54 protein-coding genes and 2 pseudogenes (1 of these 56 only partly in view) are annotated in these 56806 nt (G+C 69.4%); 15 read left to right on the top strand and 41 right to left on the bottom strand.

The window, feature by feature from the left end; all coding sequences use genetic code 11:
* Positions 1-278 precede the first annotated feature (278 nt).
* Positions 279-521, bottom strand: a complete 243-nt coding sequence (locus tag ACIGYR_RS16895) for a DUF6411 family protein (protein WP_391843116.1) — start codon at positions 519-521, stop codon at positions 279-281.
* A gap of 228 nt (positions 522-749) precedes the next feature.
* Here ACIGYR_RS16895 and ACIGYR_RS16890 point away from each other — a divergent pair, with 228 nt between their 5' ends.
* The 6 genes and pseudogenes from ACIGYR_RS16890 to ACIGYR_RS16865 all read left to right on the top strand — a co-directional run bounded on the left by ACIGYR_RS16890 (position 750) and on the right by ACIGYR_RS16865 (position 5716).
* Positions 750-1511: a ZIP family metal transporter gene (locus ACIGYR_RS16890; RefSeq protein WP_399600005.1), complete on the top strand. Its 762-nt coding sequence runs from the start codon at positions 750-752 to the stop codon at positions 1509-1511.
* Between the two features lie 281 nt (positions 1512-1792).
* Positions 1793-2122 (top strand): annotated as a pseudogene (locus ACIGYR_RS16885) (DUF2199 domain-containing protein); the annotation flags it as partial.
* Between the two features lie 106 nt (positions 2123-2228).
* Positions 2229-2702: a hypothetical protein gene (locus tag ACIGYR_RS16880; protein ID WP_399600262.1), complete on the top strand. Its 474-nt coding sequence runs from the start codon at positions 2229-2231 to the stop codon at positions 2700-2702.
* Positions 2703-2847: 145 nt separating this feature from the next.
* A complete protein-coding gene (locus ACIGYR_RS16875) occupies positions 2848-3804 on the top strand; it encodes a GlxA family transcriptional regulator (protein WP_399600003.1) in 957 nt (318 codons plus the stop codon).
* Between the two features lie 120 nt (positions 3805-3924).
* Positions 3925-4917, top strand: a complete 993-nt coding sequence (gap, locus tag ACIGYR_RS16870) for a type I glyceraldehyde-3-phosphate dehydrogenase (RefSeq protein ID WP_399600000.1) — start codon at positions 3925-3927, stop codon at positions 4915-4917.
* Positions 4918-4963: 46 nt separating this feature from the next.
* Positions 4964-5716 carry a hypothetical protein gene (locus ACIGYR_RS16865; RefSeq protein WP_399599998.1) on the top strand — a complete coding sequence of 251 codons (753 nt, stop codon included), beginning with the start codon at positions 4964-4966 and terminating at the stop codon, positions 5714-5716.
* 77 nt (positions 5717-5793) lie between these two features.
* On the opposite strand, the pseudogene ACIGYR_RS16860 reads toward ACIGYR_RS16865, so the two are convergent.
* The 7 genes and pseudogenes from ACIGYR_RS16860 to ACIGYR_RS16830 all read right to left on the bottom strand — a co-directional run.
* Positions 5794-5889, bottom strand: a pseudogene (locus ACIGYR_RS16860) (IS5/IS1182 family transposase); the annotation flags it as partial.
* Between the two features lie 64 nt (positions 5890-5953).
* Complete coding sequence (locus ACIGYR_RS16855; RefSeq protein WP_399599995.1) at positions 5954-6208, bottom strand: hypothetical protein; 255 nt, start codon at positions 6206-6208, stop codon at positions 5954-5956.
* 477 nt (positions 6209-6685) lie between these two features.
* On the bottom strand, positions 6686-7294 hold the full coding sequence (locus ACIGYR_RS16850; protein ID WP_399599993.1) for an alkaline shock response membrane anchor protein AmaP: 609 nt from the start codon (positions 7292-7294) through the stop codon (positions 6686-6688).
* A 28-nt stretch (positions 7295-7322) separates the two neighbouring features.
* On the bottom strand, positions 7323-8006 hold the full coding sequence (locus ACIGYR_RS16845) for a DUF6286 domain-containing protein (RefSeq protein ID WP_399599990.1): 684 nt from the start codon (positions 8004-8006) through the stop codon (positions 7323-7325).
* A gap of 52 nt (positions 8007-8058) precedes the next feature.
* Positions 8059-8463 carry an Asp23/Gls24 family envelope stress response protein gene (locus ACIGYR_RS16840; RefSeq protein WP_399599989.1) on the bottom strand — a complete coding sequence of 135 codons (405 nt, stop codon included), beginning with the start codon at positions 8461-8463 and terminating at the stop codon, positions 8059-8061.
* Positions 8460-8660: a hypothetical protein gene (locus ACIGYR_RS16835; RefSeq protein ID WP_391842235.1), complete on the bottom strand. Its 201-nt coding sequence runs from the start codon at positions 8658-8660 to the stop codon at positions 8460-8462. Before ACIGYR_RS16835 ends, ACIGYR_RS16840 begins: the two co-directional genes overlap by 4 nt.
* 43 nt (positions 8661-8703) lie before the next feature.
* Positions 8704-9192, bottom strand: coding sequence for an Asp23/Gls24 family envelope stress response protein (locus ACIGYR_RS16830; RefSeq protein ID WP_391843117.1), 489 nt, complete (start codon positions 9190-9192; stop codon positions 8704-8706).
* Positions 9193-9344: 152 nt separating this feature from the next.
* Between ACIGYR_RS16830 and ACIGYR_RS16825 the strand changes: the two genes are divergently transcribed.
* Genes ACIGYR_RS16825 through ACIGYR_RS16815 form a run of 3 tightly spaced genes read left to right on the top strand, consistent with a single transcriptional unit; the run spans position 9345 to position 10962 of the window.
* Positions 9345-9920: an RNA polymerase sigma factor gene (locus tag ACIGYR_RS16825; protein ID WP_399599986.1), complete on the top strand. Its 576-nt coding sequence runs from the start codon at positions 9345-9347 to the stop codon at positions 9918-9920.
* Positions 9911-10582 carry a hypothetical protein gene (locus ACIGYR_RS16820; RefSeq protein ID WP_399599983.1) on the top strand — a complete coding sequence of 224 codons (672 nt, stop codon included), beginning with the start codon at positions 9911-9913 and terminating at the stop codon, positions 10580-10582. The genes ACIGYR_RS16825 and ACIGYR_RS16820 overlap by 10 nt, the downstream gene beginning before the upstream one ends.
* Positions 10582-10962 carry a hypothetical protein gene (locus tag ACIGYR_RS16815; protein WP_399599980.1) on the top strand — a complete coding sequence of 127 codons (381 nt, stop codon included), beginning with the start codon at positions 10582-10584 and terminating at the stop codon, positions 10960-10962. The genes ACIGYR_RS16820 and ACIGYR_RS16815 overlap by 1 nt, the downstream gene beginning before the upstream one ends.
* A gap of 189 nt (positions 10963-11151) precedes the next feature.
* On the opposite strand, the gene ACIGYR_RS16810 is transcribed toward ACIGYR_RS16815, so the two are convergent.
* Positions 11152-11574: a MerR family transcriptional regulator gene (locus tag ACIGYR_RS16810; protein WP_399599979.1), complete on the bottom strand. Its 423-nt coding sequence runs from the start codon at positions 11572-11574 to the stop codon at positions 11152-11154.
* A 55-nt stretch (positions 11575-11629) separates the two neighbouring features.
* Between ACIGYR_RS16810 and ACIGYR_RS16805 the strand changes: the two genes are divergently transcribed.
* The 3 genes from ACIGYR_RS16805 (at position 11630) to ACIGYR_RS16795 (ending at position 15994) form a co-directional block, all read left to right on the top strand.
* Positions 11630-12601, top strand: coding sequence for an SDR family NAD(P)-dependent oxidoreductase (locus ACIGYR_RS16805; RefSeq protein ID WP_399599976.1), 972 nt, complete (start codon positions 11630-11632; stop codon positions 12599-12601).
* Between the two features lie 182 nt (positions 12602-12783).
* Complete coding sequence (locus ACIGYR_RS16800; protein WP_399599973.1) at positions 12784-15375, top strand: tetratricopeptide repeat protein; 2592 nt, start codon at positions 12784-12786, stop codon at positions 15373-15375.
* A gap of 211 nt (positions 15376-15586) precedes the next feature.
* A complete protein-coding gene (locus ACIGYR_RS16795) occupies positions 15587-15994 on the top strand; it encodes a hypothetical protein (protein WP_399600248.1) in 408 nt (135 codons plus the stop codon).
* A 358-nt stretch (positions 15995-16352) separates the two neighbouring features.
* Here ACIGYR_RS16795 and ACIGYR_RS16790 read toward each other — a convergent pair whose 3' ends face one another.
* Genes ACIGYR_RS16790 through ACIGYR_RS16765 form a run of 6 tightly spaced genes read right to left on the bottom strand, consistent with a single transcriptional unit; the run spans position 16353 to position 22913 of the window.
* A complete protein-coding gene (locus ACIGYR_RS16790) occupies positions 16353-17486 on the bottom strand; it encodes a GNAT family N-acetyltransferase (RefSeq protein WP_399599970.1) in 1134 nt (377 codons plus the stop codon).
* On the bottom strand, positions 17483-18757 hold the full coding sequence (locus tag ACIGYR_RS16785) for an ATP-grasp domain-containing protein (protein WP_399599968.1): 1275 nt from the start codon (positions 18755-18757) through the stop codon (positions 17483-17485). Before ACIGYR_RS16785 ends, ACIGYR_RS16790 begins: the two co-directional genes overlap by 4 nt.
* Complete coding sequence (locus tag ACIGYR_RS16780) at positions 18747-20033, bottom strand: MFS transporter (RefSeq protein WP_399600246.1); 1287 nt, start codon at positions 20031-20033, stop codon at positions 18747-18749. The genes ACIGYR_RS16785 and ACIGYR_RS16780 overlap by 11 nt, the downstream gene beginning before the upstream one ends.
* Entirely contained in the window at positions 20033-21400 is a 1368-nt protein-coding gene (locus ACIGYR_RS16775; RefSeq protein ID WP_399599965.1) for a diaminopimelate decarboxylase family protein, read from the bottom strand. The genes ACIGYR_RS16780 and ACIGYR_RS16775 overlap by 1 nt, the downstream gene beginning before the upstream one ends.
* Positions 21397-22227: a class I SAM-dependent methyltransferase gene (locus tag ACIGYR_RS16770; protein WP_399599963.1), complete on the bottom strand. Its 831-nt coding sequence runs from the start codon at positions 22225-22227 to the stop codon at positions 21397-21399. Before ACIGYR_RS16770 ends, ACIGYR_RS16775 begins: the two co-directional genes overlap by 4 nt.
* The gene (locus ACIGYR_RS16765) at positions 22224-22913 is read right to left on the bottom strand and encodes a 2OG-Fe dioxygenase family protein (protein WP_399599960.1); all 690 of its coding nucleotides are present in this window, start codon (positions 22911-22913) and stop codon (positions 22224-22226) included. The genes ACIGYR_RS16770 and ACIGYR_RS16765 overlap by 4 nt, the downstream gene beginning before the upstream one ends.
* A 704-nt stretch (positions 22914-23617) precedes the next feature.
* On the opposite strand from ACIGYR_RS16765, the gene ACIGYR_RS16760 reads away from it, so the two are divergent.
* On the top strand, positions 23618-24604 hold the full coding sequence (locus ACIGYR_RS16760; RefSeq protein WP_399599957.1) for a LuxR C-terminal-related transcriptional regulator: 987 nt from the start codon (positions 23618-23620) through the stop codon (positions 24602-24604).
* Positions 24605-24670: 66 nt separating this feature from the next.
* Here the strand turns inward: ACIGYR_RS16760 and ACIGYR_RS16755 are convergent, their stop codons facing one another.
* The 24 genes from ACIGYR_RS16755 to ACIGYR_RS16640 form a co-directional block, all read right to left on the bottom strand.
* Positions 24671-25966 carry an MFS transporter gene (locus ACIGYR_RS16755; protein WP_399599954.1) on the bottom strand — a complete coding sequence of 432 codons (1296 nt, stop codon included), beginning with the start codon at positions 25964-25966 and terminating at the stop codon, positions 24671-24673.
* Between the two features lie 126 nt (positions 25967-26092).
* Positions 26093-27310 (bottom strand): aminotransferase class I/II-fold pyridoxal phosphate-dependent enzyme, encoded by a 1218-nt coding sequence (locus tag ACIGYR_RS16750; protein WP_399599951.1) that lies wholly within the window; start codon positions 27308-27310, stop codon positions 26093-26095.
* 3 nt (positions 27311-27313) lie between these two features.
* A complete protein-coding gene (locus tag ACIGYR_RS16745; protein ID WP_399599950.1) occupies positions 27314-28144 on the bottom strand; it encodes a 2,3,4,5-tetrahydropyridine-2,6-dicarboxylate N-succinyltransferase in 831 nt (276 codons plus the stop codon).
* Positions 28141-29442, bottom strand: coding sequence for a diaminopimelate decarboxylase (locus ACIGYR_RS16740; protein WP_399599948.1), 1302 nt, complete (start codon positions 29440-29442; stop codon positions 28141-28143). The genes ACIGYR_RS16745 and ACIGYR_RS16740 overlap by 4 nt, the downstream gene beginning before the upstream one ends.
* Positions 29443-29482: 40 nt before the next feature.
* On the bottom strand, positions 29483-30178 hold the full coding sequence (locus tag ACIGYR_RS16735) for a class I SAM-dependent methyltransferase (RefSeq protein ID WP_399599946.1): 696 nt from the start codon (positions 30176-30178) through the stop codon (positions 29483-29485).
* 4 nt (positions 30179-30182) lie between these two features.
* Positions 30183-31577, bottom strand: coding sequence for a hypothetical protein (locus ACIGYR_RS16730; protein WP_399599943.1), 1395 nt, complete (start codon positions 31575-31577; stop codon positions 30183-30185).
* Positions 31578-31827: 250 nt separating this feature from the next.
* On the bottom strand, positions 31828-33453 hold the full coding sequence (locus tag ACIGYR_RS16725; protein WP_399599940.1) for a GMC family oxidoreductase: 1626 nt from the start codon (positions 33451-33453) through the stop codon (positions 31828-31830).
* A complete protein-coding gene (locus tag ACIGYR_RS16720) occupies positions 33450-34307 on the bottom strand; it encodes a TauD/TfdA dioxygenase family protein (protein ID WP_399599937.1) in 858 nt (285 codons plus the stop codon). Before ACIGYR_RS16720 ends, ACIGYR_RS16725 begins: the two co-directional genes overlap by 4 nt.
* Before the next feature lie 51 nt (positions 34308-34358).
* Positions 34359-36200 carry an asparagine synthase (glutamine-hydrolyzing) gene (gene asnB, locus ACIGYR_RS16715; RefSeq protein ID WP_399599935.1) on the bottom strand — a complete coding sequence of 614 codons (1842 nt, stop codon included), beginning with the start codon at positions 36198-36200 and terminating at the stop codon, positions 34359-34361.
* A 790-nt stretch (positions 36201-36990) separates the two neighbouring features.
* Complete coding sequence (locus tag ACIGYR_RS16710; protein WP_399599932.1) at positions 36991-38505, bottom strand: DUF885 family protein; 1515 nt, start codon at positions 38503-38505, stop codon at positions 36991-36993.
* A gap of 93 nt (positions 38506-38598) precedes the next feature.
* On the bottom strand, positions 38599-39849 hold the full coding sequence (locus tag ACIGYR_RS16705; protein ID WP_399599929.1) for an MFS transporter: 1251 nt from the start codon (positions 39847-39849) through the stop codon (positions 38599-38601).
* Between the two features lie 85 nt (positions 39850-39934).
* Positions 39935-40477: a cupin domain-containing protein gene (locus tag ACIGYR_RS16700; protein ID WP_399599926.1), complete on the bottom strand. Its 543-nt coding sequence runs from the start codon at positions 40475-40477 to the stop codon at positions 39935-39937.
* 282 nt (positions 40478-40759) lie between these two features.
* Positions 40760-41971: an acetyl-CoA carboxylase biotin carboxylase subunit family protein gene (locus ACIGYR_RS16695; RefSeq protein WP_391842285.1), complete on the bottom strand. Its 1212-nt coding sequence runs from the start codon at positions 41969-41971 to the stop codon at positions 40760-40762.
* Positions 41971-43230, bottom strand: coding sequence for an acetyl-CoA carboxylase biotin carboxylase subunit family protein (locus tag ACIGYR_RS16690; protein WP_399599923.1), 1260 nt, complete (start codon positions 43228-43230; stop codon positions 41971-41973). The genes ACIGYR_RS16695 and ACIGYR_RS16690 overlap by 1 nt, the downstream gene beginning before the upstream one ends.
* Before the next feature lie 371 nt (positions 43231-43601).
* On the bottom strand, positions 43602-44909 hold the full coding sequence (locus tag ACIGYR_RS16685) for a cation:proton antiporter (RefSeq protein ID WP_399599922.1): 1308 nt from the start codon (positions 44907-44909) through the stop codon (positions 43602-43604).
* A complete protein-coding gene (locus tag ACIGYR_RS16680; protein ID WP_399599919.1) occupies positions 44906-45862 on the bottom strand; it encodes a hypothetical protein in 957 nt (318 codons plus the stop codon). The genes ACIGYR_RS16685 and ACIGYR_RS16680 overlap by 4 nt, the downstream gene beginning before the upstream one ends.
* A 29-nt stretch (positions 45863-45891) precedes the next feature.
* On the bottom strand, positions 45892-46347 hold the full coding sequence (locus ACIGYR_RS16675; protein WP_391842293.1) for a GNAT family N-acetyltransferase: 456 nt from the start codon (positions 46345-46347) through the stop codon (positions 45892-45894).
* A gap of 35 nt (positions 46348-46382) precedes the next feature.
* A complete protein-coding gene (locus tag ACIGYR_RS16670) occupies positions 46383-47306 on the bottom strand; it encodes a hypothetical protein (RefSeq protein ID WP_399599917.1) in 924 nt (307 codons plus the stop codon).
* 79 nt (positions 47307-47385) lie between these two features.
* The gene (locus tag ACIGYR_RS16665) at positions 47386-47667 is read right to left on the bottom strand and encodes a hypothetical protein (protein WP_399599916.1); all 282 of its coding nucleotides are present in this window, start codon (positions 47665-47667) and stop codon (positions 47386-47388) included.
* Positions 47657-48583, bottom strand: coding sequence for a chlorinating enzyme (locus ACIGYR_RS16660; protein WP_391842299.1), 927 nt, complete (start codon positions 48581-48583; stop codon positions 47657-47659). The genes ACIGYR_RS16665 and ACIGYR_RS16660 overlap by 11 nt, the downstream gene beginning before the upstream one ends.
* A 55-nt stretch (positions 48584-48638) precedes the next feature.
* Complete coding sequence (locus ACIGYR_RS16655; RefSeq protein WP_399599914.1) at positions 48639-49589, bottom strand: amidohydrolase family protein; 951 nt, start codon at positions 49587-49589, stop codon at positions 48639-48641.
* Between the two features lie 10 nt (positions 49590-49599).
* Complete coding sequence (locus ACIGYR_RS16650; protein WP_399599912.1) at positions 49600-49851, bottom strand: acyl carrier protein; 252 nt, start codon at positions 49849-49851, stop codon at positions 49600-49602.
* The gene (locus ACIGYR_RS16645; protein ID WP_399599909.1) at positions 49848-51536 is read right to left on the bottom strand and encodes an AMP-binding protein; all 1689 of its coding nucleotides are present in this window, start codon (positions 51534-51536) and stop codon (positions 49848-49850) included. Before ACIGYR_RS16645 ends, ACIGYR_RS16650 begins: the two co-directional genes overlap by 4 nt.
* 69 nt (positions 51537-51605) lie before the next feature.
* Positions 51606-53096 (bottom strand): S8 family serine peptidase, encoded by a 1491-nt coding sequence (locus ACIGYR_RS16640; protein WP_399599907.1) that lies wholly within the window; start codon positions 53094-53096, stop codon positions 51606-51608.
* A 508-nt stretch (positions 53097-53604) separates the two neighbouring features.
* Between ACIGYR_RS16640 and ACIGYR_RS16635 the strand changes: the two genes are divergently transcribed.
* Positions 53605-53997: a thiol-disulfide oxidoreductase DCC family protein gene (locus ACIGYR_RS16635; protein WP_399599904.1), complete on the top strand. Its 393-nt coding sequence runs from the start codon at positions 53605-53607 to the stop codon at positions 53995-53997.
* Between the two features lie 7 nt (positions 53998-54004).
* Here ACIGYR_RS16635 and ACIGYR_RS16630 read toward each other — a convergent pair whose 3' ends face one another.
* The gene (locus tag ACIGYR_RS16630; RefSeq protein ID WP_399599901.1) at positions 54005-54484 is read right to left on the bottom strand and encodes a DUF6193 family natural product biosynthesis protein; all 480 of its coding nucleotides are present in this window, start codon (positions 54482-54484) and stop codon (positions 54005-54007) included.
* Positions 54485-54554: 70 nt separating this feature from the next.
* Between ACIGYR_RS16630 and ACIGYR_RS16625 the strand changes: the two genes are divergently transcribed.
* Positions 54555-55139 carry an MFS transporter gene (locus ACIGYR_RS16625; RefSeq protein ID WP_399599898.1) on the top strand — a complete coding sequence of 195 codons (585 nt, stop codon included), beginning with the start codon at positions 54555-54557 and terminating at the stop codon, positions 55137-55139.
* 187 nt (positions 55140-55326) lie between these two features.
* Here ACIGYR_RS16625 and ACIGYR_RS16620 read toward each other — a convergent pair whose 3' ends face one another.
* Positions 55327-56806, bottom strand: the 3' portion of a protein-coding gene (locus ACIGYR_RS16620) for an amidase (RefSeq protein WP_399599896.1). Its footprint extends 233 nt past the window's final position; the window shows 1480 of its 1713 coding nt (coding positions 234-1713); its start codon lies beyond the right edge, outside the window; it ends in the stop codon at positions 55327-55329.

Below are 56806 nucleotides of genomic sequence, written 5' to 3'. Positions count from 1 at the left end.
CAGACCCACGGGTCGTCGCGAGTCCTCCGCGCACGGCCCACGCCTTCCTGACCCGGCCGGCCACCGCCTGATCGTCCCGCTCCACGGCTCGTCGGCAGGCACCTTCTTCGACTGCCTGACGCGGGGCACGCTGTTCGAGCTGACCGAGGCGCTGCTGTGCGCGGACGCCACCTTGACACTTGGAACGCTGGGGACCGTGCCGAGTCGCACAGAGGAGTCGTCCGCGCCTTCGGCTCCGGCCGCCGGGCTCAGCTCGCCGTTCCCGGTCGCATCCCGGCTCAGAATGGCATGCGGCCCCTGGCCTGCCGCCCGGCGGCACCGCTACGGCCCATCGCTCGCGAGCTGGAGCTGAACGGCTTGCTCAGCAGGCGGCCGAGGATACCGGGCGCCTTCGATCCGGCGCGCGCACCGGCCCCGAGGCCACGCTGGGCACCGTTCTGCGGGTGCCGCGACAGTCGCGGCAGCAGGAAGGCCAGCACGGCCAGGACCACACAGGCGGCTATGACGATGCCGATGACCATCTCAATCTCCAAGCTCTGGGTGGCGTGTAGGTCCTCTACTCTTACGTTCCACCGACTGCCCCGCCTTGCTTTGACCACACCGCTCGTACTCGGTCTCACAGTGGTACGCCTCACTACGGGGCGCGTGAGAGCGGACGACCGTGTGCGGCGGCGGACGGGAGCGGTCCGGCAGCAGATCGACGGTGTGCGGCATCCGGTGATCCCCACCGGGAGGGGTAGACGGGGCGTATGCCAGAGGTCGTGCAAGCAGGTGGATGGGGATGGGTGGCAGGATGCGCCCTGCTGATCGGTGCAGCGTGCGGCTACGCGCTGCGTGTGCCGCAGAAGGTCATCGCACTCGTGATGGCCTTCGGTGCCGGTGTGTTGCTGTCGGCCGTCTCGTTCGAGCTGATCGGCGAGGCCTACGAGCAGGGCGGCCTCGGTCCGGCAGCAGTCGGAACACTGGCCGGGGCCGCCGCGTACACGCTCGGCAATCTGTGGCTGGCGCGCCGTGGCGCCCGCCATCGCAAACGGTCAGGTCACCACAAGGACCAGGCGCAACCCTCTGAGGCACAGCACGGCGGCTCAGGTCTGGCGCTGGCACTGGGTGCACTGCTCGACGGCGTACCCGAGTCGGCGGTGATCGGCGTCAGTCTGCTCCAGGGCGGCGCTGTCAGCCTGGTCACGGTGGCAGCGGTGTTCATCAGCAACGTTCCCGAGGGTCTGTCCAGTTCCGCCGGAATGAAAGAAGCGGGGCGCAGCAAGGGCTACGTCTTCGGTGTGTGGGGAGCGATCGCCGCGGCCAGTGCTCTCTCGGCGGTACTCGGCTACACCGTGGTCGGTGGCCTCTCGACAGCCGTGGTGGCCGCGGTGACGGCCGTAGCCGCCGGCGCGATCCTGGCCATGATCGCCGACACGATGATCCCGGAAGCTTTCCAGGAAGCTCACTTGGCGATAGGGCTGGTCACCGTCAGCGGCTTCCTCGTCTCCTTCGCGCTGTCCCACACCTGACGTTGCCCCACGCCTGACGGTCCGACGCCGGGCGTGCGGCCGTACTCGCCGACCGGCACCCACCGGCAGCTGTGCGAGGGGAGGGGGCCCCGCCCGCCAAGCATTGCGGGGCGGCTGGAACTTGGTCACGCCGGACGTGCCGTGTGTGGTGTGCGTGGTCGCCAGAGGCGGGCCGGCGGCGTGCCGGGAGGCTGGGTCGTTTTTACTCCTTGCGGATCTCGACGAACGGGCGCGGAGGCTGCCCCGGCGCTGTCCGCGGGGTCGAGGATTAGGCTGCTCGGGTGACTGCGCACCTTCCCACCTGCGCCTGCTGCGGCGACACGCTTTCCGACGGGCATCGGATCGACGTCGGATTCAACCTGCCCGACGCGACGCTTCGGGTCCCGGAGGAGACTCGTCATCACCTCGGTGTTCGCGCTCTGCTGCGCGTCGACGGGGTCGGCTGCTTCGTACGGTGCCTGCTGCCCATCAGCCTGACGCACGCCACGGAACTGGTGCCGGGCATGTGGCTGGAGGTGGACGACGCCACCCTGCGGCGCGCCCAAGACGTGTGGGAAGCCCCGGAGTACGCCGACTTCACGTTCCGGGGCAGGATCGCCAACAGGATCCGGCCCTGGGGCGACGAGCTGGTCGGGGCCGAGGTCACCGCTCGGGTCGCCGGCGTCGAGGAAACTGCCCTGTATCGTCACCGGGCACGATCCTGCCGTCGCCCGCCTCGTGGAGGAGACCTGGGACCGGGACCACGTCCTCAGCCGGTTCCCGAACCAGCTTCCGGTCGACGTGCGCACCTCCCTCGGAGACGGATGGTCAGTGGTGCGAACCGCCGGTCTCGGCGCGTCCTTCGCCGACGGAACCGACCATTTCACCGGCCGGGACCGCAGTGTCGCCGTGAACCTGATGGAGGACGACGTCCCCGGTCGCGCCCCTGAGGACTTCCTGACCGCCCTGATGAGCGGTGCCCCCGACGAGCTGCCCGCACAGCGCCTCACCGAGCCCTTCCCCGGCGGACTGCGGTACGCCTTCTGGCTGACCCCGGACGACCACGGGCGTCCCCGGCACGAGTTCTACGGCTTCACCGTCGTGGCCGGATCGGCCGCAGGAGTGTTCTGCACCCACGAGGACCCTGCCGATCTGGTGTGGGCCCAGTACACCTGGCGGTCGTTGGAACGTGATTCCCACCCCGCCCCGTAGCCGGCGCCGTCAAGTGTCACGCCACGCCAGCCGGGCTGCGAGGGCGACGGCTGCCTGGTAGGACTGGGCGTTCTTCTCGTATCGGGTGGTGATGGTGACGGAGGGTGTGTGGGGCGGTTGCGTAGTCCTGCCTACCCTGGTGACCGTGCCTTCCTCTCGTCTTCATCGTGTCGCCGTCCTTGTGCTGGAGGGTGCGAAGCCGCTCGATGTCGGGATTCCGGCGCAGGTGTTCACGACCCGGGCGAGCATGCCCTACGAGGTGCGTGTGTGCGGTGCGGCGCCGGGACTGGTCACCGGCGGTGACGGGCTGTCGTACCACGTCGCCGATGGTCTCGACGCGCTCGCCTGGGCCGATATCGTCTTCGTCCCGGGCTACCGGTTCCCTGATCGCGAGGATCCGCCGCAGGCCGTTGTCGACGCGCTGCGTGCCGCCCATGACCGGGGCGCCCGGCTGGCCGCCATCTCCACGGGTGCCTTCGCGCTCGCCGCGACCGGACTGCTCGACGGCAAGCGCGCCACGACGCACTGGCACTACGCGCGGGCGCTCGCGGCGAAGCATCCGCTCGTCCAGGTCGACGAGAACGTCCTGTTCGTCGACGAGGGCAGCGTGCTGACGTCCGCCGGTGCCGCCTCCGGTATCGACCTGTGCCTGCACATCCTGCGCGGCGATCTCGGGGTGGCCGCGTCGAATCACGCGGCCCGGCGTCTGGTCGCGGCCCCCTACCGCAGCGGCGGCCAGGCGCAGTACGTGCCGCGCAGTGTGCCCGAGGTGCTCGGCGAGCGGTTCGCCGCGACCCGGGAGTGGGCGCTGCACCGGCTCGCCGAGCCCCTGACCCTCGACGTGCTCGCCCGGCACGCGGCGGTGTCGGCCCGTACCTTCTCGCGGCGCTTCGTCGAGGACACCGGATACACGCCGATGCAGTGGGTGATGCGCGCCCGCATCGACATGGCCCGTGAGCTGCTCGAACGTTCACAGCGGAGCGTCGAGCAGATCGCCAACGACGTAGGGCTGGGCACCGGCGCGAATCTGCGCATGCACTTCCAGCGCATTCTCGGGACCGCGCCGAGCGAGTACCGGCGCACCTTCGCCCAGGGCGAGTAGTCGGCGGCCCGTAAGGGGTCCGGCGCGTCTGGCGGGATCCTTTCGAACAGTGGCACTCACGCCAGGGCCGCGGCCGGTCCCGGCGCGGCAGGCTGGTGGCGATCGGAAGGGACACCACTCATGACTCGTATCGCCATCACTGGATTCGGCCGCATCGGACGCAATGTGCTGCGCGCCCTGCTCGAACGGGACAGCAGCCTTGAGGTCGTCGCCGTCAACGACCTGACGGAGCCCGCCACCCTCGCGCGGCTCCTCGCGTACGACACGACGGCCGGCCGGCTCGGTCGCCCGGTGACCGTGGACGGCAACGCCCTCGTCGTCGACGGCCGTCGCGTCACGGTGCTCGCGGAGCGCGAACCCGCGCAGTTGCCCTGGGCCGAGCTCGGCGTCGACATCGTGCTGGAGGCGACCGGCCGGTTCACGTCGGCGAAGGCCGCCCGTGCCCACCTCGCCGCGGGCGCGAAGAAGGTGCTCGTCAGCGCGCCCTCGGACGGTGCCGACGTCACGCTGGCCTTCGGCGTCAACACCGACGCGTACGACCCGGAGCTGCACACGATCGTCTCCAACGCCTCGTGCACGACCAACGCGCTCGCGCCGCTGGCCTCGGTGCTCGACGAACTCGCCGGTATCGAGCACGGGTTCATGACGACGGTGCACGCCTACACGCAGGAGCAGAACCTGCAGGACGGTCCGCACCGGGATGCCCGCCGTGCCCGCGCCGCCGCGGTGAACATCGTGCCCACCACGACGGGCGCCGCCAAGGCGATCGGCCTCGTGCTGCCGAACCTCGACGGGAAGCTGTCGGGCGACTCGATCCGGGTGCCGGTCCCGGTGGGTTCGATCGTCGAGCTCAACACGACCGTGGCCCGCGATGTGACGCGCGAGGACGTGCTCGCGGCGTACCGCGCCGCGGCGGAGGGGCCGCTCGCCGGTGTCCTGGAGTACTCGGACGACCCCCTGGTGTCCGCCGACATCACGGGCAACCCGGCCTCGTCCATCTTCGACTCGGCTCTCACTCGTGTCGACGGCCGCCACATCAAGGTGGTCGCCTGGTACGACAACGAGTGGGGCTTCTCGAACCGCGTGATCGACACGCTCGAGCTCCTCGCCTAGCCAGGCCGTTTCGTTCGGATCTTGCGAGGCTTGTCATACTTCCCGAATGGAGTTGCAAGCCGTGGAGGCGGCGCGGCGTTGGCTGGCTGATCAGGGCGTCAGCCAGGTGCGCGACGGGTGGGTGAGCGACGAGGAGCCGGGCGCGTTGCTCACTGCCAGCCACGTGGCGCAGTCCTGGGCCGGCGATGTGTTCGCCGAAGACATGGACGCAGCCGACCAGGTGCGGTTGGCCTTCGGGCTGCTGGACCTCCTCGACGAATACTGGGTCACGTGCGAGATCCGGTTCGCGAACGAGAGTGCGGAGGGTCCCCTGCCGGCCGACGTGTTGTGGGACGGCTACCGTCAGCGGTTGGAGGCGGACCGGGACGTCGAGGCCGTCACCTACTCGCTGTGGGTGGACTGGTTCGAGGACCACACCACTTCCGCGATGGCCTTCGCCGAGGTCCTCGGTAACGACATCGACCGCGTGGTGGCCGAGCGTTCGGAAGCCCTGCTCCGCCGAGCCGGTCGGGTTCTGGAGTGTTCGGGCCCGGTGCGATGGACGGTGAAGGAGTCGACGTACCGCACCGCCGTGCGGCTTCCCGCCCTGCACTCGGCCCTCTTCCGTGGTCTTCGGGCGAGCTTCCACGACGTCTACGGCGACCTGGAACCACCTGCCGCGCTGGCCCTCCTCGACCAGCTGGCTCTCCCCATGAACACCCAGCACTTCGCCGAACTGCGCCACGTACTTGCCTCGGGGCACAAGAACCATTACCGCAGCCCCGGCGTCTGGGACGATGCGGTTCGCTCCTGTTCCTGAGGCGTGGGCCTGACAGACCGCAGAAAGATGCCAGCGACGTGGAGTCCGGCCAGATGACTGGTCGCCGTCTTCGCCTAGCGAGTGGCGATGCCACGCCACCGCTTCAAGCGGTCGATGCACCGCTCGACGGTGTCGCGCTGCTGGTACGCCTCGCGGTTCGAAGGCGGGTGGCCTGCCTCCAGGCTCGTTGGCCAGGGCTCCTCTCGCGTGCCCCTGCCGCGTGCTGTTCTTCCTAGCTCAGTTTGCGTCGCTGATGACCGTCCGAGCAGCACTCGTGGTCACGATATCGGTGGCAATGAGTAGAGGTGTCTCTGCCCAACCGAGCAACGCCCGGGTAATCGCGATCGACTGGATGACACTCATGTCGTGCTCGGCCAGCAGACCTTGAACGGCCTCCATCCCCTCGTTCGCGAGCACAGGCCGACATTGCTCGACAAGCGCGGTCCATCGCGCGGCTTCCTCGGGCCGCAACCCGGTGACGTGGTCGAACATGGGTGGATCCTCCCTGATGCTGCATGGTGCGCGAACGGCGTCCCGAGTAGACCTCGACGGACCTGGCTTGGGAGAGCTGGGTCGGTGGGCGCCTGGAATTACTGGTCGCGGGTCCTGTCGGCCATCGATGCGGCCGGAGATGTCGACCTGCTGGGTCCAGGAGGGGCGGGGGGCGAGAGCAGCTTCCAGACGGCGGACGTCGTCGGGTTCCCAGCCGGCGAACAGCTCACCCCGCGCTCGTTTTCGAGGTTGATGTAGAGCTTGCTGTCAGTCCAGTATCCGGCCTGGCCGTCGCACAGCCGGTCAAGCGTTGCTGTAGTCGCAGCCATCTCGCCGCCGGGGAAGATGAAGACGGTCCGCATGGACGGAGATTAACGGTCTCAGGAACCTGTGGCCAGGCAGTTTCGACCTGGTCACGACTTCTCACCGCTGGCTTTGGCAATGCGTGCGGTTGAGACGGGAACGGTCGGTCTCCTCCTACTCCGCGCGGTGCGGCTTGTGGCGGACGGACTGCAGGCGGATCTCGGTGGGCATGTCAGGGATGCCTGTGGACCGACGAGCGGTGCGCAGCGGGCCGTCGCAGAGGGCAGCGAGAGTGGCGCCGGGCGCGCCCTCGGGGGTGAGGGTGAGCCTGACGCGGGCGCGGGGATGGGCGGGCCGGCCGGTGATGCGTACGGCCGCGTGCTCGACCCCCGGCAGGGCACCGGCTTCGGCCCTGATCGCGTCGCTGAGCGCGCGGTCGCGCAGTTCGACGCCCTCCTGCGGTGGTGTGCCGCCGACGGGCAGTGAGCCGGGGCGGCGTCGGCTCAGCTGGGCGAGCAGCCACCACAGGGCGAGCAGGGCGGCGAGGACGAGGGCGGCGATGACCGCGGGCCACCACCACCAGCCCTGGCTGCTCCAGCGGGCCCGGTCGGCGGAGCCGAGCAGGACGTCGGCCGGGTTGGTCAGGGGCCAGCCGCCGGGCGGGACCAGATCGTGTCGCCGGTAGAGGTCGAGCCCGGCGAAGAGGATCAGCAGTCCGCCGCCGAGCAGGACCAGCCCGGCGAGGGCCAGCAGACTGCGGTTGAGTGTGGATCGCGGCGTCATGGCGGGCTCCCGGTGCTGCGGTTGTCGGTCAGTGGGTGCGTTGCCGCACCCGTACGACGATGCGGGGAGGACGGGCGAGGGCCAGCCGGTCGCGCTCCTCGTCGAGGACGGCGGTGAGGTCGTCCTTCACCTGCTGGGGGTCGCGGAAGCGGACCTCCGCGCGGGCTTTGATGCGGTGACGGCGCACCAGGACGTGCGTCGCGCCGACTCCGGGGACCCGCATCGCGGCGTCACGCAGCAGGCCGGCGGCACCGTCGCGGTCGAGGCAGGCCCGCAGCCGGGGGCAGTCGGCGGGGGAGCGCAGCGGCAACCAGCGGCGCTGACCGGGGGTGAGGGCCAGGGCGATCAGCCAGACGCCGACGGCGGCGGCCACGGCGGCGCCCGTGAGCATCCACACGTCGTCCGCGGAGCGGGTGGCCAGTTCGTCAGCCAGGTGCCGTCGCCAGGCCGCCGCCGGGCGTCCCGCCCGTACGGCGACGACGTCGACCAGCGCCGCGACCGCCGCCACGAGGATCACCGAGGCGACCAGCGCTGCCGAGACGCGGCGCGCGGACCACGGCCGGTGGGTTCGGTGCCCGCTGTCGCGATCACCGACCCTGCGACGGCCGGACACGTCACGTTCGGGTGGATCGGGCTCCTTTGTCAGCGGCACCGTGGCGCGGTGCGCGGACGGCGCGGAGCTGCGGCCGGGAGGACCGGCGTCGGGTGTCATGGGATTCCTCTTTCTGCACGGCGCCCGGCACTCAGGGCCGCCGCGTGGCCGTTCACCGGACCCGCCCCCGGCTGGTGTCGGCGGTCACCAGCCGCCGGACGGTGAGGGTGACCTCTCCCACCCGCAAGCCGGTCAGCTGGGCCACCCGTTCGGCAACGTCCTGCCGGATCCGCTCACAGACATGGGGGATGTCGGTGGGGTAGGGCAGGTCCAGGGCCAGATGCAGGCGCACCGATCCGGTACGGACGGCGGCGGAGGCGCTGGGTGCCGTCGGCCCGCCCCGGTCCGGCGGTACGGCGGCAAGCCGGGACTGGGCCATGCGTGCCGCCTGCGTGGCGATGCGGGCGACCACTCTGTCCGGGATGACGGTAGCGCCCCGCTCGGCCGGGGGCAGCGGGCCGGCGGCCGGCGCCGGTGGGCCGGACGCCTCGCCGGGGGAACCGGGCCGGGTCCTCACCGCCGCCCCCGAGTCCGGACGTCGAGGTCGCCCTGCACGGCGAGGCCGACGATCAGCCCCGCCGTACCCAGGACCAGAATGAGCAGAAATGCCCAGAAGCCGCCGAAATACCCGGCGAAACCAAGGGCCATGCCCGCCACGAGGCCCGTCGTTGCTGCGTTCATCATGCACTCACCCGTCTCGCGCAGGTACGTCACCGTGCGCGCGATCTCCCACGCCCGGGCAGGGCGCGGCGGTGGATCACCTCACGCGGCCCTGGTCCGGTTCGGCTTCCTCCTCCTCGTCGGGGAGATGGACGTCGTCGACCGCGATGTTCACCTCGACGACCTCCAGGCTCGTCATCCGCTCCACGGCGCTGATGACGTTGGTGCGCACGCCGCCGGCGACGTCGCCGATGGGGACGCCGTACTCGACGACGACTTCCAGGTCCACGGCGGCCTGGCGCTCGCCGACCTCGACCTTCACCCCGCGCGTGACGCCTCCGCCTCCGCCTCCGCCGGGGACGCGTTCCCGCATGGCGCCGAAGGCGCGGGCCATCCCCGCTCCCAGGTTGTAGATGCCCGGTACCTCGCGGGCGGCCATGCCGGCGATCTTGGCCACTACGCCGTCCGCGATGGTGGTCCTCCCCCGTGTCTCGGCCGGAGCTCCGGCTCCGGTCCGCCCCTTCAGCGCGCTCACGCCGGTGTCGGGCTGGCTGCCCCCGCCGACGCTGGTCATGTTGTCCGTCATGGCGGTCGCCTCGATCGGTCGGCCGGACACCGGAGTGGTGCCCGTCGCATATTGGACATACGAGGCGGCGCCCTCCTCACGCTCGTGACATGTGACGTGCATCACAGCTCCGTGTGGGGGTACCCGCTCGTCCGAGTCTGCGTGGGAGCGTCATGACCGAACGCGCTGCTTCCCCACAACTGGGAGGCGACCTGCCCGACCGCCTGCTGGCCGTACGGGCGGCCGAGGGAGACGAGGACTCCTTCGCCGTTCTCGTCCAGCGGCACAGCCGGTCCCTCCTGGCCCTGGCCCGCTGCATGCTGGGCAACCCCCAGGACGCCGAAGAGGCCGTTCAGGACGCCTTCGTCAGCGCCTGGAGGCGACTGCCGGAATACCGCCACAGCGCGGAGTTCCGCACCTGGATGTACCGGATCACCGTCAACCGCTGCCTGACCATGCGCCGCCGCCGACCGCCGCCCCTCCCCCTGGACACCGTCGCCGAACCCGCCACGGCCGATGCATGGAGCCAGCCGGCCCGGACCGCCGAGCAGGACGCGGCCACGGCCGCCCTGTCCCGCGCGCTCGCCGAGCTGGAGGCCGGACAGCGGGTCTGCTGGATCCTGCGGGAGGTGCAGGGCCTGCCCTACAAGGAGATAGCCCATGTGACGCGGAGCAGCGAGCAGACGGTACGCGGCAGACTGTTCAGGGCACGCCGATCCCTGCAGGAGGCGATGGGCCCATGGCGCTAGACGACCCGCACACGCGGCCTTCCGAACCGCCCGGAGCCGACCGGCCCCGCAACGGCTCAGCCGCCGCCGACATGCCCCCGTTCGCAGGCGATAAGGTACTGCCCTGCGGCCGCCTGCTCAGCCGGGTCTGGGAACAGGCGCAGGACGCGGCACCGGCCGTGGACCCGCACACGGTGTCCTGTCCTCACTGCCGCGAGGCCGTCGAGGGACTGGCCACGGTGAACGCGGCCACCCGGGCGCTGCGCGCCGAGGACCCTCCCGGCCTGCACGCACTCGCCGACCGCGTCATGAACGTGGTCAGGGCAGAGATCCGGCTCGGGCGGCTGCTGCCCCTGGCCGACCCGGACCTCGAACTTCGGATCGCCGAGAGCGCCGCGGCGAAGGTACTGAGGCAGGCCGCGGACACGGTCCCCGGTGCCAGGGCTGCGGCCTGCCGGCTCGTACCCGAGGGCAACGGCACCGACGTGCGGGTGACCATGACCCTGGCCGCCGCCCTCGACCGCCCGCTGCCCGACCGGGTCCATCAGGTACGCCGATCGGTCCTCCGATCGGCCGGACAGGACCTGGGGCTCGCGGTGACGGCCGTCGACATCACCGTGGTCGACGTACTGGAGCCGGGGCCAGCCCTCGGCCCCCGCCTCCCGACGGGCGGTGGCACGTGATGACCGCCACCGGCACCACCGCGCTCCTCGGTGTCGCGGCCGAGGCAGCCCTCGCGGTCCCCGGCGTGGCTGGCCTGCAACCCCGCCTTGCACACCGCCTCGCGGCAGCCGCCGCGCCCACCCGGGCGGACACAACCACGCCTCACCGCACGCCGCCCGAGGCCGGCATCCGTGCCGACCGGGCGCCGGACGGTTCGGGATGGCACATCGAGGTGCGCTGCGTCCTGGCCGAGGGCCGGCGGGCGCTGGACATCGCCCGGGACGTCCACGACCAGGTGGGTGCCGCCCTTGTCTCCCACCTCGCCGCCCTCGGTGCCGCGGAGCCGGTCACCGTCGCGGTCACGGTGACCGGCATCGCAGCCCGGCCCGACGTGGCATGAGAAGCGCGCGCACCGGCCCCGCGAACCGTCGCTCCAGGGCACGTGGTGCACGCCGGCTTCCCGGAGATGGTCTGGCACGGCGGGAAGCTAGCAGACAACAGACCTGACCTGCGAGAACTCATGAGCTGGTTCGGCCAACAGGCCACCCTTGCCGGCGCAGCGCTCACGACGCGGCCGTCCACGCTTGCCTCAGGCCGTCGGGTCCCAGACCCCGCCGGCTGTGCCACGGGCGAGGTGCTCGGCGTAGACGCCGACCTTCCAGGCGATGACGGATCGGCACTCCTCCAGCGCCTGAATCTGTGCGTCGACGCGCTGGCGATGGGCGTCGAGCAGCCGTAGCCGTTCTGCCTCGTTGCCCGGTCCGTGGCGTACCAGTTCGGCGAAGTGCTTGAGGTCGGCGAGCGGCATACCGGATTCGCGGAGTTTGACGCAGATCAGCAGCCAGTCGACATCGAAGGAGGTGTAGCGCCGCCTGCCGCCCGACGTGCGCTGGACCGGCCCGACGAGCAGGCCCTCGCGCTCGTAGAAGCGCAGTGCGTGCACGCTCAGTCCGGTCCGCTCGGCGACCTCGCCGATACTCAGCGACTGCGCGGCAGCCTCGGTGGTCGTCATGCCGTTCACTCCGGGACTTGATCTAGACCTCGCTCTAGATCATAGCGTCAGCGGCATGACCATTACCGATCAGCAGCCGCTCGGCTCGCCCTTCTGCGCCACCAGCACCGCCGAGGACATCGTGGCCGGCCGTGACCTTTCCGGCAGGACCGCTGTGGTGACCGGGGGCTACTCCGGACTCGGCCTGGAGACCACCAGGGCTCTGACGGCCGCCGGGGCCCGGGTCATCGTTCCGGCCCGCCGCCCCGGTGTCGCCCGTGTCGCTCTGGAGGAGGTGAAGGGCTGCGAGATCCTCCCCATGGACCTGACCGACCCCGCCGGCGTCCGCTCAGCCGCCGCGCGCATCGGCGACCGGCTCGACCGGCTCGACCTCCTGATGGCCGTCGCCGGAGTCATGGCCACCCCGGAGCGGCGCGTCGGACCCGGCTGGGAAGTCCAGCTCACCGCCAACCACTTCGGGCACTTCATCCTCGCCTGCGAGCTCTACCCTCTCCTGGCCGCCGCGGGCGGCGCGCGCGTCGTCGTCAACAGCTCCGCCGGACACACGCTGACCGGCATCCGCTGGCACGACCCGCACTTCCGCACCGGCTACGACAAGTGGCTGGCCTACGGCCAGGCCAAGACCGCCAACGCCCTGTTCGCCGTACACCTCGACACCCTCGGGCACAACGACGGCGTCCGAGCGTTCGCCCTCCACCCCGGCAAGATCATCACCGGTCTGCAGCGCGAGATGACGCTCCAGGCGCAGATCGACCGCGGGTGGGTGGACGAACACGGCAACGTGATCGGCGCCGACTTCAAGACCCCCTCTCAGGGTGCCGCCACCGGCCTGTGGGCCGCCACCTCCCCGCTCCTCGACAGCCGCGGCGGGCTCTACCTGGAGGACTGCGACGTCGCCCGCGTCTCCGCCCCTGACGAGCCCATGGATGACGGAGGCGTCCGCGCGTACGCCATCGACCCCGACGAGGCCGCCCGGCTCTGGGACCTGTCCCTCGCCGCGACCGGCGCCAGGCCGATCACCCCATGAAAGGGGCGAGGCGCGCATGCGTTGGCGTGTGCTCCTGTGCCGCGGTCGAGAGCCTGATGTGGGCACCGTCGCGCGCCGGATGATGTGGGAACCGTCGCACGCCGGATGATCTCCGCCTTGCTGGACGCCGACATCGGCTCCAACCGTTTCGCACTTCCGTCGCGGTGCGGCAAGGTGTGGAGGTGAGCAGTTCCTTACACCAACCACCGGCCGGAGCCGCCGGGGATCACATCGACTTCCGCGGCAGCATCTTCACCGGGCCCGTCCTGGGCAAGGGGCAACCGCCCGCGCCACCCCGCTCTCCTGCCCCGTGGCCGCATCAGGTGGGGACCATCCCGCCAACGGCGGGTTTCTTCCAGCATCGCAGCGAAGCCGCCGGGCTGCACAACGAACTGCCCCGTGACCAGGCCACCTTCTCGGCGGAGCTGGACGGTGCGCATGGGCAGGTGCTGACGGGCATGGGCGGTGTCGGCAAGACCCAGCTGGCCGCCCACCACGCCCGCACCGTCTGGCAGACCGGGCAGGTGGACGTACTGGTCTGGATCACCGCCAGCACATCCTCGGCAGTCGTCACCGGTTACACGCAGGCTGCCGTGGAGCTCCTGGGCGCCGACCCGGCCTACCCGGACAGTGCCGTACGTGCCTTTCTGGCCTGGCTGGAGCCCAAGGCCCACGGGACACCAGCCCGGTGGCTCATAGTCCTCGATGACGTCACCGATCCCAACGACATGCGCGGGCTGTGGCCGCCGGCCAGCCCGCACGGCCGAACCCTGACAACCACCCGGCGCCAGGACGCCGCCCTGACCGGCCACGGCCGCCGACTGATCCGAGTCGGCCTGTTCACCGAAGCCGAGTCCCTGAACTACCTCACCGCGGCGCTGGCCGCACACGACCGCCGCGACCCCGCAGAACAGCTCACCGGGCTCGCCAAGGACCTGGGGCACCTGCCGCTCGCCCTGTCCCAGGCCGTCGCTTACCTCATAGACACCGGCATCACCGTGGGCGACTACCGGACACTGCTGTCCGACCGCAGCCGCTCCCTGGCCGACGCCGCCCCCGAAGCCCTGCCCGACGACCAGCCCCACACCATGGACGCCGCCTGGTCCCTGTCCGTCGACCGCGCCAACTCCCTCCGCCCCGCCGGCCTGGGCCGCCCCCTGCTCCAGCTCGCCGCTTTCCTCGACCCCAACGGCATCCCGGAAAGCGTCCTGACCAGCGCCCCCGTCCTGACCCATCTCACCAGCGCTCTCCACGACGACACCGAACGGCAGCCGGCCCCCGTCACCGCTGAGCAGGCGCGGTTGACGCTGAGCGCGCTGCGTCGGCTCAGCCTTGTCGACCACTCCCCCGACCCCGGTCACCCGACGGTCCGTATCCACCAACTCGTCCAGCGGGCCGTCCGTGACACCCTCACCCCCGACCAGCACGGCCAGACCGCCCGCACCGCCGCTGACGCCCTGGTCGCGGCCTGGCCCGAGATAGACCGCGACACCGTCCTGGCTCAGGCATTACGTGCCAATGCGGCCGCTCTCATCAGTTACGCGGAGCAGTCGCTGCACCAGTCCAGCACTCATCTCGTGCTGTACCGCGCGGGAAGAAGTCTCGGCGAAGCCGGACAGGTCGACGCCGCCTGCGCGTATTTCGACCGCCTCACCAAGACCACTACCGCCTACCTGGGCCCCGACCACCCCAACGCCTTCGGCGCGCGCAGCAATCTGGCCCACTATCGAGGTGAGGCCGGGGACGCAAGGGGTGCTGTCACGGCGCTTGCCGAACTGCTGGACAGCATGCAGCACACACTGGGCGCCGATCACCACTACACCCTCACCACCCGAAGCCTTCTGGCCCGGTGGCAGGGGCGTGCCGGAGATCCGGCCGGAGCGGCCGCCACGCTGCGTGAAGTGCTCGCCGACCGGCTCCAAGTACTGGGCCCCGACCACCCCGACACCCTCGCCGCCCGGGCGAATCTCGCCCGGTGGCGAGGAGAGGCCGGAGATGCGGAGGGCGCCGCCGCCGCGTTCGCCGAGCTGCAGCACGATGTGGTGCGCGTGCTGGGCCCGGACCATCCCGACAGCCTGACCACGCGCGCCCACCTCGCCCAGTGGCGGGGTGAGGCCGGGGACACAACCGGCGCCGCCACGGCTTACGCCGGGCTGCTGGGCTCTATGGTGCGAGTCCTCGGTCCTGACCACCCCCATACCCTCGCCACCCGCAACAATCTCGTCTTCTGGCGGGGAATGGCCGGGGACGCGGCCGGCGCCGCCGCCGCCATCGCCGAGCACCTGCACGATGTGGTACGAGTTCTGGGCCCGGACCACCCCGACACGCTCACCACCCGCGACAACCTCGCCCGTTGGCGAGGAGAGGCCGGGGATGCGGCCGGCGCCGCCGCCGCCATAGCGGAGCTCCTGAACGACATGATGCGGGTCCTGGGCCCAGAACATCCCCGCACTCTCGGCAGCCGGAACAATCTCGCATACTGGCGCGGGATGGCTGGGGATGCCGCCGGCGCCGTCGCGACGCTCACCGTACTGGTGGACGACGTCAGGCGGGCCCTCGGACCGGACCACCCCCACACGCTCACCGTCCGAGGCAATCTCGCCCGATGGCGAGGAGAGGCCGGGGACGCGGCGGGCGCCGCCGCCGCGTTCGCCGAGCTGCAGCACGACGTGGCGAGAGTGCGGGGCCCCAATGACTCGGAGTACTTCAACAGCTGGTTCAGTTACGCGCATTGGACAGGCATCGCAGATGAGAGCAACCGCGCCGGCAGCTGAGTCCCGTCCCGTAGCGATCTGTTGACCGGCGGGTGGTGAGGCGTCGCCTCAGCCGCCTCAGCGGTGGGGACTTGGTACTTCCGGGTGCCGGCTATCGCGGGCGCAACCAGGCATGGAGGCGCCTCAATGTTCGTCATCATGCAGGTGAGCAGCTTCAGGCCCCGGGTTCGATCCTTTTCGTGGGGCATGAGACCGTCTGGTCGTGCCAGAGATGATGAGTGGGCTGCAGGCGGCCTTGGCTGAGGCGTCGTCTCCTTCGTGGACGCAACGTGTTCGTTCGGGGCGTGACCTTGCTTCCTTCGCCGAAGTTCCTGAGGCTGCAGAAGCGCTGGTGAAGCTACTGCTGGACGTCGAGGACACGGCGGTGACTCGACAGACGGCCCAGGCCTTGGCCCGGGTGGGGACGGTGGCCGCCATAAGGCTCATCGCTCTCGCGGTTGCCGAGGCCGACGACAGCCAGGCCAACTGGCTGCAGACCGGGGTACATGACGCGCTCGTGGGGCCGGACGGTGTGCCGGACGTCGCAGCGGCCTGCGAGAAGCTCGCCCGGGATCCGGAAGAAGCGGTCCGTCGGGGCGCCTCGGACATCTCGGCGTGGACGGACGACACAAGGCGCTGATCGGAACCGAGCTGCCTGTGGGCTCGTTCATGCGGTCGACCGCCTGGGGAGGCGGGGTTCGTCGGAAGCCCTGGATGAAAGCCCATGCGCCGCTACGGCCTTCGACGCCGCTGGCGAGCGACGCGGCACGATCGAACCACTCGGCCCACCGAACTGGGGTGCCTTTCTTGCCGAGCAGTGTGGAACAGCCGTGGCGCGGCAGCGCAAGCGTGTCCTTTCTGCCTCCCCCGTGCCGTCCGGTGCCCGCGCGCTCGCGGGGAGCACGCGGGCGCTCAGAGCGTTGGCCGGGCAGCCGCCGGGCGCATCGAGTGGTGCGCCGGTCAGGTGACAGACCGGAAAGGGCTGACCGGGAAAGCCGTCAGACCACCAGCTCGGCCAGCCGTTGCGTGAGGTCCTCTCGGCGTGCCTTGACGTACGCGAACTGGCGTACCGGCGTGCAGCCCCGGGACAGCTTCACCGCGTCCGAGCCGGTGGAGTAGTGGATGTGCGTCAGGCCCTCGGCCATGGCCAGACGCAGCAGCTCGTAATAGACGAGACCGAAGTACAGCGGCAGCCGCCCCTTCGCCGCGTAGTCGAAGCCGCCTTGACGGGCGTACATCTGCCCGCCGTGGGTGAAGGTCAGCACGAAACCCGCCAGCTCACCGTCCAGGTGGGCGGTGGTGACCCGGGCCGCCGCACCGGCGTGAGCGGCCACGCTGCGCAGTACCGCGAGGAAGGCCGCCGCGTCCGCGGGCGTCCCGTGCCTGGCGTACAGGGCTGTCTCCAACGGGGCGATCCGCTCGATGAGTTCCTCGGTGAGCGGCTGGGTCCGGTAGGTGACGCCCGCCTCCGCCAGCACCCGGACCTCCTTGCGGATCTTCACCCGGTGCCGCGACGGGAACCGGGCGAGATACGTGCCGAAGTCCCCGTCGGCCGGCACGTCCAGGGAGTATGCCGTCTGCCCGGGAAGGACGGTGTACCGCCTGGACTCCAGCACCTGGCGCAGCAGGGTGTCGTCCTCGTCGACGTACAGGAACGAGACCGCCTCCAGGCCGGCCCGCCACGCCTCGTCCTCCGCGGTCGTGACGAGCCGGCGGACCACCGCGTGCTGCTCCTCGGGCGGCAGGCCGGCGCGCACTCCGGCCTTGGTGTGCGAGGGGTTGCGGCCGCCGCAGGCCAGCGCGGGCATGAGCGCGCCGGCCCAGTCGGCGGTCTGCCCGGTCAGCCGCTCGTGGATCGAGGCGATCACGCGTCCGGGGGCGCAGAAGACGTACGGGGTGCCCGCCTCCAGCGGGTAGGCGGGCAGTGCCGCCAACGGCTCGCCGTCCTGCATGGCCGTGAAGTAGTACGGAGGGGTGGCCGCGGTCGCCTGGGCGTGCCGCAGCCACGGGGACGTCGAGTAGAAGCCCCGCGACCCGAACAGCGCGTCCCAGCGCTCCGTGTCGACTTCCGTCAGGTCCCGGTGCACGGCCACGTCCCACGCGGCGGTGCCCTCGGCCGGGGCGGCTGTCACCGCTCGTCCTCGTCGGCCGCGAAGACCGGGGTGAGCTGGCCGAGCGCGGACTCGGCGCGGCGTACCGCGTCGCCGGTGGTGTCGCCCACGGCGACGACGTACCCGAGCAGGTCCAGGTTGCTCTCGGCCGGCCGCACCCGGTCCCCAGGGTGGACCTCCAGGTCCACCTCCGCCACGCCCGGGATGAGCCGTGCCAGGTCCACGCCCTCGACGCGGGCCAGGGTGCCGGTGCGGTGCGCGGCCAGGTAGCGGGAGGCGGCGGCACGGTCGCGCGTGCGGGTGAGGTCGGCGGCCTGCCCGGCGTGCAGCCGGACGACCTCCCGCTGCAGGTAGACACCCGTCGCCTCACGTATCAGCTGGGTGATCTCGGCGCCGGGCATGCGCCCGTTGACCTCCACGATCCGCGGTCCCTCGGCGGTCACCTTCACCTCGACATGGGCGGCCCCGAAGTCGTGGCCGACCGCGTCCAGGGCACGCCGGGCCAGGTCGGCGCAGCTCCGTCGGACCGGTTCGGACAGCATCGAGGGGAAGGTGTCGCCCATCTCCACGAAGCAGGGGTGGGGGCCGAGTGCCTTGTCGGTGACGCCGAGGATGTGCCGCTCGCCGTCCACGAGGACCGACTCCACGCTGACCTCGAAGCCGACCAGGTACTCCTCGACCAGTACGCCGGGACGGCGCGGCTGGCCGCGGAAGTCGGTGGGGCTCGCGGTCAGGTCGCGGTAGGCCGCCACCACCTCGGCGGGCGTGCGGCACAGGGTGACCCCGATGCTCGCGGACTCCGTCATCGGCTTGACCACGCACGGGTAGCCGAGGCGGTCGGCCGCGGCCAGCGCGTCGGCCTCCCCGGTCGCCTGGTGGTAGTCCGGCACCGCGACACCGGCCGCCCGGCACGCGTCGCGCATCAGCAGCTTGTCCCGGCAGTTCCGGGCCCCCTCGGGAGACAGCCCGGGCAGACCGAAGCGGGCGGCGACCTCGGCGACGATCGGGATGTTGTAGTCGGTGACGGTCATCACCCCGCTCAGCCGGCCCGCGGCGTGGAACGGGGTGAGCGCGGCGACGACCGCGTCGACGGAGTTGGTGTCCGTGGTGATGACCTCGTCGAGGTGCTTGGCGTACACCTCGTCGGCCAGGCTGACCACTCGGTAGCGGTCCGGGTCGTTGCTCACCAGGACGGTGTGGAAGCCCAGTTCGTGGGCGGCCCGCAGGGGGGTCAGGCCGAAGTTCGACAACTGGCTCTCGACGACGGCGAGGACACCGGGTTCAGTGCTCATGGCTGTGCCTTTCGGATTCGGGCGTCGTGCATCGGACGCGGTCGTCTTCCCGGGCCGCGGCGACGGCCGCGGCGATCGGCCGCCGGGCGGCCAGGGTAAGGAGCAGAGCGGCGCAGGTACACGCGGCGGGCAGGCCGAGGGCCGTGACCGGGCCGGCGCTGTCGGCGACCGCACCGGTGAGCGCGGAGCCCAGCGCACCGCCCACGGCGATGAAACTGCCCACGCCGGCGAACGCCTCCGTCATCCGGTGTCGCGCCGTCATGTCGCCGATCAACTGGAACTCCTCGGCGCCGGTGGGGGCCATGGGGAGCCCGCTCAGCGCCAGCAGCGCGCCCAGCAGGACGAGCGTCCAGGCCGCGGGCAGGCCCGCGCGGTGGGCCAGGGCGGCCGACGGCAGCACGGCCAGCGCGAGGGTCAGGACCACCAGGAGCCGTACGTATCGGTGGAAGGTGCTGCCGCCGCGGGTTCGGGCGCCGTAGAGCAGACCGCCCACGACGCTGCCCGCGGACTGCAGAGCGACCAGTGATCCGGCCAGTTCGGGGGCGGATCCCTGATCGCGCAGCGTCGCCGTGACGGCCACCGCCAGTGCGCTGGACAGGGCTGCGGTGAGGGCGATCGCGGCGAGCACCGACAGCGCGGCGGCACCGCGCCGGGTGTCCCGGCCCGCCGCGCGGCGGGGCACGGGCGCGCGGCGGCGCACGATGCCCGCCTGCCCGTAGCCCACCGCTCCCGCTCCCAGCAGCACGGCGGTGGCCAGCAGCGCGGTGCGGGCCCCGAGGAGCCAGCCGAGCGCGCTGACCACCGACGGCCCCAGCACGAACAGCAGTTCACTGAGGGTCGACTCGAACGCGTAGGCCCGCTTGCGCAGGTCCTCGTCGTCGGTGAGGTCCTGCCACATCGCCCGCGCCGACGCACCCACCGGAGCCGTGGCCAGGCCCGCGCAGCAGGCCACGGCGAACAGGACGCCGGTGGGCGCGCGGGACGCCCCGAGCGCGGCGGCGACCAGCAGTGCGCCGACCAGCGGCCCGGTGATCCGCAGCACGGGCGCCGGGCCGCGCCGGTCCATCAGCCGGCCGATGAACGGTCCGCCCGCGGCGCTGCCGAGGGCGTACACCGCTCCGGCACCACCCGCCACTGCCACGGACCGGTCCGACTGGACCAGGGCCAGCAGCAGGGCGAGCGGCACCATCGTGCCGGCCAGGCGCGCGAGCGCGGCGGGCACCGCCGCCGCACTCGCGCCGGGGAGCCTCAGCAGCTCGGCGTAACTCCTGAGCATCACGACGACTCGGACGGTTGGGCACCCGGGTCGGCCAGCCGGAACACGTCGGCTCCCGTCTCCGCCCGCCAGACCAGTTCCTCCTGGTCCCCGTCGAACGCGACCACGGCGGCCCTGGTCCGGATGAAGTTGTTGCTCCGGCCGAGCGAGTAGGCGCCCGTGTCGTGCAGGCACAGCAGGTCGCCGACCCGTATGTCCTCGGGCAGGTCGACGGAGGCGGCGTGGATGTCGTTCTCGTAGCACAACGGTCCGGCCACCGACCACGCGGTGGTCGTCGGCGCGTAGGCACGGCCGAGCGGCACCAGGCGGTGCACCTCGCCGCTGCCCGTCCAGGGAGCGACGTTGTTGCCGCCGTCCAGGATCAGCCAGCGGGCGTCCGGCAGTTCCTTGCGCGACATCACCCGGGTCACCAGGGCCATCGCGTCGGAGACCAGCCAACGCCCCGGCTCGCAGGCCAGGCCGACGTCGGCCAGGCCCACCTCCCGCAGCCGCTTGTCCACGTCGGCCAGCAGCCCGGGCACGTCCAGGACCGGCTCCGGGTCCGGCAACGGGGTGCTGCCCTGCTGCCCCCACAGCGCCGTGAGCGGGCCGGTGCGGGGGCGGCGGATGCCCGGGACGCCGAAGCCGCCGCCGATGTTGACCTCGCGCAGCCCGACCGTGCGGTGCAGAGCCGCGGCCTCCCGCAGGATCGGCTCCAGCGCGGCCACCATCAGCTCCTGGTGCACGATCTGGCTGCTGAGGTGGGCGTGTACCGCTGTCAGCGACAGGTGCGGGCAGGCCGTGATCCGCTCGACGAGACCGGCGAGCTGCGCGGAGCCGGCCGGCCAGCCGAAGCGGTTGCGGCGGGCGGCCCGTTCGGCCAGTGCCCGGTACGACGGGTCCGGCGACGTCGACAACGGCAGCCCCGGGGAGATCCGGATGCCGACCTCGATCGTCCGCCCGGCGGCCGCGGCCAGCCGCTCCAGCGTCTCGATCTCCTGCTCGCCGTCGATGTTGACCCGTACTCCGTGCCGTACGGCCGCCGCCAGCTCTTCCTCGGTCTTCACCGGGCCGTTGAACACGATGGCCTCCGGCGGGAATCCGGCGGCCAGCGCGGCGTCCAGCTCGTAGCCGGAGACCACGTCGGCGCCCATGCCGTGACCGGCGAGCCGCCGGCACAGATAGGGCAGGTAGTTGGTCTTCACCGAGTAGTAGACCCGCGTGGGCCTGCTCAACGAGTCCAGTGCCGTGAGCAGTTCGCGGGCCGCGCGGTCGAGCCGCCCGGCATCCAGCACCTGCACCGGAGTGCCGTGCCGGCCCGCGATGTCGACCAGGCGGTCGTAGTCCCAGTCCGCGGCGGTCCGGGGGTCCTGTGCGAGGCGGCTCACGATTCGGCCTCCGTCCCGGCCGCGGCGTACCGCGAGGTCCCCGTCAGCAGCCGGAACCCGGCGTCGATGTGGTCGCGCTCCAGCAGGTCGGCGTAACGGCGGTGCCACGCGCCCGAGTCGAGGTCGGCGCGCAGTCGGGCCACGCCGCGCTCGACGGCCGCCGGATCGGTCAGTGCGAACGCCGAGCAGGCCCGCCGGACGGCCGGCTCCAGGTATGCCTCCGGCCGGCGCCAGAAGGCGGTCATGAAACCGTCGGTGAAGTCGTGCCAGACGGGCAGTTCGACGACCTCGCAGGGTCCGAGCAACGCGGTGAGCCGCTCCAGCGACGGGACCCGGGAACGCTCGGCGTCGGCGATCTCCGGTACGTAGTCCCGGGTGAACCAGTAGTCGGCCTGGACGTCCATGTCGTAGGTGACGACGGCGAACCGGTCGGCCACGCGGAGGAGTTCGGCGATCCCGGCCTCCAGGTCCGACCAGTGGTGGACGGTCAGCACGGCCATGGCCGCGTCGAAGGTCCGGTCGTCGAAGGGCAGGTTCTCGGCGCGGCCCGCCATGCAGGGGGCGCTGCCCGCGCCCCGCTGGGCGCGCATCTCCCGTGAGGGTTCGACAGCGATCACCTGGAGGCCCTCCGGCTCGTACGCGCCTGAACCGGCTCCCAGGTTCAGGACCGTACGCGCGTCTCCCAGGGACTCGCGGATCAGCGCGGCCCAGCGCGGGTCGGGGCGGCGGACGGTGGAGTAACCTACGCCGATGCGGTCATAGACGGCAGCCGTGCCCGAGTTGGCGGCGGACGGGCTGTCGAGAACGGTGTGGGTCACAGGGCTCACGCCTCACTGTTGCTCGCGAGGACCTCGGCCTCGTACTCCTCGCCATAGCGCCGGTGCTCCCACGGGTTCACCGCGACCAGCCACACGTCGCGGTGGCCGCCCTTCTCGCTGAGGTGCTCGATGTCGGTCACGTGATGGAACATCAACCGGTCGTCGAAGCAGATCGCCTGGCCGTCCTGGAGGGTGGTGGTGAAGAACGGCTCACCACCGCCGAGCGGCATCAACTGCGTCTGGCCGCCGTATATGTTGTGCCGCCGGGTCACGGCGACGATGCCGTAGTGGTGGCCGTCGCGGTGCGGGCCCTCGGGCGCCGCCACTCCCTCCACCTCCGGGGTGGACACGACCCGGCACTGGTGCACGTTCAGCTGCCAAGCGGTGCCCTTGTCCAGATCCAGAGCCTCGGCACCGGCCGCGATCAGCGGCGTGGGGTCCACCGTCAGCGCTTCCAGGGTGCGCAGTTGGCCGCCGACCAGGTCGTTGTACTTGCGGGGCTGGGCGAAGTGACGGTGCGGCAGGAGTTCGAGCTTCCACTCGCCGTCGTGGACCAGCCGGAACTGCGAGAAGCGGCGGTAGCGCTGTTCCGAGCCCGTGTACGGGTCGAGCGGGAGGTTCTCGAACTGGGAGAGGGTGTACTCGTCCAGTTCCGGTGTATCGATGATCGTGAAGCCCTGTGCGTTCAAAGCCATGCCTGACTTCCTCCTTCGCGCTCCGGGACCCCGTGCCGCAGGCCCCCGAGCTACACGGATCAGTGATTGCGAAGGACGCTAGTCAGGTGCGAACCAAAGGTAAATGATCTTGTAGGTCGAGCAGCCCAGTACCCTCTTCGACAAAATGGCGTGTTGACCGGGGATGGCGAGTATGGAATCGGCAAGTGACACTCAACCCTCTGGGCGGTTACGGAATTTGACGGTATGTCGGACGTGACCGACCCATCGAGGAGACACGCTCCAGCCGGAGGTGCGGCACCGGACGCCGACGGGCAGGTGACCGTTGACCTCGACGCTCCGACACCGCCGCCGAACACATCAACGGCCACCCGGCTGACCCTGACTCAGCCGCCGAAGCAGCTTCGGCGGGGACGCCGGACACCGATCCGCACCGACCGACACACCCACACACCGATCGCGGAACTGGAACCGCGCCACCGTCAGCGGGGCTGGGCCGAGGACAGCATCCGCGCCGTCGGCCTGCGCCGCCCAGGTCGTCACCACGGAGCCGGGGACCGCTGAATGATGTGGTGAGCAGAGCCCGGACAGGCGGGCATTACGCTCCGTAACGTACTGATCGGTATGTGGACACCGCGTGCGCCGTGACCTGTGTATGCCGCATCATCTTGCTGCGCCCAGGCTGGGTGCATCCGCACCAACGCAAGCGACGAGTTGGGGGCCACATGAGTAATGACGCCGCATTACAAGGGACGCTGCAGCGGGTGTACAGCCACGTGTTGAACCATGACGTGGGGCACGGCGTCTCGGCCACTGAGCTTGCCGCAGAGCTCGTGCTGCCTCAACCGGAAGCCGGTGCCTCCGTCGAAACCCTCCTGAAAATGGGGCTGTTGTGCCGCCGCACGGGCGACCGGCTCGTAGCGGTGCCACCTGATCAGGCGGCAACCGACGTCCTCGGTCCGCAGGAACGCGAAATGCGTACACAGCGTGCCCGGATCGAGAGGATGCGGAGAGAATACGCCTCCTTCATGCCCGCGTTCGAGGCGAGCATGACGAATCAGCACAGAAGTCGTGTCCAATTGCTGGAGAACCTCGCCGATGTGCGTGCGGCGATCACTGACCTGGTGACCCATTGCAAGGAGGAAATCCTCACCGCGCAGCCCGGGGGTGGACGCGAGGAGAGCGTTCTCGAGGAGGCCGCATCCCGCGACGAGGAGGCCCTCAGCCGAGGGGTCAGCATGAAGATCCTCTATCAGCACACGGCCCTCTTCAGCCGGGGCACCAACGTCTACATCGACCTGGTCACCGGCCTCGGCGCCCAGGTACGTACCCTCGACGACCACTTCATGCGCATGCTGATCTTCGACCGGAAGACCGCGCTGATCGCGATACCGGGCAATCCCCAAGGGGCCGCACTCATCGAGGAGCCGAACATGGTGGCTTTCGTGGTGCATACGCATGAGAGGCTGTGGCTGGCCGCCGAGCCACTACCTGTCGGCACCGACACCCGGGCCGGGATCACCGACAGCCTCAAGCAGATGATCATCCGCCTCCTCACCGAGGGCATGACGGACGCCTCCATTGCCACCCGTCTGGGCATGTCCGTCCGCACCTGTCGACGTCACGTCGCCGAGATCATGGCCGAACTAGAAGCGCAGAGCCGCTTTCAGGCGGGGTACCTGCTGGCCGCCCGGGAACTCATGGACACATGACGCCGTAAGGACTACCGGTCCGGGACGGGCTGACACCTGCCCGTCCCGGACCGGCACCCGCGTGAGTCACCGCTCCAGCGGCTTGTGCGCTCCTTCCGGCAGCCGCAGATACACCAGCCCGGACAGCAGGCACAGCAGCGCCACGTACCACGGGAAGGTGCTGGGAACGCCCAGTTCCCTGAAGAGCGTTCCCACGTACGGAGCAGTCCCCCCGAAGAGCGCCACAGTGAGGGAGTACGGGAATCCGATGCCTGCCGCGCGCACCCGAGCGGGGAAGACCTCGGCGTTCACGGCGGCCGCGATCGAGGAGTACCCGGTGAGCAGCAGCAGCCCGGTGCACTGCACGAACAGCAGCGACGCGAAGGAGTCGGAGAGCAGGTTCAGCAGAGGCACGCAGAGCACGGCGAAGCCGAGCGCGAAGCCGATGAGCATGGGGCGGCGGCCGATCCGGTCCGAGAGCATGCCGCCCAACGGCTGCACCAGTGCGAAGAAGACCAAGGAGATGGTGCCGACCAGGAGCGACTCGCCCTTGTCGAAGCCCTCGTCGACTTGTGCGTACGTGGGCAGATAGGCGGTCCAGGTGTAGAAGGCGATGGTGCCGCCCATGGTGATGCCGCAGATGCGCATGGACTCCCGGGGGTAGGCACGCAGGGCCTCGAAGAGACCGGCGCGGGCCGTCGGCCGCACTTCGCCGCCTGTCTCCTGGGCGCCGTACCGCACCCACAGGCCGAGAAGGCTGAGCAGTGCGCCGATGAGGAAAGGAATCCGCCAGCCCCACGCGTGCATCGATGCGTCATCGAGCGTGAGCACCATGAGCGCGGCCGTCCCGGAGGCCAGGATCTGCCCGGCGGTGGCGGAGACGTAGTGGAAGCTGGAGAACAGCCCACGTCTGCCCGGCCCCGCCGACTCCACCAGAAACGTGGTGCTCGCTGCGAACTCACCGCCCGCGGACAGCCCCTGGAGCAGCCGAGCCAGCACCAGGATCACCGGACCGAGGGCTCCGGCGGACGCGTACGTGGGAGTGAGCGCCACCACCAGGCAGCTGGCACCCATCAGCAAGAGGGTGGTGGTGAGCGCCGCACGCCGGCCTTTGCGGTCGGCGACCGCGCCCAGCAGCAGACCGCCGAGGGGCCGGGCGAAGAAGCCGACCGCGAAGACGGCGAACGTCGACAGCAGTGGCACCAGGGAGTTCTCCGCCTCCTGGGGGAAAATCTCAGCTGCGATGTAGACGGCCAGGAAGGTGTAGATGTGCCAGTCGTACCACTCCACGACGTTGCCGACGGATGCCACGAGCAGCTGGCGGCCTCTTCTCGGGGGCAGGGAAGTGACGGACATGTCGTCCATCGCCGACCAGTAAGTCATGTGGGCTTCCCCGTTCCATCTTCAGCAGTCCGATAGAGAATTCACACGCGCTCCGTGACGTCCTGGTGTACGCGCCGCATTCCGGCGCCGCGTCACGGCGGGCTCCTCCGCCCGGAGCCGCCCCGGTCACTTCTGTCCGCCTGGGGTGGGCCCGGGCCGCCCGGACGGCGTCAGCGCCGCCGCGAGCCGAGTGAGTGCCTCACGCATCAGGGGCTCGTCGTGCACCAGGGCGACTCGTACGTACCCGGCCCCCGGGTTCACCCCGTCCGCGCCGGCGGCCGCCAGGTAGCGGCCGGGCATGACGGTGAGCGCGTGGGACCGCCACAGGTGTCGGGCCGTCGCCTCGTCGTCCGCCACGGGAAGCCAGAGGAAGAAGCCGGCTGCGGCCCTTCGGTAGTGGGGGACGTCCTTCAGTGTCGCGTCCGCGAGCGCCCAGTTCCTCGCCAGCGACGCCCGGGCCGTCGCCACATGCGCGTCGTCCGACCAGAGCGCGGTGGCGACGGCGTTCACGGGCGCCGGTGCCGAGACGCCGCACACCCTGTTGTAGCCCGCGTAGGCGGCCACGGTCTCCGGGTCACCGGCGGCGAAGCCACTGCGCAGTCCCGGCGCCGCCGATCGCTTGGACAGGCTGTGCAGCACGAGGAAGGGCCCGGGTGCGCCCAGGTCCCGCTCCACCAAGGAGAGGAATCCGGGCGGTGTCCGGTCGGGTGACAGGTCCGTGTAGCACTCGTCGACGATGAGCAGGGCCCCGGCCTCGGCGGCGGTCTTCGCCACCATGCTCAGGGTGTCCGCGGAAAGGATCTCGCCCCGGGGGTTGCCGGGGTTGCAGAGGATGACGGCGGCGACGCGTTCGCCCGCGGCGGTGACGGCCGCCGCGACGGACGCGGGGTCACCGTCGTCATCCAGGGTGTAGAAGACCGGTTCGGCGCCGGCCGCCTCGGCGCCGGCGCGGTATGTCGGATAGAAAGGGTTCGGCATGACCACCGCAGGCGCTCGGCCACGGGCACGCTCGACGGCACAGGCGACGGCCATCGCCACCGCCACCGCCACCGCCTGCTTGGTACCCGGGGTGGGTTCGACGGCGATCCGCCCTTCGGCGAGGCTTCGCCGGACGCCGAAGCGACGCTCCAGCCAATGGCCGTACGCGTCGCGCAGCTCGGCGCTGCCACCGAGCTGGGGATAGCGGGTCCACTGCTCGGCGACGGCCAGGGGTGCGACGTCGATCGAGGGCGGACACAGCCGGGACTCCCCCAGCTGAAGCGGGATCGGGTCGAGCCCAGGCGGCGCGGGTATGCCATGGAGCAGATCGCGCAGGCGGGCGAATGCGCTGCGGGCAGGCTTCATCGGTCAGTCTCGCACCAGATCGTTCAGTGCCGTCTTGCCCCGTGTCCGCTCATCCGCATATTTCACGATGATCGCGGCATAGACCGAAAGGTCGGGTCGGTGGGGGTCGGTGCGTGAGCCGGGGACCACGACGGCGTTCTCGGGCACCTCGCCGTGGGACACGTGACCGGACGCGCGGTCCACGATGGGCGTGGAACGTCCCAGGAACACCCCCATGCCGATGACCGCGCCGCGGCGGACACGCACGCCTTCGGCGATCTCGCTGCGCGCGCCGATGAAGACCTCGTCCTCGATGACGACGGGGTCGTCGCCGATCGGTTCGAGGACGCCGCCGATGCCCGCGCCGCCGGAGATGTGGCAGCGTTCGCCGATCTGGGCGCAGGATCCCACCGTGGCCCAGGTGTCGACCATGGTGCCGGCCCCGACGTACGCGCCGATGTTCACGAACGACGGCATCAGCACCGCTCCGGGCGCCACATGGGCCCCGTGGCGGACGATCGCGCCGGGCACGACCCGGACCCGCGCCTTCTGGAAGTCGCTGTCCTGCCACTCCTCGAACTTGAGGGGTACCTTGTCGAAGCTCTTGGGCTGCCCGGCACCGGATGTGGACGCCGTGTTGTCATGGACCAGGAACGACAGCAAGATCAGCTTCTTGACGAAAGTGTCGGTGACCCAAGCTCCGCCCACCGGGTTCGCGGCTCGCAGTTCGCCCCGGTCAAGGGCCCCAAGGCCGTATTCGACGTGCGGCGCGAGCGTGCGCAACTCGTCCTCGGTCAGGGCGGTACGGCGCTCGAATGCCTCTTCGATCAGCGTCCTGTTCTGCACACTGTTCACCTTTGATCCTCGTGGCTCGGGTGCTCGTGGTGCCGGGACCGGCGGGCAGCCGCGCCGAGCACGGCCTCGGGCTGCCGGCGGACCGTGGCCATGTAGTCCTCGAACTGCTCCGCCCGCCGGATCTCGACGACGTCGTCGTCCTCGGTCAGGAGCAGCTCGGCGGGCCGCAGGCGCCCGTTGTAGGTGAAACCCATGGCGTGCCCGTGGGCGCCGGTGTCGTGGATGAGGACGACGTCGCCCACGCGCGGCTCGGGCAGCGAACGGTCGACCGCGAATTTGTCCATGTTCTCGCAGAGCGCCCCGACCACGTCGACCTCGGACTCGGGCCGCCCGGCCGCGAAGGGAAGAGTCAGGTGGTGGTAGGCGCCGTAGAACCCGGGCCTCATGAGGGCGGACATCGACGCGTCCAGACCGACGACGTCGCGGGCCTTGCGGGAGCGGTTGACGACGCTCGCCACGAGGACCCCGTGCGGGCCGGTCACGTAGCGCCCGCACTCCATCAGGATCCGCGGGCCGTCCTGTCCGGGAAAGCAGCGCCGTCTCGCCGCCAGGATGGCGTCCGCGTAGGCGTGGAAGTCCAGCGGCTCGTCCTGCGGCCGGTACGGGATCCCCAGACCGCCTCCCACATTGAGGTAGTCGAAGGCAATACCGGTGGTGGCGGTGATCTGGGCGGCGAGTTCGATCAGGTCGACGGCCGCCCGGCTCGCCCGGCGTACATCGAGTTCGTTGGCGCAGGTCATGCCGTGGATGCCGAAGCGGGTCGCTCCCCGGCGCCGCGCATCCCGGTAGGCGTCGGCCAACTGGTCCACGGGCACACCGAACTTGGTGTGCGCGGTGTCCCCCATGAGTGCGGAACCGGCGGCGAGGCCGTGGGGCGACACCCGGAAGGCGACGGTGTCCGGCAGGGTCTCGGCCCTGTCGAAGATGGATCTGTCGTCGAAGGTGACCAGGGCCCCCGCCTTGAGGGCCAGATCGTACTCCGCGGGTGCGGTGTTGTTCGATGTGAAGACCACGTCCCGGCCGCTCGCGCCCAGTCTTTCCGCCAGCTCCAGTTCGACCGGTGAGGCACAGTCGAGGCCGCTTCCCTCGCGCAGGAGCAGGGACAGCACGTGCGGATTGGGCAGGGCCTTCACGGCGAAGTACTCCCGGAAGGGCTCGTCGGCGAAGGCGTCGACCATGCCGCGGTAGGTGTCGATGATCCCCCGCGCGTCGTAGATGTGGAACGGGGTTCCGTAGGCGGCGACGATCTCGTCGAGTACGGGCAGCAGCCGTTGGGCGAACCCGTCCGGTATAGGCAATTCTCCGCCTCTCTGCGATGGAAGCCGGTGCCGGCCGCGGTCAGGGAACGCGCGCGATGCAGACCGTGCGGTTACGTGGTCCGCTGAGCGGGCGGTTGTAGGAGAAGTAGTAGCTCTCCACGGGCACGTAACCGACGGCGGCCAGGGCGTCCTGGAGGTAGTCCTTGGAGATGAACCAGAAGTCCGCCACTCGCTCGTGCGGACTGAAGTGCGCCTCAGGGTCCCGTGGCGCGTCATTGGAGAAGAGCAGGTGCGTCCCGGCCTTCAGTTCCAGTTGCGCCAGCTTGCCGAGGGCGGGCCCGACGTGGTCGTTCGTGTCGAAGACGTGGCCGAGGAACCCGTCCGCGTAGATGGCGTCCGTGTCACGTACGTCCTCGGGCCGGAGGGCGAAGTAGTCGGCGGTGAAGGCGTCCACGCCCTTCTGCCTGGCGAGTTCGACCGCCTCTTCGTTCACGTCGATGCCGCGGACGGTGCGGTCGCGGACGGCTAGTGCACCTTCCACGGCCGCGTTACCGCAGCCGAGCGAGAATATGCTTCCCCCCTCACAGGTCAGCGCGAGCAGTTTGTCCACCATGTGGGAGCGGTATTCGGGTATGTAGGTCGACGGGGTGATGGAGTCGTTGAACGCTCCGCCGTTCTCCCAGATGCCGTAGATGTTCGTGGTCTCCTCGCCCACGGAACGCTGCGATGTGTAGTAGTCGCGAACCAGGTTCAGGTTCTGCGTCGTCTGGGTCATCTGCCTAGCTCCTCGCCGAGGTGGTGGATGTGCCAGGTACGTAGATGTGCTCTTGCGTGTACTCGATGGATTTGGCGGGCAGCCGGCGCATGTCATCGATCAGTGGCCGCAGCGGCGCGAGGGTGGCCGGTCCGAAGGCCCGGTGCAGTGCGGCCGCGGGCTTCGCCCGGCCGTTGAGCAGCGCATCCGCCAGCACCCGGGCCAGGGACCGCAGCCCCGCGAGGACGACCTGGGAGTCACCCACCAGCCGGGGGCCGTTCTCCTCTTCCAGTGCGAGGGCACCCAGTTGGACGAAGTAGGAGAGTTGGAGGAACATGCCGTCGCTGTCCGGGAAGTGCCCGAAGCCTCGGTCCGCGTAGCGCAGGCATTCCGCGAGGTAGTAGGCGATGACGTCGGCCTGGGCGATTCCGAGCTTCGCCGCCCACACGTCGGCGAGGATCAGGATGCCGAAGACGTCCGCGGCGACTTCCTGGAGGACCACGGAGGCCCAGCGGTCGGCGGCGTTCAGCTCCTTGAAATCGGTGGCCGGGCGGTGCACGAAGTGCCCGAGTTCGTGGCTGAGGACGCCGAGCGTGGGAATGGCGTGGAACCGCTCGTCGGTCGGGTCGAACTTGGCGTCGGTGTGCAGGAACCGGGCGGCGAGCGGGGCGGAGATGTTCTCCAGGATCGCGCGGTGCGTGTTCGTGAAGTAGTACGTCTTCTTGAAGGGCGAGTACTTCACTCCCTCGTCCTCGGGCAGGAAGTAGGCGATGTGCTTGGGGTGCAGATTGCCTTCCCCCGCCATGAAGAACAGTTGTGCGGCGCCGAAGGCCGGCAGGTCGCCGACCCGCAGGTCGGCGTGGAGGCGGCGCAGATAGGCGGCGACCTCCTCGTCGGCGCCGAGGGCTGCCGTCACCAGGGACTGGTGCGCCTCGTCGCCACTGCAGGCGAAAGCCGTCGGCAGGCCCTTGACCTCCTTTCCGTACCAGGTGGATACCTGTCCGGCGACGACGGTGACGTGCTCCTGGAGACCGGCCAGTTCTTGCAGGATGTCGTCGTCGTACCCCTCCTGGACGGCCTGCGCCCGCAGGGTGATGGCTCGGCGGTCGGCCTCGCCGGGCAGGTACTCGGCGATCCGTCGCATCGCCTCGACGATGGGAAGCGGCTGGTTGAACCGCCGGCGGGCGGGGATGCCGACGTCCTTCACCCGCTTCCACTCCGCCTCGATTTCGTCCTTGAGCTCGGCGAGGCCGCGGAGGAACCCGTCGCCGAGGTCGGGTGTGGTGCCGGCCAAGTTCAGGCAGGACAGCTCGTACTTGGCGACCGGGGGCCAGAAGGCGCTGCGGTGGCTGCGGTACGAACCCGCCCGGCCCAGGTTGATCCCGTAGTCGAAGCGGTCGGCTGAGGACTCTTCGGACACGCGTATCTCCCAACTTCAAAGCGACATCAGTGAGCGTCGACGGGTGCTCCGGCGTGATGGTGCCCCTCGGACATGCTCGGGCCCGTGCGGTCGTGGCGAACCCGCAGCAGTTACGTGTCCGGACAGTTCCGATGGCCTGCACGGCTGTCTGCGGGATGTCCGGGTCGGCACCCCTGCGCCCCGCGGCGTGTGCGGGCGCCGCCGAGCGGACCGCGGGGACCGCACCTGGGCGCGGCCGTGGCGGCTGCGGTCACACGGGGGCCTGCCTCTTGTGGTCCTCCAGCACCAGGGCGGCGCCCTTCTCCCCGATCATCATGCTGGCGGCGTTGGTGTTGCCGGACACCATCGTCGGCATGACGGAGGCGTCGATCACCCGCAGCCCGTGGGTCCCGTGCACCCGGAGCCGTTCGTCGACCACCGCCATCGGGTCGTTGCCCATGCGGCACGTTCCGACCGGGTGGTAGGAGGTGTCGCCGTGGGCACGGGCGTAGGCGAGGAGTTCCTCGTCGGTGCGCACATCGCTGCCGGGCGTCAGCTCGTGGGCCCGGTAGGGGTCGAGGCCGGGCTGTTCGACGATGAGGCGTGCGATGCGCATTCCCGCGACGAGTCTGGCGCGGTCGTTGTCCGTGTCGAGGAATCGCGGACGGATCGACGGTGCCGTCAACGGGTTGCGCGAGCGGATGTGGATGGAGCCGCGGGACTCCGGGCGCAGCGCATACACACCCAGCGTCATTCCGGGTGAGGTGTCGAGCCTTCTGCTGGACCCCTCGCCGTAGCTGGCCGGAGCGAAGTGGAACTGCACGTCGGGCCGCTTCTCCTGCTGCGAGGTCCGGACGAATCCGAAGCCGAGGGCGATGGGCAGGCTGAGCAGACCGCGACGCGTGCGCGCGTACTCGACGACCTCGCGCACGAGGCCGAGTCCCCGGGAGCGTTCGTTGAAGGTGATCGGCCGACGCACCCTCCACCTCAGCCGGGCTGCGAAGTGGTCCCTGAAGTTCTCGCCGACCCCGGGCAAATGGTGCACCACCGGTACCCCGGCGCCCCCGAGGACATCGGCGGAACCTATGCCGGACAGCTCCAGGAGCTGCGGCGACTGCACGGTCCCGGCGCTGACGATGACCTCGCGGCCGCAGTCCGCCTCGTGGTCGGCGCCATGGTGCCGGTAGCGCACACCGACGCAGCGGGTTCCGTCGAAGCGGAGGCCGGAGACGTGCGCGTCGGTGACGAGTGTGAGGTTCGGCCGCCGCCGCGCCTCCTTGAGGTACGTCCGGCCGGCGGACGAGCGCCGGCCGTCCTCGTGGTTGACCTGGTAGTAGCCGAAGCCTTCCTGGTCGCCCGAGTTGTAGTCCGGGTTCTCCGGGTAGCCGGCTTTGACGGCCGAGGCAAGGAAGGCGTCGCAGAGTTCGTCCCGCTCTCGCGGCAGTGCCACGGAGATGGGGCCGTTGCGTCCCCGGCTCTCGCCCTCGATCTGCGAGACACGTTCCATGCTGCGGAAATACGGTAGGACGCCGTCCCACGACCAGCCGGGGCTGCCCAGGCGCTCCCATTCGTCGTAGTCCTGGCGCTGACCGCGGACGAAGATCATGCCGTTGATCGCGTTGGAGCCGCCGAGCAGACGGCCACGGGGGATGCTGACACTGCGGCCGTCGATGGTGGGGTCGGCATCCGTCTCGAAGCACCAGTCGTAATGGGGATTGCCCATCAGCACGGTCTCGGCCGCGGGGACGGTGAGCAGGGGGCTGCGCCGTTCGCGCCCCGCTTCCAGCAGCAGCACGCTGATGGTCGGGTTCTCGGTCAGCCGGCCGGCCAACACCGATCCCGCAGCGCCCGAGCCGACGATGATGTAGTCGTGCCTGCGTAGGCCGGGCGCGGTCACGAGACCGTCTCCGTCTGGAGCCGACTGCCGGTGATGGTGGTTCGGTGCATCAGCCTGCGATGGGCTACGTGATCGTAGTACGTGGCGCGGTGCATGGCGCTGCGGTTGTCCCACAGGATGATGTCACCCGGCTGCCACTTGTGGCGGTAGGTGAAGCGGGGCTGTACGGCGAACTCCTGGAGGAAGGTGACCAGGGGCGCGCTCTCCTCCTCGGGCATCCCCTCGATGCGCCACGGCACATTGCCGCCCGCGTAGATCGCCTTTCGTCCGCTGACCTCGTGGACGCGTACGAGGGGCTGGGACACGTCGACCCATTCGGCCCGCTCCTCGGCGGTGGGGGCCGGCCGGTCGGGGTAGTTGTAGGGCCGTGACTGCACCCGGCTGATGATGACCTTGAGGTCGTCGATGCGTTCCTTCACTCTCTCCGGCAACGCGTCGTAGGCGGCGATCATGTTGCCGAACCAGGTGTCGCCGCCCACCGGCGGAACTTCGCGTGCGTAGAGCATGGAGCCGACCGGGGGTTCGGTGAGGTAGTGCCCGTCGGTGTGCCATACGCGGCCGCTGTAGGCCGAGCCGATCGGCTTTCCGTCCCGGGTGAGGTTCGAGAGGATGAGTATCTCGGGGTGCTCTTCGTGGTTGAATTCAGAACGGGTGTAGGTGTAGGTCTCACCGAACCGTTCGGTGAACGCGATGTGCTGGGACGGTGTCATCGTCTGGCCGCGAAAGAGCAGCACTGTCGTGTCGATCCAGGCACGGTATATACGGTCGAAGTCCCGGTCCGTAAGATCACTTGCGACATCAACTCCACGGACTTCCGTTCCGATACCATCAGTGATCGGTATCAGTTCGAGCATGAACGAACTCCCTTTGCGTGGCCGGGATTGCTGGAGAGTTTTCCACTGCCGTCAGCGGACGGAGACCTTGTACGTGTCCACCCAGTTCCGCAACTCCACGAGCTGGATCAAGAGGGCCGCCGGGTTGGAGCCGCCGGGCAGTTCCGAGTGCAGCTGGTCGGCGCTGATCCGCTGGATCAGACCGTTCAACCGCTTCGTGTCGAACATCCAGCCCAGTGATGAGGCCGTGTCATTGACGATCCAAGACGCCTCACGAATGAGCGTCTGGTCGTACTCGGGATTCTGCACGTGCGGATAGGCGCTCTTCTTGCGGTTGACCGTACTCGCCGGGAGGAGGTCGGCCATAGCGGCCTTGAGTAGTCCCTTCACACCGCCCCGGGACTTCATCGACCACGGGACGTTCCACACGTAGTCGACGAGCCGGTGGTCGCAGAAAGGAACCCGTACGTCGAGTCCGACGGACATGCTCATGCGTTCCTTGCGGTCGAGGATCACCGCGAGGGGGCCGGAGAGTCCCAGAAAGAAGATCTCCCGCATACGCGCGTTCTCCGGGTCCTCGCCGGGAAGCCGTGGCACCTCGGAGATCAGCTGGGAGTACCGCGCACGCTCGTCCTCCTGGGGGTCGACAAGCGAGGTGATCTCCGGCGAGAGGTAGTCCGAGAGCTTCGGGCCGTTCCCCAGCCACGGGAAGTGGCCGCCTCGGATCTGGTCCTGCTTGAAGAAGTACGGATATCCGCCGAAGACCTCGTCCGCTGCCTCACCGGTGAGAGCCACGGCGCAGCCGCTCCGCATCCGCTGGAAGAGCAGGTACATCGATGCGTCGAACTGACCCCAGCCCGGCAGGTCCCGGGCGCGCCGGGTGGCGGGGATGACGTCGAGCAGGTCCTGGGTCGTGGCGGTCAGCGTGGTGTGACGACTGCCGATGAACTCGGCCGCGGCTGCGGCGTACGGAGCGTCGATGTCCGGCCGCAGTTCGGTCGCCACCCAGTGCGCCGGGTCGCTCTCGAACTGGACGCAGTAGGTCTCCAGCGCCCGGTCCGGCGCCTCCTCGCGCAGCGCCCGCGTGGCCAGTGCGGCGACGGAGGTCGAGTCGATGCCGCCGGAGAGCATCGCGCCCAGCGGAACGTCCGTGGTGACTTGCCGGCCGACCGTGTCCTCCAGCAGGTCCCGAACGTGGCGCGCGGTCTCGTCGAAGGAATCGTGGTGCGGTCGGCTGGTCAGGCGCCAGTACCGCCACCGGGACAGCCCCGCGTCCGCGTAGGAGACGAGTGTGGCGGGCGGTACCTCGGCCAGGCCCGCCAGCGGGGTCTCACCGGGCAGGGCGAGACGCGGCTGCAGCACGATGGGCAGTGAGGTGATGTCCAGCCGCGCCTCGAAGAGGGGGTTGGCCATGATGCCCTTGGGCTCGGAGGCGAAGAGGACACCGTCGGAGTGCTCGTAATAGTAGAGAGGCTTCACGCCCAGACGGTCACGTCCCAGCACCAGCCGCTGTGCCCGTACGTCCCAGATCGCGAAGGAGAAGGCGCCGTTCAACCGGGTGACGAACTCACTTCCCCACAGCAGGAAGGCGTGCCCCAGGAGTTCGGCGGTGGAGCCGGTCCTGAGTGACTCCCCTGAGCTCTCGATGTCCCGGGTCAGCTCCCGGGAGTTATCGATCTCGCCGATGTGGGCCACCACCACGATGCCCCGGGCCGTCTCGACTCGCAGGGGCTGGGATCCGTTCGCCGGCCCCGCGGTGGAAAGGCCACGGTGGCCGAGTGCGGCATTGCAGGAAACCCAGACGCCCTTGGTGTCGGGGCCACGCTCCCGCATCGTGTCCGTCATCATGTGGATGACTTCCTCATGCTTGACGAGATCACGCCGGAAGTCGATCCAGCCCACGAGGCCACTCATTCGATCACATCCTAGGTCAGTACTGCACATCCGGCTTGGAGCGGAATTACCCGGGAGTTGGCACCACGTTGAATCCCAGCCGTGACTCTCGGAGCACCGACGGCCGAGAAATAGGCCCTTTGGAACAAGGGGACTGCTACCGGTGAGCCGTAGCGTTTCAGCCCCAGCCGGTGTCCTCTGCGGTGCTCCGGGCCGTTCCATCGCGCAAGGCGCCTACCGCGCACCTCGCAGCAACTACCGCCATCGCCATAGGACTCACGAGAAACTTGCCGAAGTGCATACCTGCAGCAACCCTCATTCGTACCGTCGCTTGGTTTCCTCGACCGTCGCGTCGTCTGTCCTGACCCTGCGGGTCGACGGGCATCAGATTGTCAGGTCACAGGCAAGAACGGGAAGGTCACAGGTGAACAGCAAGCTGCATGGCAGCATGTTGACTCAAGAAAGTACGACACCAAATCGGTACATATGTGGCACTCCTCGGAATCTGCCTCTCAAGCTCCCGCCGTGATCATGCACAGGGCATCATGGAGATTCAGGCGTGCCGACCCATTCCTCAGGAATACGCCGTCAGTGGACGTACCGCAAGGGACGTACCGCAATGCCTGAGCGAAGCATTCGACATCCGAGGATTTAATAAAGAATTAACCAGGACGGTAAAAATTCAGCCCTTCCGTGTGGTCGCTCGGACGGGCACGCTGCGGAAGGCAGGCCGTGTCGGCGCGGCGTCCCCACAGGGCCCGCGGGCACCGCGACAGTCGGCCCCGTGCGCCCGACGCCTCCGTCCCCCGTGTCATCGGGCGAGATCACCCAGCAGGGCCCGTTCAAGGAGCCCGATGGGCGGCATACCCAGCCCGAGCAGAGCGTCGTGGAACCGCCGGTGTGTGTAGCCCCCACCCCAACGTTCCCGCGCTCTGCCGCGCACCCTCTGGATCTCCAGCTTCCCCAGCGTGTAACGCCCGTACGTCGGTTCGACGGTGCCGCGCCGCGCCTCGCCGAGCGCGGCCGTTCCCCGGAGGAAGGCGTCGGCCTCGAAGCGCGCGGCGGCCTCCTCCACCCCCATGGCGCCCGTGTGCAGGCCGATCGAACAGGCCAGCCGGGTCACCCGCAGCAGCGCCTCGACGGCCATGCCGATGACATACAGCGGATCACCGTCACGGAAGTGCTCCTCAGCGAAGAGTTCCTCGGTGTAGTGCGCCCATCCCTCGACGAACGCCGGGGACTCCAGGGACCGCCGCACGTCACCGGTGAGCCCGCGCAGCACCCGCCCGTGCGCGTAGTGGCCAGGAGTGACCTCGTGCACGGTGATCGCCGGCAGCGAGGTGCGGCTGAAGACGGCGAGCCACTCCTCGGCCTCCTCCGCGGACCAGTCCGGGCCCGGGGGGACTATGTGGTACCAACTCGGGGCATCGGCTTCGTACGGCGCCGACCACGACATCATCGCCTGGGCGAACGCCCTCGAAGCCGGTGCCGGCCCGACCTTGCAGACGCCGCCGGGCGCACCGATCAGGTCCCTGTCCAGGGCAAAGGCGGTGACCTCGTCGATCAGGGCCGCGGCCTGGGCGAAGACTCCCTCGGCTGTGGACGGATGGTCGCGCAGCAGAGCCGGCACCACCAGCGCGGGGCGCTCGCCCGGGGCGTACCTGCCGACGGCCTCCTCCAGGAGCGCCCACAGCCTCGCCCGCTCACGCTCGGCCGTCGCCGTCAGCTCCGCGACGTCGAAGCCGGTCCCCTCCCCCGCGTCGAGCAGCCGCAGGAACAGGCCGGGGCCCAGGGCTGCCGACGGGTCGCCGTCACGGGCGGCCGCTTCGACGTGCGCGGCGAGCCGGTCGACGGCGGCACGGGCCCTGGAGTCCTCGACCCCTTCCCGCAGGCCGCGTACGGCCGCCAGCGACGCGGTCGCCACCGGCGCGGGAACGCGGTCCAGGGCCGTGACGGCGTTGTCGACAGCGTCCGGCCACGCCTCAAGGTGGAGTTCCTTCGCCCGGCGCCGCTCCTCCGGCGGCGCGTACTCCCGGTCGTAACACGCGACGTCCATGACTCTGACGTGCAGGAGCGGATCGCGCCTGTGCACCTCCGCCTCCTCGAACCAGGCCCGCAGTCCGTCCTCGTGAATCTCCATCACCGCGGCGTCGAAGGGATCGCCGGGCAGCGGGCCACGGCCCAGCTCCCGGAGGGCCGCTGCCACCCCGGCGGGTGAGAGGTCCTGGACGCGGCCGTCGTACTCGTGAAGCCCGACGTTCTCACGTGCCTTCGCGTAGTCGAGTTCCAGCGCGGCTCGGACGCGGGGATCGGCGAGGTCGGCCACGGGTCACCCCTTCCAGGTCGAACGGAGTCTGCCAACGGGTGGTGCGCTCCGGATCGGGCGCCATGGAGACGGTCCGACGGCTGGGCGGAGTTCTCATCGCGACGCCGTCCCCATGGGCTCGGTGCTACGGGCGTTGACCACGGCGTTGCGGACGAACAGCAGGCTGAGCAGCCCGGGTCCGCCGGCCAGGACCACCATGACGAGGACCATCGCCGTGTACTGACCCGAGTCGAGGAGAGGACCGGCGATCACCGAGCCGACCGGCAGGGCGCTCAGCATCAGCGTCCGCATCAGGGTCATCGTCCGGCCGCGCAGGGCCTCCGGGGTGCGCTCGTACCGCACCGCCTGGGAGGAGACGACCAGCACGGACGCCGGGATGCCGCAGACCACCTGGCCTACGAGAACCAGGGCCGGATGCGCGCCGAGCAGGAACAGCAGTCCGGCGCCGGCGATCAGTTGCAGCAGGCCGATCCTCAGCATGGGGCGCACAGCGGGCGGAATAAGGCCCGCGAGGATTGATCCGGCCATCTCCGCGCAGGCCAGTACGCCGACCAGGATGCCCAGCATGGTGGCGCCGCCGGGCAGCCGTTCGTGCGCCAGCCACGGCTGCGCCACGATCAGCATGCCCATGGCGATATTGAAGGTCGTGAACGCGATGGTGATGACCAGCATGACCCGGTCGGTGCGAAGGAAGGTCACCACTGGTGCCCAGGCACCCCGGCCGGCACCGGAACCACCGCCGTCCACGGGGTGGGCGGGCTTGTCCAGCCTGGCCTTCATTCCCACCACGGCCAGCGCGAAGGCGAAGTAACTGACCGCGTCCACCGCGAGCACCCAGTTCACCCCGATCAGCGGGATCAGCGCTCCGCCGATCGCCGGTCCGAGCAGCCCCGCCGCGTTGGTGGCGATGGATTCGAGGGCGATCGCCGTACTGAGGTGACGCTTCGGTACGAGGTCCGGGATGACGGTCGGGATGATCCCGATGGGAAGGATCTTCAGCAAGCCGTAGACGGCAGCCACCGCGTAGAGGTACCACATGGCGAGCAGGCCGCCCAGGGCGAGCAGGGGGACGCTCAGCATCACCGCGCCGCGGACCACGCTGTCGGCCACCAGCAGCATCCGGCGGGAGAAGCGGTCGACGATCTTCCCAGCCAGCAGCCCGCCGACGACGATCGGGCCGGAGTAGCACAGGCCCAGGATCGTCAGACTGCCCGCGCCGCCGGTCGTGACCGCCAGCCACGACATGGCGATCCAGCTCGCGCCGTCACCGATCAGGCTGACCAGCGCGCCGGCCCACAGGGTGCGGTAGTCGGCGATGCGCAGCACCGTCAGATACGTCTTCAACAGTCTTCCTCTTCCGGTGCGCGGCGGCGGCCGACGCCGCACACTCGTGTGTGTCACCGGCGTCTTGGAGATGAACCGGCCCGGTTCAGGATTCGCGCGTGGCACCGATTCCCACGAAGCACATCAGGGCTGGTTCGTCGCCCCGGTTGTGCCAGGCGTGCCGGGTTCCCTGCTGTACGACGCAGGTACCGGGCGTCAGCAGGACTTCCCGGCCGTCGTCCAGTTCCAGATAAAGCTCGCCTTCGAGGCAGATGCCGTAGTCGAGTGTGTCGGTGGTATGCAGACCAGGGTGGTCCGGCTCGTCCCCGTCCGTCAGCCCGGGGAGCTTCTGCGCCACCTCGGCCGCGAGGCGCTCGGGGTCGCCGACGGGCTCGGCGACGGACGACTGCGGCGCATACCGGGCCAGCAGCAGGCGCGTGCCGCCCGCGCCCGGGAAGAACGGGAGGGTCCTCGGCTGACGGGGGCCGGTGCCTACGGTGGTGCCGCCGTCCTCGGTGCCCCAGAGCAGGTAGAACTCGATCCCCGGGGCCGCGGCGACGCTGATCGGTGCCGGCTGCCCGTCGCCGGCCACCACCGAGATGCCGTCGGACCGGCGTTCGGTGACGACGAGGCGGGGTTGGATGGTCATCGGTCTGTGCTCCTTCGGGTCCGGTGGTGGCTGCTGAGGGAGGGGTCCGCGCCGGGCGGCCCGAACGCCCGCGCCCGGTACGGACGTAGAGGGCGCCCGGACGGACGTCGGGGGCCCACGGCGGAAACGCGGTCGCGCCGAGGGGCCGCCGGCGAGGGGCCAGAGGGCTCGTGGGCTCGTGTCAGCCGGTCGGGCCCGCGGAGGGGAAGCTGCCGGCCGGTGGGCCGCAGGGGCTACGGCGCCGGCTCCGGGGACGCCGGAGGTGCGCTGCCGGTCCATGGATCACGGGCCGTATCCCGGCTTCACCGTTACCGAGGCGAACAGTTCGGTCAGGAAGTTCTCCAGGACAGGCGCGGGGGCGGGGCCGATCACACCGGCGAGGGGCACATCGGCGTCGGCGTAGGTGATCACCCTCTTGATCGGCTCGTGCTCGGCCCGCTGCACCCAGCGCCGGACCACCGGATCGTGGCGGAAGGTCTTCTCCCCGCTGATCCGGCAGTAGGCGGACCCGAGGGTGTGTCCCGGAACGACGAACCAGCCGTACCTCTCCCCTGGTCCCGGAGTACGTGCCTGCGGACGGTGCCCGGCGCCCTCGACGAGCAGCCGCACCTGGGCCGAGGGCATATGCACCCCGGTGGCGAGCTCAAACGTGTCGACCACGTCGGCGCCGCCGAAGCGCGCCCCGACCTCCAGAAAGACCAGTCCGCCGACGGTCTCGATCGCCTCGAGGTGGAAGGGGCCGTCGTGGATGCCGACCGCACGCAGACAGCGCAGGGTCCAGTCGACCACCTTCGGGTCGGTGCCGGTCTGCACCGAACCCACCGGTCGGCCCAGGGCGTACCCGAGACAGGTCCCCACGTACCGGCTCGCCTGTACGGCGACGGGCTCGCCCGCCGCCAGCAGCCCGTCGACGTGGATGATCGGGCCCTCGACGAACTCCTCGATCTCGAAGGCGGCGGGGGATGCGGCGATCGCACCCCCGCGCACCGCCTCCAGTGCGTCCGCGACGGTGCTGTACGTCGTGATTCCCTCACTGGAAGCGCCCGCCAGCGGCTTGAGGACGGTTCGCCCGCTCCACGGAAGGGACGCGGGACCTCCGACGAGCGCCTCCGGCAGGGCGGAGAAGTACGGCGCCCGCAGCCCCGCCGACGCGATGGCCGACTTCATCACGACCTTGTCCCTGGTCGGCAGCACCTCGCGAACTCCGGCGCCGGGAACACCGAGCGCCTCCCGCACGCGTGCCGCCGGCAGCAGGTCGTACTCGGAGAGCGCGATGACGAGGTCAGGCCTGGGCAGACCCGCGACGGCGGTCAGCACCTCGGCCGCGGTGTCGCCGTTGCCAGGGCGTTCGATGCGCCGGGCCGGTACCCCCACGGGAAGTGTGGCAAGGCGGTCGGGGGCGCTCACATACGTGACGTCGTTCACCTGGTGGTCGATGTTCTCGGCGTAACGCACGAACGAGTCGGGAACTCGGTGCAGGACGAGGATGCGCATCAGCCGGCCACCTCGTCGCCGGGGCCCGCGACGGACAGCCGCAGCGCGGCCTGCGCGTGGTCAAGTGCCGCCCGCAGGCCCTCCTCGGTGGACGCCACGGCGGTCGCGAGCGCGATGCGGCCGTCGATCAGACCCTTCCTGGGCGGTGACACCACGTCACCCTGGCCTACCAGTGCCTGCGCCAGATCGATGTCGGTGGGCAGCGCGGCCCGGTCGAAGCCGACAGACCCGATCACCGTGTCGTTCCGGGGCGGGTAGAAGAACCGCACTCCCGCGTGCAAGGCGGCCGTGGCCCTCGTGTCGGGTTCCACTCCGCACGCCACGTCCGCTGCGGCGAGGCCGGGGTCGACACCGGAGGCCCTCATGCCGAGGTAGGGGATCAGATCACCGCCCAGTCGCCCGTTGACCTCGATCAGTTTGGGGCCCTCCGGGGTGAGCTTGAGTTCCGTGTGGGTCCATCCGTCCGTGTAGCCGAGGGCCGCGTGGATGTCGGTGAGCGTACGCAGCAGTCCGGCGTCCGAGAGCAGCGGATCGGCGCCGGCGACGCGGTGGCCTGTCTCCTCGAAGTACGGGGGGAAGCCGATCTCCTTACGGCCCACGAACACCGGGACGACGCGGCCGTGGTAGACCACGGAGTCGACGCTGATCTCCGGCGCGTCGAGGTACTCCTCCACAAGAATCAGCTGGTTGAACACCGGGTTGTGCGGGACGGGGACGTCGCGGGTGGCGGCGAACTGGTCGGCGAGTTCCGCCGCGTTGTGCACCAGGACCACACCCTGGCTCCCACCGGCGGCGCGCGGTTTGATCACTACCGGATAGCCGAGCTTATCCGCTGCGGCCAGTGCCTCGTCGAGGTCGCCGGCCAGCTCGAACGCGGGTTGCGGCAGTCGCGCCGCGGCGAGCGCGGTGCGGGTCGCGAACTTGTCCCGGCAGCACCTGACGGCGGCCGCCCGGGTACCCGGCAGCCTCAACTCCTCGGCGACGAGGGCGGCCTGCACGATGTGCTCCTCGTGCCAGCTCATGACTCCCGCGACCGGTTGCTCTGCCGCGATCCGCCGGGCGGCCTCGAGCACTGACTCGGCCCCGGTGTCGGGCACAACCGTGGAGCCCGCCAGATGGGGCAGCTCCCAGTCAGCTTCGGCAGAGTCGATCAGATGGACGCGGTAGCGGGTCGCTATCGACTTCAGCAGGTACTCGCGGTAGCGGCGAAGTCCGCTGGTGATCACCAGAAGCAGTGGCTTGTCGTCAGCTCGCGTCATACGGAGGTGTCCTTCATGAGGATGCTCGGTTCATCGGTCGCCGGGATTCGGCCGCGGCCTCGGGCCCGGCCGCGGACCCCGCCGTTGCGGTCCCCGAAAGGTCCGCCCGCGCCGCTCGGAAGCCGGTCAGGGGCCGGCACACCACGGACGGCGGCACTCCACCCGCTAAGCCCACCGCCCGCGAGTACAACCGCCGTTCCGACAAGGGAGTCGACTGCCCCTCACGTTGCCAGACTTCCCGTCGTGGCGGATCGGTGCGGGGAAGCATCATGCTGCATGGCAGCATGATGCCGAGTGGAAATACTGGACCGAATATCCTGTATCCGCTCCTCTCTCCCGCGTCGCCGGGCCCCGTCACGAAACGCCCACGGTCATGCGCCGAGTGTGGACGTCGAGTCCGTGGAGTGGGGTGCGCCCCCGGGGCCGGACCGGGCCGGTGCGAGGCCGTCCAGGTCCTGCAGGCCGGCCGGGCCGCCTCGCCCCCGTCCCGTGAGCCACAGCAGGAGCGGGCCCGTCATCGCCGTCGTGATCACCGCCATGACGACGAAGAGGGAGTAGAGCCGTTCGTCCAAAAGCCCAGCCTGCAGTCCGACGCTGAGAGCGATCAGTTCGGTGAGGCCCCGCGTGTTCATGAGGCTGGCCAGGACGGCCGAGCCCCGGGCGGACAGCCCTTGCGATCTCGCCCCGGCCCATGTTCCGGCGAACTTCCCGGCGATGGCGACCGCCAGAATCAGACCGAGTTCGTACAGGCCCGTGACACCGATGCCAGAGAGGTCGACCTTCAGCCCCGCGGTGATGAAGTACACCGGCAGCAGCATCCCGGTCAGGGACTGGGTACGGTGCAGCAGATCCTCCCTGAACCGCCCGGGCTCCAAACGTGGCATGACGATGCCGAAGAGGAACGCGCCGATCACGAAGTGCAGCCCGATCAGCTGGGTCACCGCAGCTGAGAGCAGCGCGCCGGAAACGACTACGGCGAACACGCCCGGGGTCATCTGGCGGTCCCGTTCTCCACCGGTCAGCCCTCTCCTGAGCAGGGGCCTGACGCAGGTGATCAGGAAGACCGCGAAGGGCACGACCAGCATCACCTGCCAGTAGTTCCGGTGGCTCCCGCCCGCCAGTGCCTGGACACCGGCGAGCGTGGTCCAGGCGGCGAGGTCGCAGATCGCCGCCGTGGAGAGGGCGACTGCACCCAGCCAGGTCCCGCTCATGCCCCGGTCGGCAAGGATGCGCGCGAGGACCGGAAAGGCAGTGACGGACACGGCGACCCCGATGAACAGCATGAAAGCCGGCCGGTTCGCCGGCCTGTGCTCGTTCATGAGTACAACCGCGAGCAGCAGACCGAGGACGAACGGCACGAGGGTAGAGCCGACGACCGTCGCGCCCGCGATCCGCCCGGAGCCCCGCAACCGGTCGAAGTCGAACTCCATGCCCACGAAGAACATGAACAGCACGAGCCCGAGGTTGGCCAGCGCGCCGAGATAGGGCCGGACGTCCATGGGGAAAAGGGCGTCGGCGACGGCGCCGTCCAGCAGGGTCGGGCCGACCAGAACACCTCCGACGATCTCGCCGATGACCGCCGGCTGTCCCAGCATCCGGGCGATCCGGCCGACCACCTGTGCCACCACGATGATCAAGGCCAGATCGGCGAGGAGTATCGCCACCTGCGTCTCGGTCACGCGGCGTCCCGCACCACGGCCACGTCGTTCAGACGACGCAGCAGTTCCTCCTCGGTCGTCCGGAGTTCACGGCACGTGGAACCCATCCACTCCGTGTCGACCGTCCCCATCACTTTCCCCAAAAGCAACTGGTTCTGCACGTCGGCGGCTTGCTTCACGATGCGGTCGATGATGCCTTGAACCTCGGTGTCGCCGATCAGGTGGCGGGCGTATTCGAGCAGGCCGATGCGTGAACCCAGGTAGATCGAGAAAGCGTCGTGCAGGGCCGCGATGGATGCCTCGGACGCGATCCAGGGACAGTGGAGGAACTCGGAGACGCTGGTGAGCAGCGTATGGCTGTCCCGGTATTCCTCGACGAGCCGTGAGAACGCCTCCCGGGTGCCGTGTTCCGCCTCTTCCCGGTCCACCTCTTCGAGGGTGAAGTACCGGACACGGCGCAGCTCTGAGTTGTCGAAGCTGTCCACGATCACCTGCTCGGGATAGGCGTAGGTGCACAGCAGGCTCGCGGGGTTGTCGTCGATGAGCGACCATTCCCGGGCCTCGGCGTCGTATCGCGTGAGGGTGATCGTGTGAGTCAGGTGCTTGGTGCGATATTCGGGGCAGTGCGGCCAGTAGTAGACGTCCCCCACCAGTATCGCGAAGCCCTCACGTTCCACGGTCTCCCGCAGCAGTGGCCGGGCCTGGGCGTAGCTCTCGAAGGGCACGTCGTGCGGGACGATCCCGATCCTCCGCAGATCGTCCGGCTGGAAGAAGCCGCTCTGGAAGTCGTATTTGGGCTGCCGCTGCTTGATGACCTGCCGGAGGATCTCGTCCGTGCTGATCAGACACTGGTGGAACAGGTGATGCGCCAGGGGTGTCCGCTGGGTCAGCATCACCACCGACTGACGCTGGAAGCAGTTGAGGAACAGTCGGCTGAACAGCCCCTTGTCGTAGGGGTATACGGCGTCCTTCACTTGGTGCGCCCCCTCGGGTGTCGCGCTGGCTAGAGCAGCCGCGTCATGAACGCGCTGTTCGGATCTTCCTTGTAGTCGGCGAAGGGCGCGCAGTACTCGAACCCGAACTTCTCGTACAGGCCGCGGGCCGGCGCGAAGAAGTCGGTCGCACCGGTTTCCAGGCTCAGCCTGGAGTACCCCATGCGCCTGGCCTCTGCGATGATGTGGGCGAGCAGCTTCGACGCGATTCCGCTCCGTTTACGCGAGGGATCCGTGCGCATCGACTTGATCTCGGCGTGGTCGGCGTCCAGTTGTTTGATCGCACCGCAACCCACCAGAGCATCGCCGTCCTTGATCGTCCAGAAGGTGACCTCGGGCTTGCGCAGACCTTCCAGATCAAGTGCGTGCTTGCTCTCCAGGGGAGTGATCGACCTCATCTCCCTGACGTGCGCGTCGAGGAAATCGATGATCTCGGGCCCGGAGAGGTCGTCCACTGAGATGTTCATCCATGTCACCTTTTGTAAATGTTTGCTGGGCAACGTCAGGTTGCCACCAGGAGCCCACACGCGAAGAACCCAGGTGCCGACGCCTGGGCCAGATACTTCTCCCCCGTACGAATGCCCACCTGGTCGGCGTAGTCGGCGAGGTTGATCATCCAGTCGGAGTTCCCGCAGTGCCCGTAGGCCCGGAGTGTGTCGGCGAAGTGCAGCTTCTCACGGTGTACGCCGGCGATGCTCGCGTTGAACAACGTCACGGGCTGGAAGAGGTTCGTCGGAAAGACCCTGGTGACATCGTCGAGCCGCTCACCACTCTCCTGGAACACCTTCGTGAACGCCGCCTGCGCCACCTTCTGCCGCGACATGAACGAGTCACGGCCCATCAGTCCACAGTGGTCGACCTTGACCGCGGCCGAGGCGAGCCGCAGCGGACCGCCGGCGTCCCGGGTGATCAGGCAACTGGCGACAGCGTCGCTGAACAGAGCGAAGGACCTGACGCGGTCGCTGTCGTCCGGGGTGAAGTCCAGCGAGACCACTACGACGTTCCTGACGTCCTCGTCGGAGAACAGCTCCCAGCCGTGCCGCAGGGCTGCCAGAGAACTGCAGCACTGCTGGAAGGAGAGGACGACCGGGACGCACTGGGTCATCCCCAGCGCGTCGAGGACGGTCACGGCGCAGTCGGGAGCGAGCGATCCCAGGCGGGCGTCGCTGGTTGCGAGGACGAGGTGGGTGACGTCGTCGGGGCGGACGGCCTGTCCGTCCAGGGTCTGGCGCACGGATTCGATGATGTACTTCTCAACCGGCCCGGACATTGTCCGGAAGGTGCCGCACCCCATGGCGTCGAAGTCGGTGTCCGGGGCCGCCGCCTGCCACAGGGCGGCGAAGCCCGGAATGTCGTCAGGGCCGCGTTCGAGGTCGCCGAACACGCACGCGAAGGAGCCGATGGTGACCTCTTGCTGAGTTGTCATCATTTCTTCCCGAATCGGCGGGCCCGGCCCCGGTGGCCGGGGAGGGCCATGGAGACCGGGCGGGACGAACTGCCTGACATCACGCCCGGGCTTGTTCGCGGCTGCTCTCGTCGATCTCACGGAGCACGGAGACGATGCCGTCGACATCGTTCAGCCGGGACACCCATTCGGGCTTGAGGGTGACCCTGTTGTCCGCGTGCTCCTTGATGTAGTTCACCAGCACCAGAATGATGTTCAGCGAACTGATCCCGAGCTCTTCTCGGGACGTGGCACGGCTGATGTCCTCGTAGGTCAACTCACTCGTCGCGGGCTGGGTCCGGAGGAAGTCGGCCAGCTTGTGCAGGTAGTCGTCAGCGCTCATCGGCGTCGACCTTCTTGAAGGGGAAGCCGTTGAGGTTCTTCTCGTGCAGGCGATTGTGCCCGTACTTGTCCTCGCCGGACACCAGAACGCTGCCGTGGTAGTCCAGGCTGATCGTGTCGCCGAACTCGCTCAGGCTGTCGACGTTCTCGTACACCTTGACTGACGGGGCGACGTAACGCGAGGCGAACCCCAGCCGGGTCTGGTCACTGATGTTGGGCAGGGAACCGTGGATGCACTTGGCCAGGAAGATGACGAACTGGCCTGGCTTCATCTCCATTTCGAAGACTTCTTCCTCGTTCGGATCCCAGTCGTCGTCGAGCTTGAGTTCCGAGTAGTCGTAGCCGAAGAAGTCGTGGGACTTGCTCTCCACGTTCCGTGTGAGCGGCTTGCTCTCGTCGTAGTACCACCGCTTGTGGCTGCCGGGGATGTAGCGCAGGCAGCCGTTCTCCTTGCCCGCCGGGGAGAACGCCGTCCAGACGGTCAGCTCCTGCGTGAGGTTTTCGCTCTCCTCGGTGTACTTGAGGGAGGGACTGGCGGAGGTGGTGGTCTCACCGACCACGAAGGTCTCGACCTGGTGCCAGCCGGTGCCCGCCTCGCCCGGCGCCTTCTTGAAGATGTTCGTCTTCCAGCACAGGATGTCGTCGCCGATCAAACTGCGCAGCTTGTGGACGATCTCCGGCCGGCTGATGTGCGCGGACAGCGTGTTGCAGTCCAGGTGGCGGTCGTAGTTGATGACCGTGGAGTTGTGGGGCTTGTTCTCCGAGGTGACCATCTCGATCATGGCCTGGTTCCACAGCAGCGGGGCTTCGTCTTCGGAGTACAGGTCGAAGGGCCCGACGAAGCCGTTCTCCTTGAAGAACTCGATCTGCTCATCGGTCAGCCCGAGGAACGTGCTCTCGGCAGTGCTTTTAGTCACCTTCATGCCTTTCTGCTGTTCAGGCTTGCGCTTCCATTGGCCGGGTGGTGCCGCTTCATCCCTCCGGAGCCACCGAGGACTTCAGCTTGTTCTTGCCGAGCAGCCGCTCGGCGTTCGAGTGGAAGAACAGATCGCGGTCCGCGTCCGACATGTCCTCGGGGAACGCCCCCTCCTTGGTCAGCTTCTCGATCAGATTGATCTGCCGGCCCTGCAGCCGGAATACGGGCCAGTCCGTACCGAAGAGGATCTTGTGGTTTATCCCGCGCCGGAAGAGGGTGTTGAGAGCCGCTGCCCCCGACGCCTCGTATCCGCTGACGTCCACGTAGATGTTCGGCCTGTTATTGCACAGCATGGCCACTTCGTCAGGATAGTGAACACTGCCGTGTGCCAGCACGAAGTCGATCCCGGGAAAGTCCCTCGCAGCCTTGTCGACATAGATGGGCTGCGCGATCTCGAAATCGAGCACCGGCGATGTGGCCCCGATATGAGAGAGCACTGGAAGCGAATACTCCGCGCAAATCTCATAGTACGGATAGAGCCTTTCGTCCGACAGCTTGTATCCGCAGGGCGGATACAGCTTCATGCCGTCGAACCGGTAGTCGACTATCGCACTCTCGAAGAGCGAGACGCCATCCTTGCCCCACTGGGGATCCACGCCGACCAGCACCCGGAATCGTCCCGGGTGCCGGTCGACGACCATCTTGTGATGGTCGATCAGCTGCCTGATGGTGTGGGTGCTGTCCCGCAGGGCGTAGGTGAAGTCGGGGAGCAGCAGGACGGATTCCTTGATCCCGGCCTCATCCATCTGCTTGACCAGTTCGTCGCACAAGGGGTCCTGCAAGGTGCTGGAATGCATCCTCGCGACCTTCTCCCTGGTCACGGGCAGCCCACGGCTCTGCAGGCCCACAATCATGTTGTCGACGACGCCGTCCTGGAACGACTTCGGGAAACACATGTCGGACGCGATGTGGGTATGGAAGTCGATAATGGTGGGTGCGTGGCTCACGGCCGCCTCCTCAGACCTGCCGAACGATCTTGATGATGTCGGACACATACTCGGCACCGACGAACTGTTCGACCCGGCTGAAGGCGTCCACGCCGAGGTTCTCCTCCAGTGCGAAGACGATGCTCATGAGGCCGAGGGAGTCGATTCCCAGATCTCCCCGGAGGCTCATGGCCGGGGTGACGCCACCCTTGACCGATGCCTTGGAGATCACGCTTTTGATGATCCTGCAGATCTCGTCGTCGGCGACGTCGCTCTTGCTCATCGTGCCCCCCGGCTGCCTTCGGTGAATATCTTTCGCATGACCGCGCCTCTGTCGACCTTGAAATTTCTGGTGAGTAGCCCGTTCTCGACGGAGAGTTCACCCGCCGGCCTGAACAGGACGTCCACCATCCGATGCGAGGACTGCCCCTTACGGTTCAGCTCCTCGACGCAGGACTCCACTTCCGTCCTGCGTGCGGCGGACTCCGGATCGTCGAGCCACACGACGCATGTCAGCAGCCCGTCCGACCCCGGCGACACGACAATCGCCTTCGTGATCCGGCAGCTCTTCTCCACTGCCTCTTCCAACTCTTCCGGGTTGATCTTCACCCCGCTCCGCGTGATGATGACGTTCTTCTTCCGACCCACCAGCCGGAGGAATCCGGAGCGGTCGAACTCCCCGATGTCACCCGTGGCGAGCTGGTCCGGCTTGAGGTAGACCGACTGTTGGGTCTCCTCGCCTTCGAAGACGTACCCCAACGTCTGTGGATACGCCGTGCCGACCAGCACCTCGCCGTCCTCGGCGAGCGTGACGTCAACTCCGTCGACCGGGCGGCCCGCACTCCCGATCCTGTGCCGCTGCGGCAGGTTGAAGCAGATCCAGCCGCTCTCGGTACTGCCGTACACCTCGAACAGGGGCGCTCCGAGCCGTTGGAAGAGCCGCACGGTGCGCGGCGGCACCGGCGCCGATCCGGTGAGCATGAGGCGGACCCGGGAGCCGTACATACTCATCCACTTGCGGCCCAGCCATGCCCTGACACCGTGGCCGAACCGGCCGCGTGCCAGTGTGTGCAGTGCCGTCGCCACGTAGTAGGGAAGCTTGTCCCGCACGCTTCCCGCGTTGACCCGGTTGTAAGCGACCTCGAAGAAGGAGGGCGGGCCGAGAATGATCGTGGGGTTGAATTCCCTGAGCTTCTGGAACATGCGCTCCGGCGCCACCACGGTCGCGTCGAGACCGTACCGGACGGCCGTGTACATCAGATAGCGCTGCTGGAAGTTGGAGAACGGCATCACGATGAGGACGTTGTCGTCCTCCGTCACTTGCCACGCCCCGGCGGACACCCGCATCGTGTTCTCGACACCCACTTTCGACATCATCAGGCCCTTCTTGGTGCCGGATGTGCCGGACGAGAAGGCGATCGAGAATACATCCGCGGGAATCGCGGGGCGCGCGTCGTCGGGCACGGCGCGCTTGTCGAACTTCAGCGGCCGCTCCTCCAGGAGGCCCGTTGCCTCCGGAAGGTACGACCCGACGGGCAGGGCCTTGGTGACGAGGACAGCCGAGAGCCGGTACTTCTCCGCGAGTTCACGCACGGCGTCGGGCTGTGTACGCCGCTCTGCGGGCAGTGCGACGGACAGGCACTCCAATCCGAGCAGAGCGAGGTCGGCAAGCACCCACTCGTACGAGTTCGGCCCCATCAGGCCCACGAGGTCGCCGGCCCCCACACCGCAGTCGCGCAGCTCCGCCATGAGCTGGAGCACGTCCGCGTGCACTTCGGAGAAAGTCTTGGTCGTCTGGCTTCCGTCGATCGACAGGAAACGCATCCGGTGATCCGGATGTTCCAGCAATTCGCGGTACAGCGTGTTTAGAGACAATGATGACCCTTGGGCACGTGTCGGACCGAAGTACGTTGCTAGTTTTCTCTGTTCTTCAGGACGCCCGCGTCCACCTGCGGGGCAATGAGCCATTGAGCCGGTGATCGCTCCTCGGAACCGCCGGGGTCGACCTGCCATCACGTTGCCAGACCGATGTGTCGGTCAGGATCGCCTTCCGGGCACATCAAGCTGCACGGCAGCAACCTGCCTGGCGGAAGTAAGGTGATGAACCGTGCAAACCCGGAGCGGAATGGGATGCACGGAAGGGTGCGGTGGGCCGCGCGCTCGTGGTCCGTCGCCCGGGCAGCCCGTCGTGGGACGACGGCCCGTCCTCGACCGGCGCCCGCCGCAGTCGGCCGCCCGCTCCGGGACAACGTCGATCACGTCGCTGAGGACGTACTGTACGGGCGCACGTGGACACGCCGGCCAGGGAGCATGAGGGGCATGGCCGGGAGGCAGGGGACGGCAGGCTACCCGCTCGGCCTGCTCGACCGTGGCGGACGTGCCGTCATGGCCCTCACCACCGTCCGTCATCTCCTGCAATCGTGCTGCGGTGATGCCCACGCCGGGCGCAGCGATGTCCGGCTTCAAACCGCCGGAGGACGCCAGCGGGCCGATGCTGGAGAAGGACGCGAGCCGGTCCTCCTTGTCCGTGGCGGCCACGGTCAGCGCCGAGGCGGCCGCTCCCGGCGCGGAGATGCTCTCCGGGCCCGCGTTGCCGGCGGCGATGACGAACAAGGTGCCGTACTGCGCGGACAGCGCATCGACCATCTGCGACATCGGGTCGCTGCCGTCCGTCGGGTAGGAGTCGCCGAGGCTCATGTTGACGACGTCCGCACCGGACTCGGCGGCCCACTGCATGCCGGCCATGACCCACGAGTCCTGGCCGTAGCCCTCCGCTCCGCCGAGCACCTTGCCGACGTACAGGTCGGCGCCGGGGGCGACGCCCTTGTAGTCGCCACGGGAGGCGGCACCCGAACCCACGATCGTACTGGCCACATGCGTGCCGTGCCCGTTCACGTCGGCGATACCCTCACCCGGCACGAAGCTCGCCGTGCCGTCGATCAGGCCGGCGAAGTCAGGATGGTTGACATCGATGCCGGTGTCGAGCACCGCCACCTTGACGCCCTTACCGGTGTAGCCGGCCGCCCATGCCTCGGGAGCGCCGATGAGCGGCACGCTCTCCTTCAGGTTCACCTCCACCCGACCGTCGAGCCACAGCTTGGCCACACCCGCGCCCAGCGTCGCGCGGCCGTGCGGCGCGACGCTGGACCAGAAGGTGCGGGCCCGGCGCTTGTCGGTGCGCAGCACCGCGCCGTGGATGCCCTCGAGCGTGTGGGTCACCTTGCTGCCCCGGGGAGCGACCGGCTCGACGGCCGCGCGGGACCTCGGCTTCGCATACGTCGCGATCAGCGGCTCCGCGGCCGACTTCGCGTCGTCATAGTCCATCCTGATCAGGTCGGTGACGTCGAAGAGCCGCCGGTCCAGCTTGCCCGCGCCCAGCAGCGGTGCCGCCTCGTCGGGGATGACGAACAAGTCGCCCATGACCTCCTGAACTTTCACACCGCCGACGGCACTGTCCGGCCGGTCGACGTCGGCCGTCTGCTTGCCGTCGGCCATCGTGGTGACGGTGACGACGTCACCGGTGACCAAGGTGACCTTGTGGGTCGCCGTGGCCTTGGCGGGGATCGCGGGCTTGGTGGGGACGGCGAGCTTGGTGGGGACCGTGGGCTTGGATGGGGACCGTGGGCTTGGTGGGGACCGTGGGCTTGGTGGGGATCGCGGGCTTGGTGCGCATTGCGGGCTTGGTGCGCATTGCGGGCTTGAGCGGAGCGGCTTGGGCGGGCGCTTGCCAGATCGCGAGCCCCGACGCCAGCAACGGCACCACCGTGACGGCCGAGATCAACTGCCGTCTTCTGCACCGGAAGGGGGAAGACACAGAGGGGGAGGACATGTCCCTGGGTCTATCGGCCGGTTCACGCCGCCGTGAAGACCCGATCATGGCAAGTCCTTGCCGTGGCAGGGACTTGCCGACCACAAACCCCACCCATCCAGACCGGGGCGCACTTTTCACCATCTGCATGCCCCGCCTCGTCGATCGCTGTCCCCCTGAACCGAACCGCTACTGCGCCGTGCGCCCCGCAGGCGCATCATGGAGGTCATGCGAACGCGGCCTGTGCTGGTCTACGACGGTGACTGCGGCTTCTGCACGGCCTCGGTGGCCCTCGCGCAGAGGTGGATCAGGCCGCGGTGCGACAGCACCGCCCGCCAGACGGCCGACCTGGAAGCCCTGGGCGTCAGCAGGCAGCGGGCCGCGTACGAGGCGCTGTGGGTCACCCCCGACGGGACGGTGTACGGCGGCGCTCAAGCGGTCGCCAAACTGCTGGCGAGCGCGCGAGGCGGCTGGGCCGTTGCGGGGGCGGTCCTCCAGCTGGCGCCGATGCGCTGGGCCGCCCACGGCCTCTACCGCGTCATCGCCCGCAACCGCCACCGGCTCCCCGGCAGCACATCGGCATGTGCCCTGCCCTCCGGCCAAGGGGCGGCACCCGGATGAGCCACTGTCAGAAGCACTCGTCCTCAGAGGAGGTGATGACGGGCTCAGAGCCGGTGGGTAGGAGTTGCAGCACCAGAGTCACCGCCTCTTCGGCGGTATCGACTTCGCCGATCACGGCGAGGGGATCGCGTCGGCGAACCTTGAACCGTCCGTTGTCCAAGGGCTCGATCGATCCGGCCTGCACAGTCCAGGGGTAGCTGGTGGAGCTGCTGAAAAGCAGGGCGAAGTGGCTGGTGAACGGATACAGCCGCCGGAGCCGTGGTTGAGCGGCAGCGGCCTCCAGCAGGGGGACGATGCCCGGATATGGGCGCCCGGGCGCGCGGATCTGGTGCACTGCTCGGCTCCACTGCCACTTGAGCCGCAGAGACAGCCAATGGGCCTCGACGGCGTCGGCCGGTCCGCGGCTGCGCGCTGCGGCCATGTCTGGCAGAACTGGTCTTGGAGGCAGGAGCGACTGTTGATCGGAGGTCTCGTTGTTCGCGTCCACTGCCATAGTGTCGCGCTCGGAGCCTGAAACCGGTGCGATGGCGGTACTGGAGATCGGGAAGTGACGCGCAGTGCCGTGGGCGCGGTCAGCTGACGGCGCCGAGCGCGGCGCTGAGGCTCGCGATGACCGCCCCGCCGACCGCAACCTTGGCCGGCGGACTCGCCCGCGACCCGGTGCTGCTGATCGGGCACGCATCGTGCAAGGCAGCCGGGCCGCGATGGTCGCGCCCGCCGCACTGTCCCTCACCACCACGGGCTTCGCCGAAGGCCCGCGCCGCACCAGAGCGCTGGGCCTGTACGGCGCGACGGCGTCCGTCGGCTTCGTCGCCGGCCAGGTGCTCGGCGGCGTACTGGTGAACTTCCTCAGCTGGCCTTCGGTGTTCCTGGTGAATGTTCCGGTGGGGCTGACCGCTGTGCTGCTGGCTCCTCATGTCCTGCGGGAGTCGAGACTGGCGCGTGCCGGGCGGCACATGGACATCTCAGGTGCGGTCCTGATCACCCTGACCGTGGGGTCCCTGGTCTTCGACCGAACACGGCACACCTCCACGGCGGTCGGCGAGCGGGCAGCCATGCTCGCCGCGCTGCCGGCCGCCGCACTCGCCACGCTCGTGGCACTGATGGCCTGGTACCGGGCACCACGGCACGGTGTCACCTGACGCGGCGACCGCTGTGGCGCGACCGATCCCCTCCTCTGGCGCGGCACCGCCGGGTCGTGGAACGCGCATCGCCCGGCTCACTGAGTGCCGACGCCCGAAGGAAATCGGCCGCCCCCGGGGGGCGAGGCGGCTCACTTCCCGTCCTGGGCACAAGCGGGACTCGTGGCGGGTGCCGGCGGCCTGCTCCTCAACGCTCGGCGGTCCCGGGGCCGGTCGTCGGCAGGTACCTCGGCGCACGCCAGGCGTGGAGTCGCCTCTCCACGGCCGCCCCCAGGGACAGCAGCGCCGCGTCCTGGTGGGCGCCGGCTGTCAGGAGCATTCCGACGGGCAGTCCCCCTGCGGAACCGGCCGGGACGGAGAGCGACGGGTAGCCGGCGACCGCCGCCGGTGTGGACGAGGGGATCACATCGTTGTCGCCGCGTGCGCAGTCGGTCGTCCAGGCGGGCGGATTCGTCGGTGCGGCGATCGCGTCCAGGTGGTGGGCGGCCATCGTCCCGTCGATCGAACGCCGTGACAGGTCTCGCAGCTCCGCACGCTTCGCGCGGTACCCCGGATCGGTGGTGGGCGGGGCGGCGAGGGCCTGTCGGAACAGTTCCTGCCCCGCGAAGCAGGTCCGCTCCGCGGGATGGCCGCGGTTGAACGCGATGAGGGCGGCCAGGTCGCGCGGCCCCTTGCGGGTGGCGAGGTAGGCGTCGATGTCGCGGTGGAACTCCGTCAGCAGAGCCGGGAATTCGAGCGTGGCGAGCCGGTCCTGGTAGGGCGGCGTCACCTCGACGACCTCGGCGCCCGCGGCACGCAGCCGGCGTGCCGCGCGGGTCATCACGTCGTCCACCGCCTGCCCCAGGGACGGCAGGCGCCACAGACCGATCCGCTTGCCCCGCAGAGTCCCGACGCCGTACGAGCCGATCGCCCGTCCGGCAGCCCCTGTCACGAACCCGGCATCGGTGGTGTCCGGGGCCCCGGCACCCGGGGGCCGCCCGGCGATGACCGCCAGCGTGAGCGCCACGTCGACGACGTTGCGCGCCATGGGACCCGCCGTGTCCTGCTCGGCGGAAATCGGCACCACCCCCCGGGCGCTGACCAGGCCGAGGGTCGGCTTCAGGCCGACCACGCCGTTCATGCCCGCCGGGCACACGATCGAGCCGTCGGTTTCGGTGCCGATCGCCACCTGCGCCAGGGACGCGGCGAGTGCGGCACCCGAACCCGCCGACGAACCGCACGGGTTTCGGTCGAGGACGTACGGATTGTGTGTCTGCCCGCCCACCGCCGACCACCCCGATGTGGGCTTCTGGGCACGGAAGTTCGCCCACTCGGACAGGTTCGTCTTGCCCAGGATCACCGCGCCCGCCCGCCGCAGCCGCGTCACCAGGGCCGCGTCGGACTTCGGGGGGCTGCCCGCCAGGGCGAGCGAACCCGCCGTCGACGACAGGCCCCATGTCTCGACGTTGTCCTTGATCAGGACCGGGATGCCGTCGAGCGGGCCGCGGACGGAGCCGGTGCGGTGCCGTGCGTCGCTCGCAGCGGCCTGGCGCAGGGCCGAGGGATCGGTACGCAGGACGGCGTGGATCTTCGGGTCGAGAGCCCTGATCCGCTTCAGGTAGGCGCGGGTCAGCTCCGACGGGGTCAGCGCGCCGGCCGCCATGCGGGCCTGGAGCTGCGGAATGGTC

The organism is Streptomyces sp. NPDC053076 (genome assembly GCF_044546845.1).
In the GTDB taxonomy this organism is placed as follows: Bacteria; Actinomycetota; Actinomycetes; order Streptomycetales; family Streptomycetaceae; genus Streptomyces.
The sequence above is the reverse complement of the archived record's forward strand: the minus strand, read 5'-3'. Positions and strand labels throughout refer to the sequence as shown.

Bases quoted from the DNA above. Each gene is read 5' to 3' on its own strand.
- ACIGYR_RS16895 (WP_391843116.1), bottom strand. From the start codon at position 521: ATGGTCATCGGCATCGTCATAGCCGCCTGTGTGGTCCTGGCCGTGCTG.
- ACIGYR_RS16890 (WP_399600005.1), top strand. From the start codon at position 750: ATGCCAGAGGTCGTGCAAGCAGGTGGATGGGGATGGGTGGCAGGATGC.
- gap (WP_399600000.1), top strand. From the start codon at position 3,925: ATGACTCGTATCGCCATCACTGGATTCGGCCGCATCGGACGCAATGTG.
- ACIGYR_RS16865 (WP_399599998.1), top strand. From the start codon at position 4,964: ATGGAGTTGCAAGCCGTGGAGGCGGCGCGGCGTTGGCTGGCTGATCAG.
- ACIGYR_RS16855 (WP_399599995.1), bottom strand. From the start codon at position 6,208: ATGTTCGACCACGTCACCGGGTTGCGGCCCGAGGAAGCCGCGCGATGG.
- ACIGYR_RS16850 (WP_399599993.1), bottom strand. From the start codon at position 7,294: ATGACGCCGCGATCCACACTCAACCGCAGTCTGCTGGCCCTCGCCGGG.
- ACIGYR_RS16845 (WP_399599990.1), bottom strand. From the start codon at position 8,006: ATGACACCCGACGCCGGTCCTCCCGGCCGCAGCTCCGCGCCGTCCGCG.
- ACIGYR_RS16830 (WP_391843117.1), bottom strand. From the start codon at position 9,192: ATGACGGACAACATGACCAGCGTCGGCGGGGGCAGCCAGCCCGACACC.
- ACIGYR_RS16825 (WP_399599986.1), top strand. From the start codon at position 9,345: ATGACCGAACGCGCTGCTTCCCCACAACTGGGAGGCGACCTGCCCGAC.
- ACIGYR_RS16820 (WP_399599983.1), top strand. From the start codon at position 9,911: ATGGCGCTAGACGACCCGCACACGCGGCCTTCCGAACCGCCCGGAGCC.
- ACIGYR_RS16815 (WP_399599980.1), top strand. From the start codon at position 10,582: ATGACCGCCACCGGCACCACCGCGCTCCTCGGTGTCGCGGCCGAGGCA.
- ACIGYR_RS16810 (WP_399599979.1), bottom strand. From the start codon at position 11,574: ATGACGACCACCGAGGCTGCCGCGCAGTCGCTGAGTATCGGCGAGGTC.
- ACIGYR_RS16805 (WP_399599976.1), top strand. From the start codon at position 11,630: ATGACCATTACCGATCAGCAGCCGCTCGGCTCGCCCTTCTGCGCCACC.
- ACIGYR_RS16795 (WP_399600248.1), top strand. From the start codon at position 15,587: ATGATGAGTGGGCTGCAGGCGGCCTTGGCTGAGGCGTCGTCTCCTTCG.
- ACIGYR_RS16785 (WP_399599968.1), bottom strand. From the start codon at position 18,757: ATGAGCACTGAACCCGGTGTCCTCGCCGTCGTCGAGAGCCAGTTGTCG.
- ACIGYR_RS16780 (WP_399600246.1), bottom strand. From the start codon at position 20,033: ATGCTCAGGAGTTACGCCGAGCTGCTGAGGCTCCCCGGCGCGAGTGCG.
- ACIGYR_RS16765 (WP_399599960.1), bottom strand. From the start codon at position 22,913: ATGGCTTTGAACGCACAGGGCTTCACGATCATCGATACACCGGAACTG.
- ACIGYR_RS16760 (WP_399599957.1), top strand. From the start codon at position 23,618: ATGAGTAATGACGCCGCATTACAAGGGACGCTGCAGCGGGTGTACAGC.
- ACIGYR_RS16755 (WP_399599954.1), bottom strand. From the start codon at position 25,966: ATGACTTACTGGTCGGCGATGGACGACATGTCCGTCACTTCCCTGCCC.
- ACIGYR_RS16750 (WP_399599951.1), bottom strand. From the start codon at position 27,310: ATGAAGCCTGCCCGCAGCGCATTCGCCCGCCTGCGCGATCTGCTCCAT.
- ACIGYR_RS16735 (WP_399599946.1), bottom strand. From the start codon at position 30,178: ATGACCCAGACGACGCAGAACCTGAACCTGGTTCGCGACTACTACACA.
- ACIGYR_RS16720 (WP_399599937.1), bottom strand. From the start codon at position 34,307: ATGCTCGAACTGATACCGATCACTGATGGTATCGGAACGGAAGTCCGT.
- asnB (WP_399599935.1), bottom strand. From the start codon at position 36,200: ATGAGTGGCCTCGTGGGCTGGATCGACTTCCGGCGTGATCTCGTCAAG.
- ACIGYR_RS16700 (WP_399599926.1), bottom strand. From the start codon at position 40,477: ATGACCATCCAACCCCGCCTCGTCGTCACCGAACGCCGGTCCGACGGC.
- ACIGYR_RS16695 (WP_391842285.1), bottom strand. From the start codon at position 41,971: ATGCGCATCCTCGTCCTGCACCGAGTTCCCGACTCGTTCGTGCGTTAC.
- ACIGYR_RS16690 (WP_399599923.1), bottom strand. From the start codon at position 43,230: ATGACGCGAGCTGACGACAAGCCACTGCTTCTGGTGATCACCAGCGGA.
- ACIGYR_RS16675 (WP_391842293.1), bottom strand. From the start codon at position 46,347: ATGAACATCTCAGTGGACGACCTCTCCGGGCCCGAGATCATCGATTTC.
- ACIGYR_RS16670 (WP_399599917.1), bottom strand. From the start codon at position 47,306: ATGACAACTCAGCAAGAGGTCACCATCGGCTCCTTCGCGTGCGTGTTC.
- ACIGYR_RS16665 (WP_399599916.1), bottom strand. From the start codon at position 47,667: ATGAGCGCTGACGACTACCTGCACAAGCTGGCCGACTTCCTCCGGACC.
- ACIGYR_RS16650 (WP_399599912.1), bottom strand. From the start codon at position 49,851: ATGAGCAAGAGCGACGTCGCCGACGACGAGATCTGCAGGATCATCAAA.
- ACIGYR_RS16645 (WP_399599909.1), bottom strand. From the start codon at position 51,536: ATGGCTCATTGCCCCGCAGGTGGACGCGGGCGTCCTGAAGAACAGAGA.
- ACIGYR_RS16635 (WP_399599904.1), top strand. From the start codon at position 53,605: ATGCGAACGCGGCCTGTGCTGGTCTACGACGGTGACTGCGGCTTCTGC.